At 65.1% G+C, this 57,671-nt stretch carries 45 protein-coding genes and 1 pseudogene; 30 read left to right on the top strand and 16 right to left on the bottom strand.

Going from position 1 to position 57,671, the window contains the following annotated elements:
• Window positions 1-92: 92 nt before the first annotated feature.
• Window positions 93-2,213: a glycosyltransferase family 39 protein gene (locus KA261_00385; protein ID MBP7696240.1), complete on the bottom strand. Its 2,121-nt coding sequence runs from the start codon at window positions 2,211-2,213 to the stop codon at window positions 93-95.
• A gap of 657 nt (window positions 2,214-2,870) precedes the next feature.
• Between KA261_00385 and KA261_00380 the strand changes: the two genes are divergently transcribed.
• The 11 genes from KA261_00380 (at window position 2,871) to KA261_00330 (ending at window position 16,218) form a co-directional block, all read left to right on the top strand.
• Window positions 2,871-3,695 (top strand): T9SS type A sorting domain-containing protein, encoded by an 825-nt coding sequence (locus KA261_00380; protein ID MBP7696239.1) that lies wholly within the window; start codon window positions 2,871-2,873, stop codon window positions 3,693-3,695.
• A gap of 687 nt (window positions 3,696-4,382) precedes the next feature.
• Window positions 4,383-5,252: a hypothetical protein gene (locus KA261_00375; GenBank protein MBP7696238.1), complete on the top strand. Its 870-nt coding sequence runs from the start codon at window positions 4,383-4,385 to the stop codon at window positions 5,250-5,252.
• A gap of 139 nt (window positions 5,253-5,391) precedes the next feature.
• Window positions 5,392-8,469: a DUF2723 domain-containing protein gene (locus KA261_00370; protein ID MBP7696237.1), complete on the top strand. Its 3,078-nt coding sequence runs from the start codon at window positions 5,392-5,394 to the stop codon at window positions 8,467-8,469.
• Window positions 8,466-9,581, top strand: a complete 1,116-nt coding sequence (locus tag KA261_00365; protein MBP7696236.1) for a glycosyltransferase family 4 protein — start codon at window positions 8,466-8,468, stop codon at window positions 9,579-9,581. Before KA261_00370 ends, KA261_00365 begins: the two co-directional genes overlap by 4 nt.
• Window positions 9,578-10,618 carry a flippase-like domain-containing protein gene (locus KA261_00360; GenBank protein MBP7696235.1) on the top strand — a complete coding sequence of 347 codons (1,041 nt, stop codon included), beginning with the start codon at window positions 9,578-9,580 and terminating at the stop codon, window positions 10,616-10,618. The genes KA261_00365 and KA261_00360 overlap by 4 nt, the downstream gene beginning before the upstream one ends.
• 15 nt (window positions 10,619-10,633) lie before the next feature.
• A complete protein-coding gene (locus KA261_00355; protein MBP7696234.1) occupies window positions 10,634-12,853 on the top strand; it encodes a glycosyltransferase family 39 protein in 2,220 nt (739 codons plus the stop codon).
• A 15-nt stretch (window positions 12,854-12,868) separates the two neighbouring features.
• Entirely contained in the window at window positions 12,869-13,885 is a 1,017-nt protein-coding gene (locus KA261_00350) for a Gfo/Idh/MocA family oxidoreductase (GenBank protein MBP7696233.1), read from the top strand.
• 2 nt (window positions 13,886-13,887) lie between these two features.
• Window positions 13,888-14,463 (top strand): N-acetyltransferase, encoded by a 576-nt coding sequence (locus KA261_00345; GenBank protein MBP7696232.1) that lies wholly within the window; start codon window positions 13,888-13,890, stop codon window positions 14,461-14,463.
• A gap of 10 nt (window positions 14,464-14,473) precedes the next feature.
• Window positions 14,474-15,202 carry a glycosyltransferase family 2 protein gene (locus tag KA261_00340; protein ID MBP7696231.1) on the top strand — a complete coding sequence of 243 codons (729 nt, stop codon included), beginning with the start codon at window positions 14,474-14,476 and terminating at the stop codon, window positions 15,200-15,202.
• A gap of 119 nt (window positions 15,203-15,321) precedes the next feature.
• Window positions 15,322-15,885 (top strand): hypothetical protein, encoded by a 564-nt coding sequence (locus KA261_00335; GenBank protein MBP7696230.1) that lies wholly within the window; start codon window positions 15,322-15,324, stop codon window positions 15,883-15,885.
• A gap of 18 nt (window positions 15,886-15,903) precedes the next feature.
• Window positions 15,904-16,218, top strand: coding sequence for a response regulator transcription factor (locus tag KA261_00330; protein MBP7696229.1), 315 nt, complete (start codon window positions 15,904-15,906; stop codon window positions 16,216-16,218).
• Window positions 16,219-16,756: 538 nt separating this feature from the next.
• On the opposite strand, the gene KA261_00325 is transcribed toward KA261_00330, so the two are convergent.
• From KA261_00325 to KA261_00315, 3 genes are read right to left on the bottom strand one after another with little or no spacing between them, the layout of a single operon-like run.
• Complete coding sequence (locus KA261_00325; GenBank protein ID MBP7696228.1) at window positions 16,757-17,269, bottom strand: hypothetical protein; 513 nt, start codon at window positions 17,267-17,269, stop codon at window positions 16,757-16,759.
• Window positions 17,266-18,894 (bottom strand): C10 family peptidase, encoded by a 1,629-nt coding sequence (locus KA261_00320; protein MBP7696227.1) that lies wholly within the window; start codon window positions 18,892-18,894, stop codon window positions 17,266-17,268. The genes KA261_00325 and KA261_00320 overlap by 4 nt, the downstream gene beginning before the upstream one ends.
• A 16-nt stretch (window positions 18,895-18,910) precedes the next feature.
• Window positions 18,911-20,398, bottom strand: coding sequence for a hypothetical protein (locus KA261_00315; protein ID MBP7696226.1), 1,488 nt, complete (start codon window positions 20,396-20,398; stop codon window positions 18,911-18,913).
• A 667-nt stretch (window positions 20,399-21,065) separates the two neighbouring features.
• Here KA261_00315 and KA261_00310 point away from each other — a divergent pair.
• Complete coding sequence (locus KA261_00310; protein ID MBP7696225.1) at window positions 21,066-21,584, top strand: rhodanese-like domain-containing protein; 519 nt, start codon at window positions 21,066-21,068, stop codon at window positions 21,582-21,584.
• Complete coding sequence (locus KA261_00305) at window positions 21,572-22,054, top strand: DoxX family membrane protein (GenBank protein ID MBP7696224.1); 483 nt, start codon at window positions 21,572-21,574, stop codon at window positions 22,052-22,054. The genes KA261_00310 and KA261_00305 overlap by 13 nt, the downstream gene beginning before the upstream one ends.
• Here the strand turns inward: KA261_00305 and KA261_00300 are convergent.
• The 8 genes and pseudogenes from KA261_00300 to tadA all read right to left on the bottom strand — a co-directional run bounded on the left by KA261_00300 (window position 22,023) and on the right by tadA (window position 29,832).
• Window positions 22,023-23,303, bottom strand: coding sequence for a hypothetical protein (locus KA261_00300; protein ID MBP7696223.1), 1,281 nt, complete (start codon window positions 23,301-23,303; stop codon window positions 22,023-22,025). The genes KA261_00305 and KA261_00300 overlap by 32 nt on opposite strands.
• A gap of 4 nt (window positions 23,304-23,307) precedes the next feature.
• Window positions 23,308-23,751 carry a hypothetical protein gene (locus KA261_00295; protein MBP7696222.1) on the bottom strand — a complete coding sequence of 148 codons (444 nt, stop codon included), beginning with the start codon at window positions 23,749-23,751 and terminating at the stop codon, window positions 23,308-23,310.
• Window positions 23,748-24,308, bottom strand: coding sequence for a hypothetical protein (locus tag KA261_00290; GenBank protein MBP7696221.1), 561 nt, complete (start codon window positions 24,306-24,308; stop codon window positions 23,748-23,750). Before KA261_00290 ends, KA261_00295 begins: the two co-directional genes overlap by 4 nt.
• A complete protein-coding gene (pilM, locus tag KA261_00285) occupies window positions 24,305-25,903 on the bottom strand; it encodes a pilus assembly protein PilM (protein MBP7696220.1) in 1,599 nt (532 codons plus the stop codon). Before pilM ends, KA261_00290 begins: the two co-directional genes overlap by 4 nt.
• Before the next feature lie 7 nt (window positions 25,904-25,910).
• Window positions 25,911-26,399 carry a prepilin-type N-terminal cleavage/methylation domain-containing protein gene (locus KA261_00280; GenBank protein ID MBP7696219.1) on the bottom strand — a complete coding sequence of 163 codons (489 nt, stop codon included), beginning with the start codon at window positions 26,397-26,399 and terminating at the stop codon, window positions 25,911-25,913.
• Window positions 26,400-26,682: 283 nt separating this feature from the next.
• Window positions 26,683-26,814 (bottom strand): annotated as a pseudogene (locus KA261_00275) (prepilin-type N-terminal cleavage/methylation domain-containing protein).
• An 86-nt stretch (window positions 26,815-26,900) separates the two neighbouring features.
• Window positions 26,901-28,115: a type II secretion system F family protein gene (locus KA261_00270; GenBank protein ID MBP7696218.1), complete on the bottom strand. Its 1,215-nt coding sequence runs from the start codon at window positions 28,113-28,115 to the stop codon at window positions 26,901-26,903.
• Window positions 28,099-29,832, bottom strand: a complete 1,734-nt coding sequence (gene tadA / locus KA261_00265) for a Flp pilus assembly complex ATPase component TadA (protein MBP7696217.1) — start codon at window positions 29,830-29,832, stop codon at window positions 28,099-28,101. Before tadA ends, KA261_00270 begins: the two co-directional genes overlap by 17 nt.
• 238 nt (window positions 29,833-30,070) lie before the next feature.
• Between tadA and KA261_00260 the strand changes: the two genes are divergently transcribed.
• From KA261_00260 to KA261_00250, 3 genes are all read left to right on the top strand, one after another.
• Window positions 30,071-31,726 (top strand): hypothetical protein, encoded by a 1,656-nt coding sequence (locus tag KA261_00260; protein ID MBP7696216.1) that lies wholly within the window; start codon window positions 30,071-30,073, stop codon window positions 31,724-31,726.
• A 244-nt stretch (window positions 31,727-31,970) separates the two neighbouring features.
• On the top strand, window positions 31,971-33,983 hold the full coding sequence (locus KA261_00255; GenBank protein MBP7696215.1) for a dockerin type I repeat-containing protein: 2,013 nt from the start codon (window positions 31,971-31,973) through the stop codon (window positions 33,981-33,983).
• 142 nt (window positions 33,984-34,125) lie between these two features.
• Window positions 34,126-34,338: a zinc-ribbon domain-containing protein gene (locus KA261_00250; GenBank protein ID MBP7696214.1), complete on the top strand. Its 213-nt coding sequence runs from the start codon at window positions 34,126-34,128 to the stop codon at window positions 34,336-34,338.
• Window positions 34,339-34,431: 93 nt separating this feature from the next.
• Here KA261_00250 and KA261_00245 read toward each other — a convergent pair whose 3' ends face one another.
• Genes KA261_00245 through KA261_00235 form a run of 3 tightly spaced genes read right to left on the bottom strand, consistent with a single transcriptional unit; the run spans window position 34,432 to window position 39,527 of the window.
• Window positions 34,432-36,180: a M6 family metalloprotease domain-containing protein gene (locus KA261_00245; GenBank protein MBP7696213.1), complete on the bottom strand. Its 1,749-nt coding sequence runs from the start codon at window positions 36,178-36,180 to the stop codon at window positions 34,432-34,434.
• 18 nt (window positions 36,181-36,198) lie between these two features.
• Window positions 36,199-37,455, bottom strand: a complete 1,257-nt coding sequence (gene traF / locus KA261_00240) for a conjugal transfer protein TraF (GenBank protein ID MBP7696212.1) — start codon at window positions 37,453-37,455, stop codon at window positions 36,199-36,201.
• 11 nt (window positions 37,456-37,466) lie between these two features.
• A complete protein-coding gene (locus KA261_00235) occupies window positions 37,467-39,527 on the bottom strand; it encodes a hypothetical protein (protein ID MBP7696211.1) in 2,061 nt (686 codons plus the stop codon).
• Window positions 39,528-39,932: 405 nt separating this feature from the next.
• On the opposite strand from KA261_00235, the gene KA261_00230 reads away from it, so the two are divergent.
• The 9 genes from KA261_00230 to KA261_00190 all read left to right on the top strand — a co-directional run bounded on the left by KA261_00230 (window position 39,933) and on the right by KA261_00190 (window position 51,030).
• Entirely contained in the window at window positions 39,933-42,740 is a 2,808-nt protein-coding gene (locus KA261_00230; protein ID MBP7696210.1) for a PAS domain S-box protein, read from the top strand.
• A 491-nt stretch (window positions 42,741-43,231) separates the two neighbouring features.
• Window positions 43,232-43,870, top strand: coding sequence for an HTH domain-containing protein (locus tag KA261_00225; protein MBP7696209.1), 639 nt, complete (start codon window positions 43,232-43,234; stop codon window positions 43,868-43,870).
• 49 nt (window positions 43,871-43,919) lie between these two features.
• Window positions 43,920-44,762 carry a QueT transporter family protein gene (locus tag KA261_00220; protein ID MBP7696208.1) on the top strand — a complete coding sequence of 281 codons (843 nt, stop codon included), beginning with the start codon at window positions 43,920-43,922 and terminating at the stop codon, window positions 44,760-44,762.
• A 135-nt stretch (window positions 44,763-44,897) separates the two neighbouring features.
• Window positions 44,898-45,875 (top strand): L-threonine 3-dehydrogenase, encoded by a 978-nt coding sequence (locus tag KA261_00215; protein MBP7696207.1) that lies wholly within the window; start codon window positions 44,898-44,900, stop codon window positions 45,873-45,875.
• On the top strand, window positions 45,872-46,243 hold the full coding sequence (acpS, locus tag KA261_00210) for a holo-ACP synthase (GenBank protein MBP7696206.1): 372 nt from the start codon (window positions 45,872-45,874) through the stop codon (window positions 46,241-46,243). Before KA261_00215 ends, acpS begins: the two co-directional genes overlap by 4 nt.
• A 15-nt stretch (window positions 46,244-46,258) precedes the next feature.
• The gene (acsA, locus tag KA261_00205; GenBank protein ID MBP7696205.1) at window positions 46,259-47,962 is read left to right on the top strand and encodes an acetate--CoA ligase; all 1,704 of its coding nucleotides are present in this window, start codon (window positions 46,259-46,261) and stop codon (window positions 47,960-47,962) included.
• 35 nt (window positions 47,963-47,997) lie between these two features.
• Window positions 47,998-48,243, top strand: coding sequence for an acyl carrier protein (locus tag KA261_00200; GenBank protein MBP7696204.1), 246 nt, complete (start codon window positions 47,998-48,000; stop codon window positions 48,241-48,243).
• 72 nt (window positions 48,244-48,315) lie between these two features.
• Window positions 48,316-49,563 (top strand): glycine C-acetyltransferase, encoded by a 1,248-nt coding sequence (locus KA261_00195; protein MBP7696203.1) that lies wholly within the window; start codon window positions 48,316-48,318, stop codon window positions 49,561-49,563.
• Window positions 49,564-49,770: 207 nt separating this feature from the next.
• On the top strand, window positions 49,771-51,030 hold the full coding sequence (locus KA261_00190) for an aminotransferase class I/II-fold pyridoxal phosphate-dependent enzyme (protein MBP7696202.1): 1,260 nt from the start codon (window positions 49,771-49,773) through the stop codon (window positions 51,028-51,030).
• A 57-nt stretch (window positions 51,031-51,087) separates the two neighbouring features.
• Here the strand turns inward: KA261_00190 and KA261_00185 are convergent, their stop codons facing one another.
• Window positions 51,088-52,080 carry a hypothetical protein gene (locus KA261_00185; GenBank protein MBP7696201.1) on the bottom strand — a complete coding sequence of 331 codons (993 nt, stop codon included), beginning with the start codon at window positions 52,078-52,080 and terminating at the stop codon, window positions 51,088-51,090.
• A 576-nt stretch (window positions 52,081-52,656) separates the two neighbouring features.
• On the opposite strand from KA261_00185, the gene KA261_00180 reads away from it, so the two are divergent.
• The 5 genes from KA261_00180 to KA261_00160 all read left to right on the top strand — a co-directional run bounded on the left by KA261_00180 (window position 52,657) and on the right by KA261_00160 (window position 57,520).
• On the top strand, window positions 52,657-52,926 hold the full coding sequence (locus tag KA261_00180) for a hypothetical protein (protein ID MBP7696200.1): 270 nt from the start codon (window positions 52,657-52,659) through the stop codon (window positions 52,924-52,926).
• A 408-nt stretch (window positions 52,927-53,334) separates the two neighbouring features.
• Window positions 53,335-55,488: a DUF2723 domain-containing protein gene (locus tag KA261_00175; protein MBP7696199.1), complete on the top strand. Its 2,154-nt coding sequence runs from the start codon at window positions 53,335-53,337 to the stop codon at window positions 55,486-55,488.
• Between the two features lie 71 nt (window positions 55,489-55,559).
• Complete coding sequence (locus KA261_00170; protein MBP7696198.1) at window positions 55,560-56,369, top strand: 2-phosphosulfolactate phosphatase; 810 nt, start codon at window positions 55,560-55,562, stop codon at window positions 56,367-56,369.
• On the top strand, window positions 56,366-56,947 hold the full coding sequence (locus tag KA261_00165) for a DJ-1/PfpI family protein (GenBank protein ID MBP7696197.1): 582 nt from the start codon (window positions 56,366-56,368) through the stop codon (window positions 56,945-56,947). The genes KA261_00170 and KA261_00165 overlap by 4 nt, the downstream gene beginning before the upstream one ends.
• Before the next feature lie 15 nt (window positions 56,948-56,962).
• Window positions 56,963-57,520 carry a DUF3592 domain-containing protein gene (locus tag KA261_00160; GenBank protein MBP7696196.1) on the top strand — a complete coding sequence of 186 codons (558 nt, stop codon included), beginning with the start codon at window positions 56,963-56,965 and terminating at the stop codon, window positions 57,518-57,520.
• The last annotated feature ends 151 nt before the right edge of the window (window positions 57,521-57,671 follow it).

The raw sequence follows: 57,671 nt of genomic DNA, 5'->3' as shown, positions 1-57,671 counted from the left end.
TGCGCGGCGACACGTCAAGCGCAGACGACAGGGCGCCGACAGTCTTCGGATGTCGCGTTCCCCGGACCCCGACCTCCCGCCTTGCCGGGCGCTTAGCGCCCGATCTGCTCGCGGAAGCGGAGAGCCGGTTCGTAGTTCGGGTTGGACCGGAGAGCGGCGTTCAGGTGGGCGTTCACGGAATCCGGGGGCATGCCGCCCTCGCGGTAGGCGACCGCGATCAGGTAATGGGCCTGATAGAGCGTGGAGTCGCGCCGGAGCGCTTTGTCGAGCATGTAGATGCCGTCGGCGAACCGCCTCCGCTCCATGAACGAGAGCCCCCAGTTGAAAAAGTCGGCGGCGGAGGGTTCGGTCAGCGCCTGGCCGCGCAGGAAAAGCGAGTCCGACAACTCGTAGCGCTCCTGGCGGGCAAAAAACGCAGCCGCCTGGTAGGAGACCTCCGGCGACTGAGGAGCAGCGTGAACGGCGGAATCGAAATAGGCGACCGCCACGTCGGGGCGGCCGAACTGCTCGAGCCCTTTGCCGATATTCATGTAGATCAGCCCGAGTTCGTTGGTACGGGCGAGCATGCTGTCGTAATGCTGCCGGGCCGCGACAAACAGGACGAGCGACGAATCCAGATTACCGCGCTCCCCCACCAGCAGGCCGAGATTGTTCAGGGCGCGGTAAAACGTGGGATCGAGACCCAGGGCGCGCCGGTAAGCCCGGTCGGCCTCGTCGAGCTTGCCCAACTGGTGCTGTACGCGGCCGAGGTTGGTCAGGAGAGCCGCCGATCCGCCGAACGACCGGTCGGCAGCCAGGTATTCCCGCTCGGCGGCCGCGTAGTCGCCCAGGTGCTCGTACTTGATTCCCTCGTTGAAATGCACCTGGAATTCGTTGCGGCCCCCCTCGTCGTACCACAGGCGGTTGCATAACACGAGCGGGACCAGGAAGATGACGCCGGCGACCGCCAGCTCCTTCAGGCGCCGCCGGCGGGTGAGCTCGACGGCTTTCACCAGACCGGCCGCCGCGAGAATGATCATGAACGGAACCAGCGGCAGGCGGTGGCGGGCGGTCACGAGAAAGAGCACGATCGTCGGGATGTAGCCGATGAGGAAGAGGTACAGCGGGGCCAGCCTGTCGGTCTCCCGGCGGCGCAGGTAGAGGCCGGCGAGAGTGAGCGGCAACAGGAGGCCGAAGGGGAAATCGATCGGACCGTCCCACAGCAAGAGCGAATAGAGGAAGGACTTGCCGCGCTCGTAGTAGATGTCGGAGTTGTCGGAATTCTCAAAACCGCTCACGAGGTACACCGTCTTGCGCCAGACCAGCCCGGCGAACGCCGCGGGGTTGTCCTTGATGAATTGCAGCGAGCGGCGCGTCCAGAAGTCGGAGGATTCGGATTCGGACAGGCGGCGGCCGGCCAGCCGCTCGGCGGCCTCGTGGGCAGCGGGCGCGAAGCGGTCCCAGGTGAGCCCCTCGGTCAGCTCCACCTCCCCCATCTGCATCGACAGCCCGTTGGCCAGCGGGTTGTTGCCCAGGTAGAGGTTCACGCCCCCCTGCGAGGAGATGAGGATGAAGTCGCCGGTGACAAGGAGGTTGCGGACGGTCACCGGGAGGATGACGATAAGCAGGCCGGCCAGGAGGATGATCGGGCGGCGAAGGCGGGTCAGGAATCTCTGGCGGCGGGGGGAAACGTAGAACACCCAGAGCAGGAACAGCGGGATGACGAGAAGCACGTTGGGGCGGCTGATCGCCGCCAGCCCGAAAACCGCCCCCGTCAAAAGCCACGACCGCCACCGCTCCGAGGCCCGGAAGGCGACGAGGCGGTATATTCCCCAGACAAGGAAGAACAGGAAGACCACCGAGATGAGGAACATCGACTCGTAATAAAGGGCCGTGCCGTACACCGCGTACACCACGCCTGCCAGCAGGCCCACCGGTCGGCTGAAAAGCCGTTCGCCAAGGCCGACCAGGAAGAAGGCGGTGCCGCCGGTAATCAGCAGCTGGAGGAACTTCGCCCAGAAAACCGACTCGCCCGTCACGAACGCCAGGAAAGCAAGGACATAGGGATAGAGCGGCGCCCGAAACCAGGTCCCCTGGCCGAAAAACGACGTGTGAATGATCTCCCGCGCCCACTCCCAGTGCCACTTCTCGTCAACCATGGGGACGGTGAACCCGGGATGGGAGGCCAGCTCGAGGAGGTAGACCCACCGCACGGCGACCGCGAGTGCGGCCACCAGAAGAGGGTACTTATACGTTCGGAGGAAAGCTCTCATATGTGAGGCGGGCGCGTTGTTGGTCACCGTCTCCGCTGGGGCGGGACGACCCCTTGTGTCCATTCAGCCGGTCAGGTTGAAGTCGGCGATATTTCAGGCGACCCAAATTTGCGCCCCGACGGGGCGAAGTCAAGCCCTAATCGCAGAGTCTGCGGCGGGCGGGGAGAGGGACCGGGGGGAGGGGGCGGCGGCGAAACGGGGTCAACGTGGAGCCGCACGGCGCAGGTTGTGCGCCGGATGCGATGCGAGACCGCCGTGCGACCGGAAAAGATTTCCCGAAATTTCATTGAAAATTCATTATAAAAAAGCGGAACTACGCCCGTGCGGGCGTTGTACTAATCGTAGGACGGTTGCAGGCCCACTGGGACGTTGTGCAGGGAATCGGACGAAGCGAGTGATTCGAAATCGGAAAAGCGCCTTGACAGATCGCGAATCATTTCGTATTTATTTAACAGATCCCCACGAGAACACCGCCGACTGCAAATCAGTGACAAGCTGACGGACGATTGCTTGCTGGCATTTCGTGTTACGGAAGATACACGTGGCAAGGAGCGCAACGGAGGAATCTGGAAGCTCGGTCACGGAGAAAGACACAACCAACTCCAAGGAGGTAGAACCTTGAGTAAACGCGTAAACATGCTGATGGTCGCGGCCGCGGTGCTGGTGATGCCGGCGCTCGTCCTGGCCGGGTCCGCCCATCAGTTCGCAGTCGGGAAGAGCGTTGCCAGCCAGACCGAAGCCAACGTGGTGACGGTGCCGCTCGTGGTAACCAACGAGGCCAACCTGGCGGCCATGGACATCCCGCTGAAGTTTTCAGAGGGCGTGACGCTCCAGGCGGTCGAATTCGACGGGACCCGCACCGAGTATTTCGACCTGAAGATTGCGAACATCAACAATGAGAACCGCACCGTCATCATCGGGCTGCTCCCGCAGATCACCCCGGATTTCAAGCCGGATCTGGAGGCGGGGACCGGGGTGGTGGCCAATCTGGTGTTCCGGATTGACGACCCGACGGCGCAGAACGTTTCCCTCGAGACGTTCACGACCGAGAACCCGGGGCACGAGCTGACGTTCGTGTACCACACCGACGATGCCGGCCAGCTGGGCCAGTATGTCGTGAACCCGGAATTCTCGACGGTTTCGTTCTCGCTGACCGAGGCGGCCGGCGCGAATCTGCCGAAGCAGTTCGCGCTGAACCAGAACTACCCGAACCCGTTCAACCCGTCCACAACCATCAGCTTCGCCCTGCCCAAACCGTCGCACGTCGAACTGTCGATTTTCAACGTGCTGGGGCAGCAGGTGGTGAAGCTGGCGGACGGCCAGTTTGACGCGGGCGAGCATGCGGTGACGTTTGACGCCTCCCGCATGGCCAGCGGCGTGTACTTCTACCGCATTCAGACGGACGAGAACACTGAAACGCGGAAGATGATGCTGCTGAAGTAAGCGGCCGATACGTGAAGCAGGCGTTAAGCAGGCGATTCTGAACTGAAAGTTTTCTGCGGAAACTCTCCCTCGCGACGGCGGGGGAGAGTTCTTTTTTGTGGCTGCGACCGCCGGAAACGACGCCTCAACGGCCGTGACGACGGCTCGAGCCTCCGGCAGTCAACCGATGCGGGGCACGGCTGCTCCAGGGCGGCTGATGGCGGTGCCAATCTGGTCGCCAGGAAAAAGACGCAAGTTGAGACTGACAGCAGTTTCTGCGACACCGCCGGGACAGAATTTGCGAAAAAGGCAGTTCTGCGGGCGATCGGACCAATCGTGCTTTGACGTAAGATCTGTACCGACAAAGAGATAGCCGTTTCAGGCGATGATTGGCACGGAGTTTGTATATATCTGAGACATCGGGTAGCGTAGTGCGAACAGACCCGCAACCTGACGCACTACATGGAAGTATGAGCAGTATTTCTTGGCGGTTAGACTGCTTGTGAGCTTTCCCGATTGGTGAGGAGAGAGAGGCCTCGAGTAATCGAGGCCCTTTCTTTTTTGGGCAGCCCACGGCTCGTCCCGGCGACGGTCCCGTCAAATCCGAGGGCGCACGGATCACCCCTTGACACCTCTCCCGACCGCCCGTTATCCTTCCATTACTAATTGAGCAGGGACTGACAGGATTCGCCCACCGAGGAGGTCGGTATGCCGACACGTCTGCTGATGCTTGGCCTCATACTTGCGGGAGTTGCCTTCTTCTCCTGCTCGGACGATGACGAGGCCACCGGATGGAACGATGAGTTCTCGTTTGAGCTGACTGCCGGGACGGTCGAGGGGGACCCGGTGCCGAATCTGAGAGTGAGCATATGGTCGCTTTTTGACGGTCTGCCGATTTATCGGCGCGCCGCCGGGGAAACGATGGAGCCGCAGGTTATGACCGTAATCGGGTTCGATCTGCCGCAGGCCTGCTCGGTGAGTCTTGCAGTGTACGACCTTGCGGGCGGACTGGAGACCACTCTCGTGGCGCAGCCGCTCGACGCCGGTGTCTACTCGGTCGCGTGGAACGCCGGTGCCGGGTCGGAGGTGCTGCCCGACGGCGTGTATCGGGGCGTGTTCCGCGCGGCGAGTGGGTCAGGGGAGCCGCTGTTTCAGGATACGATCTGCATGGTGTTGTGGCGGCCGGATCCGGAGGCGAACGTCTACGGGTATACCGATGCCGGGGGGCGATTCACAACCCGGGATATCCTGAGATTTCCGCATCTGTTCCCGCTGCCCCCGCTGCGGCACACCAACGAGGTCGGAACGGAATTGGGGACTTTCAGCTACCGAAGCTGGGTCATGGTCTCCCTCAAGGATACGGCCACGGGGGTGCACCTTGAATATCTCACCGAAATCCTCAATGAGCGAAACCAGATCGACTACACCTGGACCCCCGCGCAGCCGGACAGGGCCGCGGATTTGCCACAAGAAAGAGGCGCAACCGGTCCCTGTCAGACGGAGGGACCGGCGACCGTACTGGGCCCGCCGCCTACGGAGTTCCGGCTTTGTCAGAACTATCCCAACCCCTTTAACTGACCGGGGGGGTGGCGGGCGGTCGCGGAGCCCGTCGTTTCCTGCGTTTCAAGCTTTACACGGTTCGGAAATCCGTTATATTCAAGGGTTTTTGACGGACAAGGGATGAATCCGCCGGACACCAGCCGGCCAAAAATCGCCTATGGCCAAGTCTGACAAGTCGAAGCAGGCCGCTCCCGCCGCGGACGGCGCGGTGCCCGGGACGGCGCCGGGCGGGCTCGCGGTCGCACCGCCGGAAGCACTGGACGGATGCGGTTTTGACCGCACCAATGCCTTCGCCGCGGCCGGGATTGTGCTGGTCGCTTTCGCGATGTACGCGCGCACGGTCGCGCCGACCCTCTCGTTCTGGGACTGCGGCGAGTTCATCGCCGTGTCGTCGATCCTCGGCATCCCGCACCCCCCCGGCTCCCCCTTGTACGTGCTGCTCGGACGGCTGTTCAGCATTCTCCCGACGGCCGCCGATCCGGCCATGCGAGTGAACCTGCTGTCGGGAGTCTCCTCGGCCTTCGCCGCCATGTTCGCCTACCTGATCGTCGTGCGCCTTCTCCGGGCGTGGTTCTCCGGTCCGGCCGTTATCGACCGGCTGACGGTGTACCTGGGCGGGGCGGCCGGAGCGCTCTTTGCGGCTTTCGGGCTGACCAACTGGAACAACGCGGTCGAGGCGGAAGTGTACGGGCTGACGATGGCCCTCATGCTGTGCGTTTTCTGGCTGGGGCTGCGCTACCGGCAGCACCAGGAAACGCCGGCGGGGGATCGGATCATGTTCCTGGCGGTGTTTCTGTCGGTGCTCGGCGTGGGGGTGCACCTCATGGCGTTTGTGGCGCTCCCCATTGTCGCGCTGTTCTTCATTTTGAAAAAGGAATCCCCCGCCTGGGTATGGTTCACGGTGGCCGCATTCCTGCTGCTCGAGATGTATTTGATCTTCGCGCTGTCCTCGCGGCCGGGGGAGGTGCCCTACTGGGTGCCGGTGACGATCGTGGGGGCATTCTACTACCTGTACATGTTCTCGTTCGAGCGGATCCCGCGCGTGCATGTCTGGTTCGCGGTCGGGTTCTTGGCAGCCATGATCCCGCTGGCGGGCGAGGTGATCGCGCGGATCGCCGGATCGGAAGGGGCGGCCGGCCGGGTGCTCACCGGAGCGGGGATGGCGGCGTTCGCGGCGCTGGCGGCCGGCGCCGCGTACATCGGGTGGTCCTACTCGAACAAGCGGGGTCGAATGAAGGACAGGGAGGCGGCCCGCGCCTATCTCGCGCCGGCGGGGTTCGTGGCCGCTGCGGTCGTCATGGTCGCGCTGCTGTTCATGTTCAAAGGCTACAAGCCCTTCCTGCTGGCCACCGTCATCCTCGGGGCGCTCCTCCTGGTGCTGCTTCGCCGGTATCTTCGCTGGGAGTTCCTGATCGCGATTGTTGCGATCGGGACGATCATTGTCGAGGTCAAGCCGTTCCTCCTGGCGGTCGGGCTGGCGGCGGTCGTGCTCGCGCTTTTGGGCCTGGCGCGCATGCTCCCGGGGTGGAAGAGCGCGTTGCTGATGCTGGCGGTGGCGCTGGTCGGCTTTTCGATCAACGCCTACATGCCGGTCCGGGCCGCCCGGGAGCCGGCGATCAACGAGAACAACCCGCAGACGATCGCCCAGACGATCGACTTCCTCGACCGCAAGCAGTACCAGCGGATCTCGATGGTGGAGCGGATGTTTGTCCGGCGCGGGTCGTGGGAAAATCAGTTCGGCAACTACCAGCGGATGGGATTCTGGCGGTTCTTCCACGAGCAGTACGGCCTGCGGGGCCCGGAGTCGGTGCTGCTCATTCTGGTCGGTTTGTTCGGCGCCTGGGAGGTGGTGCGGCGGCGGCCGAGTCTCGGCCTCGCGCTCGTGCTGCTCTTGCTGATCACCTCGGTCGGGCTGGTGCTGTATATGAATTTCGCCGACGGGACACGGCAGAGCCCGGTGACCGGCCAGGACTACCTGGAAGTCCGCGACCGGGACTATTTCTTCACGACCGCGTTCGTGCTGTTCGGCATGTCGATCGGGCTGGGGCTGGCGTTTTTGGCGGGCGCGCTGCGGGATCTCGCCCGGCGCGCCGGCAGCGGCGTGCGCGCGGCGGCGGCGGCCGCCTCGCTGCTGTTGTTCGCGGCGCCGGCGATCGCCCTCGCCGGCAACTATCACTATGCCGATCGGAGCGAGAATTTCATCCCCTACGACTACGGCATGAACCTGCTTGACTCCGCACGGCCCGACGCCATCCTGTTCACCCACGGCGACAACGACACTTTTCCCCTGTGGTGTCTGCAGGAGACGTTCGGGCAGCGGCGCGACGTCACTGTCGTGAACCTGTCACTCGCCAACACCGACTGGTACATCCGGCAGATCCGGAGCACGCTCGGGCTGGAGTTGCCGTGGACGGACGAGCAGATCGGGCGCCTGGCCTCGCAGCGCCGTCCCGACGGCACCTGGTACCGGGTGCAGGACATGGTGGTCGACGCCCTCATGGGCCGCTACTACGGCCGGCGGCCGATGTACTTCTCGGTGACCGTGGGCAGCGGGGCGCGGACATTCCGCGGCGAACCGATCGACCCGCGGCTGACCATGGAGGGGCTGCTCTACCGGATCGAAGAACCGCACGGGCGAATCAACGTCGATGTCGAAGGCTCAATAGATTTCTTCATGAACCGCTTTCGCGCCCGCGGGGTGAACGACCCAGCCGTGTACCAGGACGATGCGACGCTGCGTCTGACGGCCAACTACGGCAACGCCTTCCTCATGGTCGCCGACACGCTGCGCAAGGCGGGCCGCCTGGCCGAGGCCGAGAAGCTGGTGGCCCATGGCTGGGCGCTCGTGCCCCACAACGGCGACATGCCGGAGTTTCTCGCGACGGTCTACACCGAGCAGGTCCGGGTGGGCGACCTCGAGGCGCTGCTGGACACGGTGCGGGTCGGCGACCGGGACTGGATGCAGACCCTCTTGGCCCGCGCCTGCGTGCTGGCCGGGGACACGGCCAAGGCGGAGGCCACCCTGGAGTCGATTCTCCGCGCCAACACAACTTACCGGACAGCGCTCGAGGAATTGTTGCGACTGCGCTTCGCCCGGCGCGACCTGGAGGGCATGAAAGCGGCGCTGCGCCTGTGGCTGGAGTTCAACCCCGACGATAGCCAGCTGGCCGCCGCACTGCGCCAACTCGACGCCGGCGCCTCGTTCGACGAACTCCTGAAGGATTCCGGCCGGTGAATATCCTCGCCCTCAACTGGAACGACCTGAGCAATCCCTACGCCGGCGGAGCCGAGGTTCACCTCGCAGAGCTCCTCCGCCGCCTCGTCGCCTACGGCCATCGGGTCACGCTCTTCTGCTCCAACTACCCCGGCGGCAAGCCGGAGGAGGTCATCGCCGGGATCCGCATCGTCCGCCGGGGGAACCGCTACAATTTCAACCTGATCGCCCCCCTCCACCTGCGGCGGCTGGCGCGCGCCGAGACGTTCGATCTGCTCGTCGAGGACGTCAACAAAATTCCGTTCTACACGCCGCTCTACCTGCGCCTGCCGACGCTCGTCGTGATCCCGCACCTGTTCGCGACGACCGTGTTCCGCGAGATCAACGCCGTGCTGGCCACCTACATCTATCTGGCCGAACGGCCCGTCGTACGGGTGTACCGCGGGTTTCCCTTCAACGTGATTTCCGAGTCGACCGCGGATGACCTGGCGGCGCGGGGCATCCCGCGCGCCGACATCTCGGTGATCCACTGCGGGATCGACGCGGCCACCTACTCGCACGACCCCGCGGCGGCGAAGTACGAGCGGCCCACCGTGCTGTACCTGGGGCGGATCAAGAAGTACAAGTCGGTCCAGCACCTGGTGCGGGCGATGGCGCTGGTCCGGGAGCGGGTGCCGGGAGCCCGGCTGATGGTCGTGGGCACGGGGGATTACCTCGCGCCGCTCCGGGCGCTGGCGGCGAAGATGGGGCTGGGGGACGACGTCGAATTTCCGGGCTACGTGCCGCTCGAAGAGAAAGTGGCCCGGATGCGGCGCGCCCACGTGGCTGTGCTGCCCTCGCTCAAGGAGGGCTGGGGATTGACCAACATCGAAGCCAACGCGGTGGGGACCGCCGTGGTGGCCGCTGATTCGCCGGGGCTGCGGGATTCCGTGCGTGACGGCGAGACCGGGCTGCTGTACCCCTACGGCGACATCGCCGCGCTGGCCGAGCGGCTCGTGCGCGTGCTGACCGACGTCCCCCTGCGGCAGCGGCTCGAGGCGGGGGCGCTCCGGTGGGCGGCCCGGTTCAACTGGGACGACGCGGCGCGCGAATTCGAGGCGCTCGCCCTCCGGGTGGCGGAGGGGCGGCGATGACCCATCGAACCAAGAAACTCCTCTACACGGGTGTGGGAATCGTCATCTCCGGCTACCTCGTCTGGCTGCTGCTGGAGCGGATCAATTTCGCCGAACTCTCGCGGGCGCTCAGCGGGGCCAACTACTACTGGCTTCTCCCGAACGTGGCCTTCATCGTGCTCACCATGTACCAGCGTGCCTGGCGGTGGCGGGCGATGGTCGAGCCGATCGCGGAGGTTCCTTTCCGGCGCCTGCTGGCGGCGACCTGGATCGGGTTCATGGCCAACAACGTCCTCCCCCTGCGACTGGGCGAGTTCGTGCGGGCCTACTCGCTGGCGGCGCAGGAGCGGCGGATCACCAAGTCGGCCTCGCTGGCGACCATTTTCGTGGAACGGATGGTGTTCGATCTGGTGGCGCTGCTGCTCATTTTCGGCGCCGTCCTCTATTACTCGCACATCCTGATGGACTCGACCATGCAGCGGGGTCTGTGGGTCGCCATTGCGATCGCGCTCGGCGGCATCCTGTTCATCACTATCCTCGCGAGCCGCCCGGCCCAGGTGGGGCGGTTGCTGACGCGCTACCTGTTCTTCGTGCCGGCGGGGGTGCGCGAGACGATCCGGGGGATAATCCTCAAGTTCTCGCGGGGGCTGGAGTTCCTCTCCCGCGGGCGGAGTGTCGTCTCGGTGAGTGCCCAGACGCTCCTGATATGGATTCTCATGGGCCTGTCGAACATCTTCGTCTTCTGGGCTTTTGGCCTCGACCTGCCGCTCGATGCCTCGTACGTCGTGCTCGTGGTCGTGTCCATCTCGATCCTCGTGCCTTCGACGCCGGGGTTCGTCGGGGTGTACCATTTCGGGGCGGTCTGGTCGCTCATGCAGTACGGAGTGACCAAAGAAGCCGCGCTCTCGTGCGCCCTGGTGCTCCACGCGGCCCAGTACATCGTCGTCACCATCGGGGGGTTCTACTTCCTCAGGAAAGAGCATCTCTCGCTCGGCCGGCTCGAGGCGGAGGCGGCGGAACCCGAGGGCCAATCGCCCGTGGGCCGCCGGGCGACATAGAGGGACATACCACCGATGCCCGACACCGCCTACCGTCGATATGTCCTGGCCATCCTCGCTGTCGCCCTGGTCCTCCGCGTGGGGTACCTCGCGTTCGGTGAAGTGCTGCCGGTGATGTGGGATGCCCGGCGCTACGCAGCGGCCGGGCTCGCCCTGATCTCGCTGGTGGATCATTCGGCACCCGCCGGGGCGGCTACCGAGCACGACGACCGCTACCGGTTCAGGCACTACTACGAGAAATACATCCAAGGGGAGCAGATCGAGTGGCTGTCGTACGCGCCGCACACGCTCACGCAGGCGAAGGAGGAGCTTTTTTTCAGCGGGCCGCTCTATCCGCTGGTGCTGGCGGCCGTATTTTTTGCCGCCCCCGCCGCCGATTTCACCGTCGCGCGGACAGTCGGCGTGCTGTGCGACCTTCTGGCCAACGTGCTGCTGATCGCGATCTGCGTGCGGCTGGTCGGACGGCGTGCGGCGCTGATCGCCGGCGCAATCTACGCCGTCTATTTCCCCTTCATCCTGGCCTCGACCATGCTCCTTCTGGAGACCTCCACCAGCCTGCTCATCCTCCTGACCATCTACCTCATGATCCGCAGCGTGGAGACCAATCGCCGTCGGCCTCTGGTCCTGGCGGGGCTGCTGGCCGGCGCGCTCGTGCTGAACAAGCCGACCGCCATGCTCCTGGCGATTCCGTTCCTGCTCGGGTACTATTTCTACACGCGCCCGGTGTGGGGGAGGGCGGCCTTTACGGTCCGCGCCCTTTCGTTTGCCGTGCCGCTGGCTGCTGTCTTTGTCGGCTGGACCGCGGCCGCGTCGCTCCACTATGGCCGGGTGACGCTGCGCGACCCCGAGTACGCCGATGCCAACCTCCGACAGTCGACCTCAATCCCCAACGCGGGGTATGACCTGGACATGGTCGAGGAGGGGTTCTGGGAACGGTCGGTGGCGGGGGATATCCTGGCCGACCCGGCCGGGTTTGCGGGGCTGACGGTTCAGAAATTCGACCGCCTGTGGCGGCGGCCGTACAATGACTTTCGGAAGAGTTTCCTTTTACCCGGTGCGGCCACCGAACTTCTGCATCTGGCGGTGGTTCTCGGCGGTCTGGCCGGGCTGCTGCTTTTGGTCAGAGTGCACCCGGGGCGGGCCGCCTGGCCTGTCTTCATCATGCTGTACTACACGGCGATTCATCTGGTATTTCACGCTCTGTCCCGATACAATTTCCAGGCGATGGGGATGGTCATGGCGGCGTTCGGCTATCTCGCGAGCGAGACCGCCGCGGCTTATGCGGGCCGGACACCCGCCGCGTGGGCGCGACCGGCCGCCGCTGTGGGTGTGGTGATCCTCGGGCTGGCATTCGACGCCCACTGGATCAACGCGGTGTTCGGCACCGGATTGAGCGAGGGGCTGGTGGTCGCCGCGCTGGCGGCCAAGAGCCTCCTCGTGCTGGCCGGGATCTGCCTGCTGCTGCGCCCCGTGGCCCGGCGCCTTCAGGCAGGCGCGTGGACGGTTCCGGCGGTAACCGCGGCCGTGGTTGCGATGGTCATGGCCTCGCACGCGCTGGCCTGGAACCAGTGGGCGGAGTTTGGCTGCCGGCTGGAGACGACCGACAGGAAAGCGGGGACGCGGATATACATTTCGACGCTGCGGCCAGTGGCCGATAACGAGATGCTCGCGGTCGCGGCCGATCTCAACTCCGGAGCCGGGCGGCGGAATACGTTCTCCCTGCAGATCGGAGAGGCCACCATTCCGCTGGTCGGCGGGCAGCCCCCCTTGGCCGAGTTCTTTTACCCCAAACCGACCTATCGCTACTACGCCCAGCTGATCCCGATGGGCCTCGAAGAATTCCGCCAATACGCGGTGATCCCGGTGCCGGATTCCATGGTGCGGCGGCTGATCGGGGAGCAGGGGTACCTGGAGGTGAGCGTGGCGATCAACGGCTCGCTGGCGGAAGAGAACAACTTCGTCACCCTCTGGGGACGGTACGACGGCGACGAATCGACGGGTCTGATCCCGGGGTGGCGCCGGACCTCGATCGAGCGGTTCGTGCATCAGAACGATCCGCGGCTGCCGCAGCCCGTGAAATTCGTGTCGGATTCGGCGGTTTGCTATTATATTCCGCGGGCCGACGGCGACCCGAGCGCCGGCGGCGACCTCGCGCCGGCCTGGGGCCGGCAGACCGGACGGTACAATCTGTTTCTCATGCATTTCAAGGCGGACGGCTCGGTGGATGTATACTGACAAGCGAAGGGACCAATGGCCATGCAGGTAGGCGTCATCGGCTGCGGCTACTGGGGACCGAATCTCATCCGGAACATCGCGGCCCACCCCGAGATGAAGGTGCAGGCGATCGCCGACCTGCGCCGCGAACGGCTCAATCTGATCGCCCGGCAGTACCCCACGATCACCCGGTGTTCGGCCGATGCCGGGGAGGTGATCCGGGCGCCCGAAATCGACGCCGTCGTGATCGCCACGCCGGTGTCGTCGCACTTTGCCCTGGCCATGGACGCGCTGGAGGCGGGCAAACACGTGTTTCTCGAGAAGCCCTTCACGGCCACAGTCGAGCAGGCCGAACGGCTCATCGAGACCGCCGAGCGCAAAAACCTTCGCCTCTTCGTCGACCACACCTTCCTCTACACCGGGGCGGTGCAGACGATCAAGCGGCTGGTTGACGGCGGGGAGCTGGGCGAGCTGTACTATTTCGACTCGGTGCGGGTCAATCTCGGGCTGTTCCAGCACGACGTCAACGTCATCTGGGATCTCGCGGCTCACGACGTGTCGATCATGGATTACCTGCTGGGACGGGATCCCAGGGCGATTTCGGCGACCGGCGTGGCCCACTTCGACCGCGATCTCGAGAACATCGCCTACGTGACCACGTTCTACGACCACAACCTGCTCGGGCACATCCACGTCAACTGGCTGGCGCCGGTGAAAGTGCGCAAGACGCTCCTGTCGGGGTCGAAGAAAATGGTGATCTACGACGACATGGAGCCCTCGGAGAAAGTGAAAGTGTACGACCGGGGGATCGACTTCGTCCGCGACAAAGACCAGATCTACAACATCCTCATCGAGTACCGCACCGGCGACATGTGGGCGCCGAAAGTCGAGCTCACGGAGGCGCTGCGGAAAGTGACCGCCGAATTCTACAATGCGGTCAACGAGAACCGGGCGCCGATGACCGACGGCCGCGCCGGGCTGCGCGTCGTCCGCATTCTCGAGGCCGCCAACAAGTCGATCCGCGCCAACGGCAAACTGATCGAGGTGCGGTGACGATGGCGGACCGAGGCTACACGGTGCATCCGACCGCGCTGGTGGCGACCGACCGGATCGGCGCCGGAACCCGGATCTGGGCCTTCTGCAACGTCCAGGCCGGGGTCACGATCGGGGCCGACTGCAACGTCTGCGACCACTGCTTCGTCGAGCGCGGAGCGGTGATCGGGGACCGCGTGACGATCAAGAACGGCGTGGCGGTCTGGGAGGGCGTGGTGCTCGAAGACGACGTCTTTGTCGGCCCCAACGCCGTGTTTACCAACGACGTGTACCCCCGGAGCAAAGTGTACCACGCCGAGGTCGCCCGGACGCTCGTGCAGCGCGGGGCGACAATCGGCGCCAACGCGGTGATCGTCGCCGGGCACACAATCGGGCAGTGGGCGATGATCGGAGCCGGGGCCGTGCTGACCAAAGATGCGCCCGATTTCACCCTCTGGTACGGCAACCCGGCGCGACTGATCGGGTACGTCTGCCGGTGTGCGCAAAGGCTGGAGGTTGGCCCCGACCCGGACGCCATCCGGTGCGCCTGCGGGCTCGTCTACCGGCGGGAAGGAGAACGCCTCGTCTGCGCATCGTAAGACCGATCCTATGGACGCTCGCGACACCCATCGCCGCATCCTCGCGGCCGTATTGACCTACAACGAAGGGGACAGACTCATGCAACTGGCCGCGCGGTTTCCCCGCGAGCGCCGGTATGACGTGCTGTTTGTCGACGACGGTTCAACCGACGGCTCGGCTGATTACCTGGTCAAGGCCGGCTTTCCGGTAATCCGACACGGCGAGAACCGCGGCGTGGGGGCGGGCATTCGCTCTGCCGTGCGGTATTGCCGAGAGCACGGCTACGACGTGCTGGTGATCATGGCCGGCAACGGGAAAATGCAGCCGGAGGAAATCCCCCGGCTGATCGATCCGATTCTGAGCGGGCGGGCGGACTATGTCCAGGGCTCGCGCTACCTGCTCGGAGGGGACAGCCCGAATTTGCCCCTGGGGCGGCACCTGGGGATCAAGGCTTTCACGCTCGCGACCTCGCTCCTGCTGGGCAAACGGCACAGCGACATCACCTGCGGGTTTCGGGCCTACCGGCTGGCCGTGGTCGATGACCCCGAGATCAACATTGAGCAGGACTGGCTGGGGCGGTACGAAATGGAATACTACCTGCACTGGAAAGCGGTGAAACGGGGGTGGCGGGTGGTCGAGGCGCCGGTGTCGATGGTCTACCCCGAGAGCGGCCGGGATTACTCCAAGATACGGCCCCTGGTCGGGTGGTGGTCGATGATTCGGCCCTGGATATATCTCACTCTGCGCCTGAAACGGTAGGGGCTCGTTTTTTGCGCCGCCGGTTTCCATTTCCCAAGTTCAAACTTGACACTTCAGGTCAGCCCCGATAACCTGTTTCCAAACAACTTGATGGGGCTCCGTCAATCGGTGAGTCGACAATGATTAGAGCGATTTTTTCCGTCTTTCTGGTGGCCGTCATCCTCTGGGTCAGCTATTTGAAAGTCTCGCGCGAACACGACAAGCAGCAACTTGCCTATGCAGCCGGGCGGCAGGAAGTCGGCAAAGAGCTGGCGACCAGTCGGCAGGAGGCCGAGTCGCTTCGGACCGCGATGGGGGAGAAGGAGTTGGCGTTTGGCGAGACGCTCATGACCCGGGATGCGGTCTATCAGAAACTGGTTGACTCGCTGGGGGGAACGATCGATACCCTCTCCACCGCGCTCGAAAAAACCAGAGCCCAACTGAAATCGAGCCGGACAACGGCAGCCAAGCCGAAATCGAGCGGCGCCGGCGCGGCTGCCGAAGGCGCCTCGGCGCAAAAAAGCTCTCAACACGAGCGCATTCTCGCGTACTACAATCAGAAGTTCCAGAGTCTGCCGAAGGACTTATCGACGTACGAGCAAAAGGTGGCCCTGGCGGAGATACGCGAGGAAACGGCGCGAAAGTTCAGCATCTCGCTGGCGGAGTTGAATCGCATTCGCGCCGAGCACAAGCTGGAGTATTAGCCAGCAGAAGGCGGGACAATGCAGGCCCGGGAGTCGGATTTTGCCGAAGTGGCGGTCGACCGGCTGTTTCTTGAATCATTTGCCAATGAAGCCTCGCCGTATCATTCGGATGAGGCGGAGCAGATGATTCGGCAGAATCTCGACCAGGTGCGGGAGAAACTCAAGTGGCACATCAACCACTCGCTGTCCAACCGTCAGAAACAGGTCATTAAGCACTACCTGACGGGGAAGACGGAGCGCCAGATAGCCGATTTGCTCGGGGTGACACAGCAGGTGGTGAACATTTATAAGCATCGGGCAATAAACAAATTACACAGGATTCTCACGTCCTAGCTGTATGTCAAATACCTACTAGATAGAGGGACGATTACATCACAGGTACCCGCCAGCACCTTTGATGGATAGATATAGGTAGTAAAAGGCCATAGGTCATCGCAGTCGCAAGGAGGTGGTTTTCTCGTCGTAAGCTACAATCCCTATAGCTTCACCGCTGTTCCCCGGTTACAAGTTGCATTGTGAGAGTGCCGCTAACCAAAGAGGGGGAAGAGACTTCATAAGCGAGATAGGGAGATCTGGTTCATGCCGAAGAGCAAAGATGACAAACGGTTCGCATCTCTGGGAGAGAAGGATTGCTGGCACCCCTACGGGCTACAGGTCCTTTCGCCGGCCAAGTTCTCGTCCGTAGTGGGAAAGATACTGTGCGGGCATTACATTCTGATATCGTCCCGATTTGCCCGCAGCGCCGAGCAAACCCATTGATGAGATGACGTCTCCGGCGGGGTCGGATGATCCTGCGCGACTGCGAACTACCGAATGTACGGGGCTCGTCCCGATCGACGAGCCCCGTTTCTATCGTGGATCGCGCAGCACCCTAACAGGCCGCCGGGGCCGGACCGCCGCGGAACAGGTAGTTGATCAGCAGGGTCAGGTCCGAGACCTTGACCGCCCCGTCGGCGTTGGTGTCGCCGTGGTCGAGGCAAGTCGGAGCCGGGCCGCCGCGGAAGAGGTAGTTGATGAGGGCGGTCAGATCCGATACTTTGACCGAGCCGTCATCATTGAAATCCCCGCGCAGCGTGCAGCATCCGCCGCTCCCCCCGCCGAAATCCTGCCAGAACCCCTGGTTCAGCGTGAACGACGCCGATGAGCCCGCGCCGACTGCAGTCTGGCCGACTGTCCCGTTTAGCAGGAAGTTGGCCGAGACGCCCGGCCCCCCACCGGAAGCCACGACCTGCCAGTTGATGGCGACGGCATCGGCGTCGCGCAGAGGTGCGCTTGACGCGTCCGGGGCCGGCGGCGTCGCGGTCGGCTGCATGAAGCCCGCGAGGGGCATCAGCAGGAGCGCCGCCCCGAGCACCCACCACCAGTTTCCGATTGGCCGTTTCATTCGGGTTCCCCCTTTCCGAGCCCGGGCGATTTCGCCGCGCCCTTGATAATGACATTGTAACCCTTCAGGGTCAGCGGACGCGAGATGATTAGGTCAGCCGCTGCGGATATGTGTGTCGTCCCGGCTTTGAAGACAAGAGTCGCGCCGTCCGGGGCCGATGCCAGCGCTGCATCGATATTCAGGTGGGGCGAATTCGGCGACCCGTCGCCGGCAATCGTGTTGCCGACAAACCGGACATAGTCTTCGGGGGCAATCATGGTCGCCATCCAGTCGCCCCCCGTCGTGCAGGGCACGATTGAATCGATTGGTCCCAGAGCGGCGCTGTTGTCAGGACCCCACCCGAGATTATGGAGGAACTCGCCGGTTGCGTTATAGTAGCCATAGACGAGCCACGAATGGCTGCATCCTTCAGCCACCACCGGGCGAAACCAGCGAATCTCGGCCTTCGCCGTGTCCGCATTGACAGGCAAGTGATGGCCGTCGGTTCCATACAAGAAGTACTTATGCAGTGAGTCCGGGCTAACAGCCCCTGACGTCCCGCCGTAGCCGTAGCGCGCGCTTATGGCGATAGCGACGTCTCGGCACAACCAGGCGGCGGCGGTGTCACCGGGATCGGCTACTTCATCGGTGTGGACATCCTCCATGAGCGCCCAATCGTACGTGGTCCCGCCAAAGTTGGCCGAAACCGGTACCGAGTCCGCCGGGATGGCATAGAACATGGCATCAAGCGCCGCTTGGTACGCCGGATCGGAACTGAGTTCGGATGCCTTGTCCTTGACGTAGAAGTCCCAGTAACCCCATCCGCGGATCTTCCCTCCGCCGGCTGAACTCCACTCAAACCGGTTATGGAGGATTCCTGCCGGAACAGTAATGGAATTGGGATAGGGTCGTTCCACCCACGTGGGAGAATAGCGCCGCGGGTAGTACTTCGTTTTGCTCCCGCTTCCGGTGGTCGGCCACTGCCAGTAGTACAGCAGTTGAGCTGCCGAAATCGGAGCGCAACCGGCCACACAGTGCGAATCGGTTCCGGGGTGAAGGACCGGCGCAAAGTCGTTGTAAGGCGAGGGCTGGTCCCACTTGCACGTGAGCGGCAGGCGCATAGAATCCGGGTCAGCCCGCAGATCGTCATAGACCCCGTACCCCAAGGGTACCTGTCCGGCGATCAGCGAGCGCCACGCGGACACGCGCTGGACCAGTGCGGGGAGGCGCTCGATCACCACCGGGTCATCGCGCTCGACCCCCGTCTTGATTGTCCGGTGTTTGGCCGCAATACCTTCGAGGATACACTGCACCGCCGGCACTTCCAGATCGTACTCCCCCGACGGATTGTACAGGTAGATCGGCAGCAACAGCGTATCATTGGAGCAGAGGCAGTAACCGCCGCCCGCCAGGTGCGCGATATATGCGACAACCTCGCCCTCCGCCTCGTACGGTTCCATCCGGATCACCATCGCGTCCGGCTTGGGCTGGGCCGTCACATACCGCACCCAGGTTTCCGCCGCGCGCTGGACATCCTCCGCCGGCACACTCCAACTGGTGGTCACCGCGGTCACCGTCAGCGCCAGCGCGATAAGGAGCCATGGCAGGGGAGGAGCCTTGCAGATTGACTGTTTCGTGATAGTCATTGCTTTTTCTCCTCGCCTACTGCAGGCTCACGAGCACGAGGACGAGGCCGCGGCCGCTCTCGAGGGCCGTCATCGCCTTGCCGATCACTGCTCCCTGGGCTCGGTCGAAATCGGTGACCCGCATGGCATGGCCCGGCACCGCCGAGGTCGTGAGAAGATCCCCGGGGCGAATCGGCGCCCTGTCGGCGTCCGCCAAACAATACACCCGCCCGGTCATCGCCACCGGATACTTGCCCGAGGCAATCGTCTCGGCTTGCCCCATCACCAGGCCAGGGGCGATACCCCCTGCGCCGCTCACGACGCCGGCAACGCAGTGATCATAAGGCGCATTTGCGACCGTGAGTTTGCCGGGGTTGGCCGGGTCAATGACCAGCAGCATGCCCGGCTGGATGGTTTCGGCGTTGTGCAGATCAAACGGCTCCGCGAGATCGGCGCCGCCGGTGATCTTGACGATATCGCAGGTCATGGTATCCCCGACGAGAAGAGACGAGGCCACCCGGGCACGTCCGTTGACGTCGAGGGTGGCAACGGGAGTGCCTGTGCCGATGCCCACGAAGCCGGTGCCGGAGTCGAACGTCATGACGTAGCGATTGGCCATGTCATCGTAAATGCTTAGTCTCCGGTGATCGCTCGGACGGAAGAACATGCCCCATTTGCCTACCCCATCTTCCAAGAGCCGCATCTCAGCGTTGTCCCCCCCGACGCCATCGATGAAGATTCTCTCGGTGGCTGAGAGGTCATCGCTGCACTTGATTTTACCGGCTACGTCTAGTGGCACAGTCGGGGTCCTGGTGCCGATACCGACAAAACCGGTACCGGAGTCGAAAGTCATCAGGTAGCGGTTACCCATGTCATCGTAGATGCTGAGATCGCGCCCATCGCTCGGTGCATAGAAAATACCCCATTTGCGGAGTCCGTTTTCGGCAAATCTCAGTTCCACGCCTTGGTCGACAGCGTTATCCATCAGAATGGTTCCCGCAACGTGCAGTTTGTACTGCGGCGCATTGGTGCCGATGCCGACGTTATCGCTCGAGGATTGCAGGACGACATTCGCACCATTGTCAGTCCAGCCGCTGGCCGCGCCCGCCATGGCGTAATCGGCCGTGTCCGAGGTCTTGGCCCACGACGCCACCTGGGCGTAGGGAGCGGCTGAGAGCAGAGCCCGGGGGGTCATCTCCGCGTCCGTCCCGACCTTGATCCCCAGCCAGCGGTCGGCCCCGCCAAAGACCGAGAGGTTGATGGGGTTCACCGATCCGAGGGCGACGCTGAACAGCCCGTCGGCGACGACTACTCCCGTGCGAGTCTCGGTCCACAAGGCCGTACCTCCGCTCGAGGCCGTGTAGATGGTGAAAACCATGTTGACCGTGGTGTCAAGGGGGGCGCCGCCGGTCCCGGTGAGTCTCCCCTGGTAGTTGATGGTGCCGGGCACCTGCGTGTAACCGGTCGTGCCGCTGAGTAAGACTGCGGCGAGCATGATGAAGATCCATAACACCGTTGCCTTCATAGAGGCCTCCTGCGTTGTTGGGCCAAGCGGCCCGGTTTGATTGTGGGTCGGACTGCGGTATTTCGGCATGATCATTGAAGCCTGCGCTTCGGCCCCAGGTCTCGTCTCTCCCGCGCTGCAGAACACCCGTCTCTGGTTGGGAGATGTGGAGCACCGGGGGGAAGGGCCGGGCGACGAAGCGGGGATTGCTCTCCGAAGGCAAAAGCGCACGCACGAGATCCGGTGCACACCCTGCGCTCCGCCCAAGGACCGGGACCAGGACATGGCAGCCACAGCGGCCTCCGCGACTATGCCGTAACGGCGGAAGTCCGGGCAATTGGCTCGACGTCGGTTGGGCGGACCGTCTTGTGGCGAGAAGAAGTGGTCTCGAGGCTGTCCCCGACACCGCCCTGCGTTTCGTCAGTCAGGTTTATGACTTTGACTGAAAGATACGAGGCCGCCGCGGCTGAGTCAAGTCAAATCAGATGCCCGGAGAGGAACCGCCGAGGCGCGCGGAATGGATGACGCTGCCAGGGCGCGTTTCAACTTGACTTGAGAACCGGGGGAGCGTTGTTTCCGCCAAAGCGGCCGAAGGCGCCGATCTCGTAGTCGTCCGAAAGGCCAAACCTTCGGACCGCTGGTCTGTATAACCGACCAAAGGAATCCGACTCGCAAGCGAGCAGACAGCATGGCGTTACGACAACTTATCTTCATCGTCACCCTCTCGGCGGTTCTTGGTCTGGCGGCCAATCTGGTCTCGCCCCACGCTATCCCGTACATCGGGACATGGCGGGAGTTGTCATCGGGCGACGGGCCGATCAAGCCGCCGGAGCATGCGCCGGGCGATCCCCCGTATATCGGGATCGATGTCGCCCATGTCGAGTATACCGGCGGCGGCGTGATTTTCATCGATGCGCGGTCGCCGGAGGAATTCGCCTGCGGGACAATCCCGGGCGCGGTCAATATCCCGTTTGACGAACTCCCCGAGGGGGATCTCACCCCGTATTTCGATTCCGCCCTGGCCGGAGCGCCCAGGGACACCCGGCTGATCACGTTCTGCTCGGGGGAGGAGTGCGACCTCTCGCTGCACCTGGCCCGCAACCTGCAGGCGGTCGGTTACACGGACCTGCTGATTTTTTTCGGCGGCTCGCGGGAGTGGGAGAAGAACGGGCTGGAAATGGAACGGAGGGCGAAATGCGACGGTTGATCGACAACGACTATCTGACGCTGCTCATCCGGCTGTTCGTGGGGGGTGTGTTCATCTATGCGTCCTACTACAAGATCATCAATCCGATGGATTTCGCCAAGAGCATCTGGTACTACCACATGGTGCCGGGGAGTCTGATCAACCTGATGGCGATCGTGCTGCCCTGGTGGGAACTGGTCGCGGGGGTGTGCCTGGTGCTCGGAGTCTGGTATCGGGGGACGGTGTGGTCGATGCTCCTGATGACGGTTATGTTCGGGGCGGCGCTGGCCTCGGCGGCGATTCGGGGGCTGGACATCCAGTGCGGCTGTTTCAAGGCCTCGGTGGGGGCCGGCGACGAGGCCGCGGCCACGCTCGTGCGCGACCTCGGCCTCTTCGTGCTCACCCTTCAGTTGCTCTTCTCGCGCGCGCGGCGGTTCTTTGTCGGCCGCGCACGGCCACTTACGGAAGGACGCGCGGCGTTATCAAGATGATGAGGTCGGTCGTCTTCTTTTCGTTCGACGTGTAGGTAAAGAGGAGATTTCCCAGCAGCGGGATGCGGCCGAGCAGCGGCACCCGCTGTTTCTGCTTCAGCTCGCTCTCTTTGCGCAGCCCGCCCAGGGCAAGCGTTTCTCCCTCGGCGACAGCCACCGTCGTCCGCACCGAGCGCTCCGTGGTGATCGGTTTCTGGTTGTCCACCGGGCCCGTGAAATCGATGATATCCTCAACGACCGGGATCACTTCCATCGTGATCATCCCCTCGCGGTTGACGCGCGGGGTGACGCGCAGGGAGATGCCGACCTCCTCGTCCTGGAAAGTGACGATATCCTGAATCACCGCCCCTTCGGTGAAGCGGTTGATGGTGGCGATGGGAATGACGGTTTGGATCTTGATCTCGGCCTCGTGATTGGCCAGGGTGGTGACGTGCGGATCGGAAATGAGACGGCTGTTGCCGCCCTGCTCGAGCAGGTGGAGCATGACGCTGACCTGCTCGGCGGAGAGCCGCGCCCAGGAGAGGTCGCCGTTGTTGGGATCCCAGGCGAGCGAGGAACCCGACAGACCGGACCCGCCGGTCGAGGCCGAATCGCCGCCGAGGGTGGCGGTCAGCACGGTCGGCCAGGTGAAGCCGATCCTGGTGTCGTCGTCGACGTTGGTTTCGATGATGCGGGCTTCAATGGTGACGACCGGTTCGGGCTGATCGATTTCCTCGAGCACGGCCAGCATGCGGTCCACGACCGACGGGAAATCGGCCAGGAGGAGGCGGTTGGGCCGGTAGGTCTCGGCCGCCGGGAGCGCGACCGCTTCAGCCGAGGGGGATTTGTCCAGGACAATGATCTGCCCCTGCGCCGATTTCAGGGGTTCGAGCGCCTTCTTCGCCGTCACCGGATCCAGAAAGCGCAGGGTCACGGTGCGGGTGTCAAGCTCGCCGGGGGAGACCTGGTCGAACGGTTTGACGATGATAACTTCGCCGCGCACGAAATAATTGTAGCCCATCGGCAGCAGGATAGCGTCCAGGGCGCTGGTCCAGGATACCTCCTCCAGCCGGAGCGACACGGTCCCGGTGACCTCGCCGGAAACGACAAGGTTGAGGCCGTTCTGGACGGCGATCAGGTTGAGGACGTCGGCAACGGCGACGTTTTCAAGGCTGAGGGTGAGCAGTTGGGCAGAGTCGGGCGTGACCTCCGCACCGGCCGCCGGCGCGGCCCCCAGGCAAAGACAGACAAACATCGTGCGCGTAAGCATATGGCTATCCTTTGGCGGCGACGTTGATCTGGAAGCGCCGACCGTCGGCCTCCAGCGTCACCTGCCGCTTGTTGATATCGATCACCACGGCGCCGTCCACACGGTCGCCGACCCCGACGGGCCGGCTGTTGATAATCGCCAGCGGGTGATTCTCGGAGTACACAATGCCGGACAGCCGCCAGGACGGGGCGGGGGCGGCGGGTTCCCGATCGGTGCGGCGAACCCGCACCCGGAAGGGATCCTCCCCCCAGGGCCGCGCGGCAAGGGAGGACACGTCGCTCTGACGCGCCGGCGGATCGGAGCGCGGGACAACCGCAGTGTCCGCGGCAGCGCCGGTCGCCGGCGGCGGCGTCGCGATCGGGCGCGGCCTGCGAAAACTGTAGGCACCCCACACGACCGCCAGGCCGAGCAGGACGTACAGAAACAGGCGGCGGCGGGCGGGGCTCATGCGCTGCCTCCCCTCGAGCCCAGCAGCGCCCGAAGACCGAGCTGCAGGGAGAGCGGCGCGGAACCGTCGGGAGCGCCGGCAATGATGCACCGGTTGATACCCCGGGCGTAATCGCTCCCCTCCACGTCGGCCACGAACCGGCCGAGCTGCTCGAACTCCCCCGTCACCGTGATCTCGAGGTTGAGAAACGGCGGGCTGGCGGCGGCGGCGGTGCGATCAAGCTGCAACAGCTCCTCGACGGGCGGGGTGATTTCCGCCACCCGCAGGCGGTGCCGGTCGGCGCGCGCCACCAGATCGTCGACCAGCGCGAGCACATCGGCGTGCGCGTAGAGCCGGGCGTCAAGATCGAGGCGGAGCGACTCGGCGGTCTGCTCGGCCTTGAGAAACGCCGGAAGCTGCAGGGTGAGCCGGTGCGCCTCGTCTATCCGGCGTTCGGTGTCTCTCACCGCGGCCCGGGCCGAGGCCGCCTTGTGACGGTAGGGCGTGTACACCAGGAAAGCCCACAGCACCACCAGGGCCAGGGCAATTCCTCCGTATATCAGGACCCGCGGTTTCACAGGCGCCCCCGCAGCGCGAGCTGAAATTCGAGGATGAATGTTTCGTCCTGACGGCGCTTGACGTGGCGTTCGACCGTCACGCTGTCGAAGAAGCGGCCCGCGTTCAGCCGATCGACGAAGGCCGCCAAAACTACCTCGGGAGGCACATCGGAAGATGTGACGACGCCGGACAGGCGGAGGTTGGCCCCCGCGGCGGCGGGGGTGAAGTCGTAGCGCGTCAGCCGCACTTCGGGCGGCGTCAGATGCGAAAGCTCTTTTAGATTGAGGGCCAGCGAGGTCGGATTCTTCGCGCTCGCCTTGAGGTAGGAGTCGGCGGCGGCCAAACGGGTCCGCAGGCTGCTCAGCGCGCGGTACGCTCCCGAGTTTTCATAGAGAGCCAATTGCTGCCGGAGGGCGAGGTCGGTCTCCTGCTGCACGTGGAGATCGTGGTAGAGGAATCCCCCGCCCGCGGCCAGGAAAAGCAGGACGGCGGCGACGGCGGTCCGGCCGAGGGCATCGACCCGCCGCCGGCGCCACTCGGCCCGGCGATCCGGGGGCAGGAGGTTGACCAGGTCGGAGCGGCAGAGGGCGGCCGCGATCGCCGGCAGAGCGGCCAGTGCGACGTCGCGTTCGATATGGCCGGCCAGGCGGATCCCCGCGAGACGGTCGAGCGGAAACGGCTCCACGGGGCATCCCAGCCGCTCGGACAACAGCCTCAGCAGGCGGGTGTGGCCGGCCGCGCCGCCGTAAACAAACACCTCCGGCTCGTGGAGGCGCAGGTGCTGGCCCGCGAAATAATCGAGCGACGTCTGGATCTCCGAGGCCAGCGTTTCGGCGAAGAACTCCCGCCGCGCCTCGTCGCCCGCCGTCCCCAGCATCGCCGTGCCGGTGCCGCCGTGGTGGGAGAATTCGAGATTGCCGGCCCGGTAGAAGGCTGTTTCACTCTCGCGCAGTCCGAGACGCACCAGCGTGTAGATGCGGTCGGGGTCAAAATTCGGCAGCGCGGTCAGGAGCACGCCGACCGCTTGCGCTCCGGCATACACGGCCTGAACCGGAACCGCGGCCTGTTCCAGGGGAACGAGTGCCTGGCGGAGGAGCCGGTGCGTGGCCGCAAGCAGCGCCACCCTGCACCGGCCCCCGCCCTCGCCCTCGAGTCGCGCCACCGGGCGAAAACCGCAGGTGAACTCGCCGACCGGGAAAGGGATCTGGCGGCTGGCCTCAATCTCGACGGCTGAGGCCAGATCGGCCCGACTCATTCGGGGCAGGCAGAACGTCCGGACCGTGACGCCGTCCCCGGCGACGCAGGCTGCGAAGCGGGCGCCGCGCCCGCCGTGCCGGCTCCAGAAGTCGGCGACCTGCGAGATTGCGAACTCGGAACCGGCCTCGGGAAGTGCGCCCGGCGGGAGATCCGCATGAAGGACGTCGGTAACAATCCGCCGGGCACCGAAGTGGCGGACAGCCGCCAGGGACAGGGCATCATCGCTGACCCGCCCGGCGAGCGTACGCCCGATCAGAAAGCGGCCGCGGGGCGCAAGGGGGCGTTCCGCCGGGCCGGTAGAGGCCGGGGAGGAGGGCGCGTGTGCGCCGGCGGTGAACTTCTTCAGTAGCGAGCGCATAGCGGTGTCACAACGTCACGCGAAGAGTGTCTCCGCCCCCGACGGAGAGGAGGATCCGGGCGTCCGGGTCGTACACATACGGTACGCCCCAGGCATCGCTGAGGTAATTTCCGCCGGAGGGGTCGATGTACGGGCCGTTCCAGCCGTACCGGGCGAGCCGATCGTACGGCGGGACCGAGTCGGGCCGGACCGTTAGATCACTCAGCCGTCCGGGCAACCGGCCGACATCTCCCTGGAAGCCAGCGGCCACCGGCCGGCCGCCGGCGACAATCTCAGGCGAGCCGACCAGCGCCCGCCGCAGCTCGCCCATTTCCTTTCGGGTGGCCGCCGTTTTAGCGCTCCCGCTCATGTCGGCGAGCTGCGGGATGGCCACGGCGGCGAGAATCCCGAGGATGACGATGATTATGACCAGTTCGACCAGCGTGAAGCCGGCTGGATGAACACTGAGCCGTCGATCGGAGCGGGCGGGGTCGGGCCGGATGCGCTCACCACTCATTTTCGTCGTGGGTGTCGGTGTTGGCCCAGAGCTCGCCGGAGACCGGGTCATAAACCCACCCGCCGCGGTTGCCGATGACAGTGCCGCGCACCTGGCCGGTGCCGTCGACGACCGAGTCGGGTGCATTGGACTGATACGGGTTCGGCGGCAGGCCCTGCGCCATGACCGTGCCGCGGGTCTGCAGATCGGCCAGCGAGGGCCAGGTGGCGGTGCCGGTCTGGACGGCCTGGTTGGCGTAGAAGATGGTGACCGCGGACCGCATCGAGCCGAGGGCACTGCGGGCCGACGCCTCGCGGGCTTCGCCCGAAAGATCCTGGTATTTCGGGATGGCGACGGCGGCGAGGATGCCGAGGATCACGATGATGATGACGAGCTCGATCAGCGTGAAGCCGCGCCGGTTGCGGAGTTGGTTCATGGAATCTACCTCCTGCAGGGGGCTGATTATTGGACACTTACTCTTCTATCGTTATCGGAATAATATCCCGCCCTTTTTAGCCCGCCTCAGCCGTTGAAGACCCGGATCAGGTTCCACATTGGCAGGAAGATCGCCAGCGCCAGAATGAGCACGAAAATGCCCATGACAAACGTGAGAATAGGCTCGAGCACAGCGGTGAGCTGGCGGGAGGTGTACTGCACCTCCTTGCCGTAGTGCTCGCCGACCTCGCGGAGAACCTCGGCGAGGGAGCCGGACTCCAGCCCGATGGTCATCATCTGAAGCGCCAGGGGCGGGAAGTACCGGAACTCGTGCTCGGCCAGACGGCTGTCGCGGCCCTCGCGGAAGAGACCCGCCATGGTGCGGATTTCTCCGGCCAGCGCGCTGTTCTTGACCGTTTCGGCCAGAATTTCGAGGCAGGCGATGATGGGGAGGCCGGCCTGAAAGAGCACATGGAACATCGCGGCGAACCGGGCGACGTTGCTCTTGATGATCAGCGGACCGACGATCGGCAGACGCAGAAGGCGGTGGTCGAGCCACGACTTGCCCCGTTCGGTTCCGATTGCCTGGCGCACTGCAAGGGCGGCGAGCACGAGCGCCATCAGCAGGGCCGGCCAGTAGGCGGAGACCGTATGCTGGAGCCCGATCAGCAAGCGCGTCGGCAGCGGCAGCTGCGCGTTGAACTGCCCATAGAAAGCGGTGAACCGGGGGACCACGTACAGCACGAGCACGAGGGCGGCGGCACCCAGCGCCCCCACCACCATCAGCGGATACCGGGTGCCCGCCTTGACCGCGCGCGAGAGCTCGAGGTCCTGTTCGAGCATCGTGCGCAATTGGGCGAGGATTTCGTCGAGCTTGCCGGACTCCTCGCCGGCGGCGACGCCGGCGACGTAGGCGCGCGCGAAGAGGTCGTCGTGGGCCGCCATCGCCTGTGAGAGCGGGCGGCCGGCCTGGACGGCCAGGCGGATGTCGTCGATCGCGCGGTTGAAGTGCCCGGCGGCAGGCCCGATGCGGATCAGGGCCAGGGCCCGGAGCAGCGGCACGCCCGCCCGGTACATCGTGCCCAGATTGGCCGTAAACGCAATCAGGCGCTCGTAGTGCGGCCCGGAGAAGAAGCTGAGGAGCGAAAATCCACGCCGGCCGGCGACTGCGGCCACGCGGATCGGCACCAGCTGCTGCCCGGCCAGATGCTCCAGCACCTGCTCGCGGCTGTCAGCCAGGAGCACTCCCTCGCGGGTCCGCCCCGCCGCGTCGGCCGCGCGATACTTATACCGGCTCTGCATGGACGGCTCTCCGCGACGCGCTCTCCCCCGGCCGGAGGTAATCCTCGGCGTTCGAGGTCTCTTTGAGCAGTTCCTCAAGGCAGACGCGGCCAGCCCGCACGGCCTCCAGACCGGCCTCGAACAGGGGCACGTAACCCTGGCGGCGGGCCGACTCCCGGATCTCGTTGAGGGGCGCGTTGCGCATGAGCATGTCGGCGATCGTCGGAGTCACCTCGACATACTCGTAAATGCCGGTGAGGCCCCGGAACCCGGTGTTCTTGCACTTCGGGCACCCGACGCCCTTGCGGAAATCGAACTGACTGTCCCGGTCGCGCAGCCCGGCCTGCAGCAGCACCGACTCCGCCGGCCGATAGGGGGCCGCGCATTCGGGGCAGGTGACGCGCACGAGCCGCTGGGCCAGCACGCCCTTGAGCGCCGAGGCCACCAGATAGCGCTCGATGTCCATGTCGACGAGGCGGGCGATGGCCGAGGGGGCGTCGTTGGTGTGGATTGTCGAGAACACCGTGTGCCCCGTCAGCGCCGAGCGAATGGCCATCCGAGCCGTCTCCGGGTCGCGGATCTCGCCGATCATGATGACGTCGGGATTCTGGCGCAGGATCGCCCGCAGGCAGGTCGGAAAGGTGAGCCCGGCCTTCTCGTTGATCTGGATCTGGATGATGAGCGGCAGGGAGTATTCGACCGGGTCTTCGACCGTGATGATGTTCTTCTCCACGGAGTTGATTTCGTGCAGGGTGGCATAGAGGGTCGAGGTCTTGCCGCTCGAGGTCGGGCCGGAAATCAGGATGAGGCCTTCCGGCCTGTAAATGACCGTTTTCCAGGCGGTCTCGAGGGTCGGGCCGAACCCCAACTGCCGGAACGAGAGCAGCAGGTTGCGCCGGTCGAGCAGGCGGATGACGATCTTCTCGCCGTGGATCGTCGGCAGGGTCGAGACGCGGAGGTCGATCGCGGCCTTGTCGACGGTCATCATGAAGCGGCCGTCCTGCGGGAGGCGCTTCTCGGAGACGTCGAGGTTGGCGGCGATCTTGATGCGCGAGATCAGTTCGTTCTGCATGGCTTTGGGCGGGGCCGCCTCCTCGCGCATGGCGCCGTTGATGCGGTAGCGGATGCGCAGGCGGTTTTCCTCGGGCTCAATGTGGATGTCCGAGGCGCGGTCCTTGGCCGCCTGCTCGATCATGAGGTTGACCATCCGCACGACGGCGCTCTCCGATTCGACGTCGGCGCCCGGACGGGGCGCGCCCGACTCGCCGGCCGGGGCGGCGTGGGCGCCGATGATCTGGTTGAGCGAGTCGGCCACCGAGTAGAATTCGTCGATCGCGGCCTTGATCTCCCCCGGGGTGGCGATGGCCCGCTTGATGTTCTTGCCGGTAAGGTAGCGGATTTCGTCGATGGCGATGATATTCAGCGGATCGGCCATCGCCAGCGTCAGGGTGGCCCCGATTTCGAAGATCGGAATGAGGGTGTAGCGGCGGGCGAGGCCGACCGGAACACGGCGGATCACCTCGGGGTCGATGACCATGGCGGTGAGCGTGATCTTCGGTATGCCCAGCCGTTCGGAGACGACGTCGACGAGCTGGTCCTCGGTGAGGGCATTTCTGGACACGAGAATTTCGCCCAGGCGCCGGCCGGTGAGCGTCTGCTCGGCCAGCGCGTCCTCGACCTGGGCGGCGGTGACGTAGCCCTTTTCGACCAGGAGGTCGCCGATTTTCTTTTTTTCCATAGCGTTCCGGTTCCGATACGGGTTTCGGCGCCAACGGGCCGCCGCTCGTTATATCGGCGGGGACCGATGACGGCTGAACCGCGCGGGGCCGGAGGCGGGACCGGGCCGCCGGCTTTTGGCCGGTCCGCAGCGGCCGGCGGCGGCGGCAGCCGATGGATCCCGGAGGCGCGTAGTTGTTTACAAAGGCAGCAAGGGGCCGTTTATTGGGGAGAGGAATCTGGAGAACGGATTGCAGCATTTGCCGTCACTTCTGCTTGTCATCGCCTGGTCGAGTCTCGCGGCTCTGGGGCTGCCCGCCGGGGCGGGCGCGCTGGCGCCGGAGGCCGACCTCGACAGCCTCGGCCCGATCGTCGACTCCATCGTCATCGACAACCGCAACGTCTACGACACCGACGACCCCAAGTACGACAACTTCCTCTTCCGCCTCGCCAACCGAATTCACATCGTCACCCGCGAGCACGTGATCCGGCGGGAGCTTCTGTTCCGCACCGGCGAGCCCTACCCCTATGAACTGGCGGAGGAGTCGGCCCGCAATCTCCGGTCGCGCCTGGCTCTGTACGACGCCTGGATCGAGACGGAAACCCTGCCCAACGGACACCTGCTCGTGCGGGTGGTGACGATCGACGAATGGACGTTGGCGTTCGGGCCGAGCGTGCGCACCGAGGGCGGGGATCATGAATACGAGTTTCTGCTGACCGAGCGCAACGTGCTCGGGCGCAACCAGGAGGTCAGGGCGCGCTACGTCTTCGGCAACAGCGAGAAAGACTTCGTCGACCTCGCCTACACGAACCAGCGCATGTTCGGCCGCCCGGTCCGGGCGGCCGGCGGGTACCGCACTGACCCGGTGAACGGCGTGAAATGGGTCGAGCTGAGCCACCCCTACTACAACCTCACCCAGAGCTTCACCTACCGGGCCGAGGTGGGCGCGTCGGAAGTCCGCCGGGACGTATACAGCGACGACCTCCTCATCGGGCAGTCGTTTCGGGAGGGGGACTGGTGCGAACTGGGCATCGGATCCCGGACCGGCACCTACCGGCGCAAGCTGGAGCTTTCCTGCCGCTACTACTACCGGTTTGACCGGACGGTGGGGACCGCGCTGATCGACACCGATCCCGATCTGATGGAGCAGGCGCTGCGATCGCTGCCGGACGACTCCGCCTACCACCTCGTCGAGGTGGGGACCGCCTTCTCCAACCTTGACTTCACGACGCTGACGCGGATTGACGGGTTCTCGTATACCGAGGATTTTGAACTGGGTTATGGCCTGGGCATCTCCTACGGCCGCGCCTTCCTGCCCGATTTTGACCGGCATGCCTACGACCGGCTGTCGGCGAGCGTTTCCCATGGCCGCCGGTTTGGGTCCAATCTGTGGTACGGTTCCTGGCGGTACACGGTGTGGCTCAGGGGGGAACGCGATCTCCGGCGGCTGAGCGACGTCTACAGCCGCTTCTATCGCCGGTGGTTCGAGTTCCTCACGCTGGCCATGGGGTTCAGCTACCGGTCCGATTGGCGGGCCGACGGCACCGAGGGTCTGGTCATGGGAGGGGAGACCGGGCTGCGCGGTTATGACCAGTACTTCCGCACCGGCGACCGGATGGCGGTTTTGAACCTGGAGGCGCGCTTTTTCCCCGACGTGCGGATACACTCGGCCGTGTTCTCACCGGTACTGTTCACGGACTTTGCGCAGCGGTGGAAGCGGGGGGAGGCGTTCGGGACGGGGGACGTCTACGGGGCAATCGGGGCCGGCCTGCGGATTGCGTTGGAGCACTCGGCCCGGGCCCGGCTGGTGCGGGTGGATGCCTCCTATTCGGAGGTGAATTCCTGGCGGTTTTCGATCTCGGCCGAGCAGTATTTCATCGCCCCCCGCTCCGGATTCTTCTTGACAAGCCCCTGAAATACAATAAATTATGGTGGACCGTGGAAATCTACCCCACCGGCGCGCCGCGCTCCCGTTTGCCCGCGAGCTCGTGGCGGGAACGGCGCAGGATCGGCCGCTGTTGGTAGAATACTTCGTGGTCCGCCCAAGGTCTGCGGAAGCAAGAAAAAGCCCTGTTACGCACGTTGCACTGGATATGTCGGCGGTCGGACCGATACTCTGATGGTAAGGAAGCGCCCCGGGCGCTCCGGGTGGAGAATTGATGCGCAAGCGCACGTTCCTCTGGTTCGTCATCCTTGGCCTCGGGCTCGCCGCCGGGTCGACGGCGAGCGCTGTTTCCGATGATCCTCTCGCGCTCATCGCGCAGGACTACCGGGCCGGCGCAATCACGCTCGACCAGAAAGTGCTGCTGCAGATCCAGGCCATCACGAGCCCTGCGGCTCTGCCCGACCGTTACGTTTCCGCCGGGCTGGCCGCGAGCGGCGGCGCGCTCACCCGGTGCGCGACCCCGGTAATTCTGGAGATCCGGCGCGAGTGGGAATTGCTGCAGCCGGAGACGAAAGCGGTCTTCAGCGCGGCCTTCCAGCGGGCGGTCACGGAGGCGGAGTACCTGTCCCCGAGCGGCTGGTTCAAGCTCCACTACGACACGACGGGAGCGGACGCGGTCCCGCCCGAGGATGCGGACATGACCGGAGTTCCGGATCTCGTTGAGAAGTGCGCAGCTTATCTCGACAGCTCGCGGACCCGGCACCTGGACTACGGCTACCGGATGCCCCCGCCGGACAGCGGGCTCGGCGGCGATGACCTGTTCGATGTCTACTTCGAGGAGACGGGGGCGTATGGCTACGCGATGCCGGAGGGTCCCGGTCCGGAGCCCTGGAACGACGTCTACAGCTACCTCGTGCTCAATAACGACTTTCTCGGTTTCGCTCCCAACTATGATCCGGAGGGGGATCAACTGGGGGCGGCCAAAGCGACCTGCGCGCACGAATTCCACCACTGCGTGCAGTTTGCGTATGACAGCAACGAGGACTCCTGGTTCATGGAAATGGACGCCACGCACATCGAGGACATCGTCTTTGACGCCACCGACGACAACTACAACTACCTCCCGACGTTTTTCAACGCCCCGGAACGGTCGCTGATGGAGGCCGGGTCCCATGCCTACTCGACCTTCCTCTGGGGCATTTACCTGGCCGAGAGTTTCGACACCTTGCTCATGCCGGCGATCTGGGAAGGGGCGCGCTTCCAGACGGCCTTCGCGGCCATGACGGACACGCTCTTCGGGCAGTACGGCTGGACCCGCGACAGCGCCTTTGCCGACTTCACGGTCTGGAACTACCTGACCTCGGGGCGCGACGACGGTCTGCACTACGGCGAGACCTACCCGCAGTCGGTGAAGATCGGGCGCGCGCACAGTATGTACCCGGTGTTGCTGCAGACGTCGCCCTCCAACGCGGCGGGCTACGGCGCCTGTTATATCGAATTCTACCCCGGCTCCAAGATCGGCCGCCTGGAGGTCACGGTGAACGGCGACGATGCCCGGCAGTGGTCGGCGTACCTGATTAAGTCGACGGCGCCGAACGTGCACACGGTCGAGAAGATCCCGCTCGCGTCCGGTTCCTACTTCGGGGTCGGCCGGGTGCCGGAGTTTGAGTCCTACTACCGGGTCGCGCTCGTGGTGGCCAACATCATGGAGTACTCCTCCGGCGCGTTCTTCAACTACTCGGCCGAGGTTATCCCCCCGTACGAGGTGACATGTGCGGCGGTGACCCTGGATTCGTCGGTCTACTCCGGCGGGCGCCGCGATTTCGAGTTCCTCATCACCAACGTCGCCCCGCTCTCCGACATCATTGACGTGACGGCCCGGGACGACTCGGGATGGGTGGTGTCCGGTCCGGCGGCCTACAGCCTGAGTCCGGAGTCGGATTCGGTGGTGCGGGTGCAAATTGCGCCGCCCGAGGGGACAGTGCTCGGGAGCGTGTCGGCGGTGTGGTGCCGGGCCGCCTCGCGGGGCAACCCCGCGGTGGTTGATTCCCAGTTGGTGTTCGCGCAGACGGTTCTTCAGCGGGGGGACGTGAATTTCGACGGCGGCATCCAGGTGAGCGACCTGACCTATTTCATCGCCTATCTCTTCCGCGGCGGCGCCGCGCCGGTCCCCGCGGTCGCGGCCGGGGACGTTTCCTGCGATGGCGGGGTGGATGTGCGCGACCTGTCCGCCCTCGTCGCCTACCTGTTCCGCGGCGGGAGCCCGGCTCCCTGCAATCCGTACTGATCAATTGCCGGTTTTTTGTTGACACGGGTGCACCGCCCCGGTATCAATTCAGGCAAAAGTAGATAGACTTTGCTTCTTTCGCCATTGTTTCCGTCGTTTTGCTCGTCAAGGAAGATGTGCGGAACGCGAAAGAGGGGGAAACATGGATCGCGGATTCGAGCCTAAAATCCTCATTTGCAGTGAGTGCGGACAGGAGTTCGTGTTCACCGCCGCTGCGCAGCAGTACTTTGCCGAGCGCGGGTACATGGACGACCCGAAGCGCTGCAAGACCTGCCACACGCAGTACAAGAAGGATCAGCGGAGCGGCAGCCGGACGGCCGACTACAACCACTCCGAGATCCACTATCCCGAGTAGCGGGCGGCGGCCAAAAGAGAACCCCGGTTTTTCGCCGGGGTCCGCAGGGCGGCGGCATTGCCGCCGCCGGTGAGCCGAACTGAGGGGGGAGAGCTATTTCAGCAACAGCATTTTTCGCGCCCGGCTGCCCGAGCCGGTGGTGAGGCGGTACAGGTAGAGACCCGAGGCGGCCGTCCGCCCGGCCTCATCGCACCCGTCCCACGTCCGCTCCGTCCGCCCCGCCTCCGCCGGCCCGTCCATCAGGGTCCGCACGCGCTGCCCGACAATGTTGAAGATCTCCAGCGTCACGTGCATCGGGCCGCTCAATTCGAAACTGATGGTGGTGCTCGGGTTGAACGGGTTGGGGTAGTTCTGCGCGAGCTCGAACGCGGCCGGCAGCGTGGGATTGTCGTCGCCCGAATCAACATCGGCCGCCAGCCCGACAATGAGATCGGCGGTCATCACGGCGGCCGAGGGCGAAATGTTGTCCACTTTCGTAAACGAGGTGCCGGCGAGGTAGGAGTCGGAATTCGGGGTCGTCGTCGCGTCGAAGACCCGGCGGTCGAGAGCGCCGGGGAAAGGATCGCCGGCGTCGCCGTAATCGAGCCTCTTCTCCAGCTCCCAGAGGCCGTCCGCCTGTTCCAGCGCCACCCGGTAGTGTTCGGCCGGATTCATCCCCGCGCCCGGCCACCACTCCTGGGTGTTGTCGGTGTTGTCGGCGGTCGCCTTGGTCTCATCGATATGCCAGATGAACAGGCCCGAGGAGTACAGGTACGAGTCATAGCCGGTCCGCTGGCGGTTCTCGACGAGGAAGTACTCGGGGCTCGGCGAGCCTCCCGACCACAGGCGGTAGATGGGTCCGCCGCTTTCGACTGCGGCGATCTCCTGCCCGACCGCGTTCGCCGTCACATTCGTGTAGGCGGCGAATCCCATCCGGATGCGGCTCCAGGCCGAGGGGTGGGAGGGAGAGCCGCCCATGCCGCCGGGACCGAGCCAGGATCCGTACGCCATGAGGCACCACACGCCCAAGCCGCGCGACTGCGTGCCGTCGGTGTCGTACAGGTCGGGCACGCCGAAGGCGTGGCCCAGCTCGTGGGCGTAGACGCCGATCGTCATGTCGCCCGGATTCACCCACAGCTCCGGCTGGATGGTGAAGTCGGAAATATACACGCCGTCTTTGAGACGTGGCGTGATGGCCCACTGGTGGGACCAGATGTCGGCGTTGCTGCCGGTCTTCTCGGCCCCCGACCCGGAGTGGATCAGAATCACGGCGTCAACATAGCCGTCGCCGTTGTTGTCATATTGCGAGAAATTCACAAAGGGGTCAATCTGGTCGACGATATCCTCCGTCAGCCGCTGGCTGTTCTGCGGGTAGTCGCCGAGGGCGTTCTGGTTGTTGACGTACCACGCGTATGTCTGCGGGGCCGTCCGCCACCCGTGGGCGGAGGGGAGGTTGAGGGTCACGATGTCGAGCTGCGCGTAGGACACATCGCGGTAGTAACTGCGCAGCGACCGGCCCGCCGAGTCGAACAGGAGCGAGTCGAAATAGACCGCCGGGACGGCCGAGGGATGGTCGGAGAACTGGACCAGGACGGCCAGCGCCCGATAGGCGCCGGACGCGGGCGGCTGGCCCGGGACAAGCCGCGGCGGACCGTCGGGGACGCGGCGCATGGTCATGCCGGTCGACACGCCCTGGACGCGGAGAGCCGGCCGGTGGGCCAGGAAATACGGAGCCGGCTGTGCGCCCGCTTCTATCTTCGCCAGCAGGTCGGGATGCGGCGGACAGGCCGAGACCGCCAGCCCGAGGGAGGCGGCGACTCCCAGGCCCAGCAGGGATATGAGCAGGTCGTGTGTGCGCGACATGTTCCCCAATCTCCTTCTTTAGAGGTGCAGCCCGATAGAGAGGGCGGCGTTCAGACCCTTGGCCGAATAGGGCGAAAGGTCGGTCCCGGTCATCACCGCTGCGTCGAAGAAAAGCGGACCGGCGGCCACGCCCGAGCCGAACGAAAAGGCGGTCGGCTGCTCGCCGCCGGCGGCAAACCCGGCGCGCAGCGGGAGGAACCGAAGGTGCCGCGACTCCAGGCCGAGACCCAGCCGCGGTTTGGTGGAGGCCCCCGCCGCCCGGCGGAACCCCTGCTGCCAGTCGATCGCCCAGAGGAGCTTTCCGGAGGTGCGGGCGAATCCGGCGGTGAGGACCGCCGGGAGAGTCGTGGTGAACGGATCGAGGGACCGCGTCCCGCTCTCCGCGACCACGAAATCGTCGTCCATGTTGTCCACGGTGACGGTGTCGAAGCTGAAAATGTAGCGGTGCTCTTCGGGCGTGCCGCTCCACGACAGGCGGCTGACGAGGTTGCGCACCTGGAGGCCGGCGGTATAGGCGTCCGATATTTTCAGGGCGGCGCCGAGGTCGAGGGCGAAGCCGGAACCGCCGCTCGCGGTGCGGGCGACGAGGCGCCCCTCGCCTTCAAGTCCGGTGGCGAAAGCGGCGGCCAGCCCCTCGAGTTCGACCACCTGCTCCACGGCCAGCCCGCGGAGATATTTCAGCGTCCCCCCGACCGCGAACTGGCGGGAGCCTGCCGTGTAGAGCGCGCGCCCGTACGAGATCCCCGCCGCGGCGTAGGCGACGGCGTCCGAATAGGAACCGGTAATGCTCACCGAATCGCCGAAAGTGTTCCCGTTGAGCACGAGTTCGAGCAGGTCGCGGGAGAGCTGGACGCCGGCCTGCCCCACGCCCGAAGTGCTAAAGGCGAATGAGCCCTGGGCGAACGAGACGGCCGAGGCCTGGACGTCCGCTGTGAGCGCAAGTCCCTGCGGCGGCACTTTGCTCAGGAGGTCGGCCTTGTCGTCGTCGGTCAGGAAGGCGCCGGTGTAGGCGTTGTAATCGCCGAGGGTGAAGGCGTTGTTGGTCAGGTTCAGCCCAAGGCCGGCGATCTCCACCTCGCTCCGGCGGTGGCCGTCCAGACCGAGATTGGCCGGATTGTAGCGGGCTGCGTCGACGCCGGCGGCCAGGCCGATGTAGGCGTCCCCCATGGCCATCCCGCGGGCCGAGGCTGCCGCCGCAGGCGTTCCCGGCGCAAGGAGCAGGGCGGCGGCTGCGGCCGGGATCAGCAGATACGCTGTGCGCGGGTGTGAATTCATGCGTGCGCTCCCTAAAAATCGCCGTCAAAGAGGTAGTCAATCTCGAGTCGCCCGGTGATCGAGAGGTAATCGTCGGCCGTGAACGTCACGGTCTGCCCGTCGGAGCCCGCCAGCATGATCTGATGCCCCGCGTAGAGGACGGGGTTTTTCAGAATCCTGATGTCGACCGAGTCGAGGAGGATTTCCTGCTCGGCGGACTGGATGGTGTCGATGGCGATGCCGCCGGGGCCGACCGGAGCGGCCGCCAGACCCAGGGAATCAAACCGCAGTTGCGGCGCGCTGAACAGGGAGGCGGAGTCGCCGCCGAGAAACACGTTGACATGCGCGCCGATCGGCAGCCGGCTGGTCAATCGGTAGACAAAGCGCCCGGAGAGGAAGTGGTCGGTGATGAGGTCGATATCGGTCTGGTCGATGGACTCGCCGGTGATGTCGGTTTCGACGACGGTCGGGTGAACCACCATCTCCAGCGGAGCGTAGAGGCTGACCCGCCCGACGACGAAATCACTCCGCGTGATCGTGCCGTAGTACGCGCCGTTGCCGAAACTGATCGACCCGGAGACGTCCAGGCGCGTCGGCAGCGGGTAGAGGAAATCGGCCGCGGAGTCGTTGACGACTGTCGTGGTGGCCGCGGTGCTCAGGCCGCGGGGGGCGATGTCGCTCACGAAGGTTGTCTGCGCCCCGTTGTCGCCGGTGAGACTCACGTTGACTGCCCCCGGCAGGTCGATGCCGTTGTCGATTGTCAGCGTGAGAACGGCGCAGGTGAGTTCGACCTGCTCCAGACCGGTCGGGATATCGAGATCCTGCGAGAGGCCGTCGAAATTCGCCCGCACCGACTGAAAGACGCCGGTGACCGAGTGGAAAGTGACGTCGGAAATGCGGGCCGCGACGGTGAAGCTGTCGGTCTGGTCGACCGCCACCAGCGCATCGCCTGAGCCGGGCATGGCCGCGCCGGCGATCACCCGGATGTGCTGCGGGGTCGCGGTCACGGCGGGCTGCAGCGCGTAGCCGGACAGGTCGACTGTCACCTCAGCCTGCGAGCGCGCGGCAACCGGTGCGACGACCGCCAGCGGCTGACCGTAGTAGGAAAAATCCGGCGCCGAGACGGTGACGGTTGCCTCGAGATTGGTGGCGTTGTGCACCGTCAGGTTCAGCACCCCGCTCGCCAGATAGGCCGAGTCGAGACGGTCCGTTTCCGCCAGCGGCGCCTCGGTCGAGTCGGCGCGGGCGAGAGCCGGAATGCGCGCCGTGGCCGACACCGCCTGGAGCGTGTCGCCGAAAGCGAAGCCGGTGCGGAGGTAGCGCCCGGAGGCGGCCCGGACCGTGTCGCTCAGCGTGTGGTACCCCGCCACCAGCGTCATGTCGCTCGCAATGGTCGCCCCGTCGAGGGGAATCGCCACCTGCGCCTGCGCACCGCTCGGCAGGGGATCGGGGGAGGCGCCGGAGCCGATGATCGCGCCGGTTGCCGTCTCGACCAGATCGAGGCTGATGTTGTCCAGGGTCAGGTCAAGTTCATTGTCGATCGTGACGTCGAGCCGTCCGCGCGCCAGCGTCGCGGTGCGGAAACTCGCGATCGGCGGCAGGGCCGTCGCAATGGTGAAAGTGGTGTCTTCCACCAGAACCGAGTCGCCGATGAAGGGGAGACCGAGGCCGCCCAGTTGGGCGAAGCGGACCGTCACCGGGGCCAGGGCGGGAATTTCGAGGTCTACGGGGCCGAGACGCTCGCCGGCCAGGAAGGACAAATCGGCCGTGGCCAGCGCGTCCTCGTCGAGGCTCACTGTATCCAGTTCTTCCGTGAGGCTGAAAATGACCCGGCCGGAATCATCGATTCCGAGCCCCTCCTGATCCATCTTCCGGAGCAGTTCTCCCATGGGGTAGGTCCGGTTCACCACCGGGACCACCGCGTGGGTGGTCCAGGTGGGTGATTCCGGAGCCTTGATCGTGCACTGGGCCAGCGTGAGGAAGACCAGTGCGATGATGACGCCAAGCAGGAGCTTGGTGCCGGCTTTGAGGAAGAACATGGCGATCGGCGAACCGGAGTCCTCGCGCGACCGTCGTTGGTCTAAACGCCCCATAGGGTCCCCCTTACGGCACAGCAGTTTCAGGACTGTTTCCACAACAGGGGGGTGCAAACCGGATGCCGGGTGCCGACGCTCGCGTAAGCAATACGACGGCAGCGACTTGGGTCAGCCGGGCGGCTTCGGCGCGGGACCGGTGCTGGTGAGAAGACAGCGGAAACTGTGGGCGCGATCCCCCAATTCCCACTGCGCGGCCGGATTGCGGGAACGTCGCCTGCCGGGGCAACGTTACGGATGACAGAAGCTGACAGGTTGATGATTTCGATTGACTCGCGAGGCTCAATCTGCCATTCTGTCCCGGCCTCCAACGCTTCAGGGTTCGTTCCGGGGGGATCCTGATACGTACCGGGACAGGTCCGGTCCCAGATTCCCCCGAACAAAGACCATAACAGGAAAGGCTGAGTGCACAACGACGAACCGCAGGGGGGGAATAGTGCCGCTCCGCAGGGAGTTTCCCCGGATCTGTCGGCACGCGATGCGGGATTGCTGCTGGAGCAGGCCGGTATCGGCCTGATGGTCATGGACCCCGCCGGCACAATCCGCTACGCCAACAACGCGGCGCCGCATCTGCTTGGGATCGAAGCGGGGCTGGTCGGCCGCCCGATGAGGGATCTCCTGCCCCTGCGGGAGCATCCGCGGCTGGCAGAAATCCTGGCGGCGCCGGGAGAGGACCAGCCCGATGCCGAATGGCGGATTCTCCTCAGCGAACCGGGCGGCCGTGGCCCCCAGCGCGAGATTGCCCTCGAATACAGTTGGCTGCGGACCGGCGCGGATCGGCGCCTGTATGCGACCGTGCGCGCGATCGGCGGTTCGGCGGCGCGAGACGCGGGGTCGTCGCGAGTTAGCGGAACTCCGGCGCCGGAGCTCGATTACCGGGCGATCGCCGACTGCGCCTACGACTGGGAGACATGGATAGGGCTCGACGGCCGCTTGGTGTGGGTGAACCCGGCCGTCCACCGCATCACCGGGTACACGCAGGAAGAGTGTTTGGTCATGGCCGACTATCCCGACGCGCTGCTGCATCCGGATGACCGCGCCCGCATGGTCCGCAGTTTCCAGGGGGCGATGCGCGGGAGCACGGGCAACGACATCGAGTTCCGGGTATTGCGCAAGGATGGGCGGTCCGTCTGGGTGGCGGTGTCGTGGCAGCCGATTCTCAGTTCGGCCGGGGTGCTGCTCGGCCACCGGTCAACGATCCGGGATATCGGGCGGCGCAAGGCGGTCGAGGAGGAACTTCGCGAAAGCCGCCGCCAACTGAGCACGCTTCTGAGCAATCTGCCCGGGATGGTGTACCGCAGCGCCAACGAGCCGGAGTGGCCGATGGATTTCGTCAGCGACGGGTGCTGTGCCCTGACCGGCTGCGAGGCCAGCGAAATCATGTCGGGCCAGGTTCCCTACGGCAACCTCATCCACCCCGACGACAAGCAGATGGTGTGGGACGCTGTGCAGGCCGGGATCACGATCGGCCGGCCGTTCCAGATCAGGTACCGGATTGTGCGCAAAGACGGCGCGGTCCGGTGGGTCTGGGAGCAGGGGCGGATGGTTGAAATGGAGGGGGGACGGTCAGCGCTGGAGGGGTTTATTGCCGACATCACGGTCCCAAAACTGGCCGAGGAGGAGCTGCGCCGCCGCGAGCAGCAGTACCGTTCGGTGGTGGATTCGTCGCCGATGGGAATGCACCTGTACCGGCTGGAGCCGGACGGGCGGCTGGTGTTCGAGGGGGCCAATCCGGCCGCGGACCTGATCCTCGGCGTCTGCAACGAGAAATTCCTCGGAATGACGATCGATGAGGCGTTTCCACAACTGGCGCAGACCGAAGTCCCGCAGCGTTACAGGCAGACGGCGGCCCACGGCGTAACGTGGCAGACCGAGCAGTTGACCTACCAGGACGAGCGCATCACGGGCGCTTTCCACGTGGTCGCGTTCCAGACTGCGCCGGGGCGCATGGCGGCCATGTTTGAGGATATCACGGAGCGGAAGCGGACGCAGGACGCTTTGCGCGAGAGCGAACACCGTTTCCGACTGGCTTTCCGCACGATCCCCGACGCCGTGGCGATCTCCCGCTTCGACACCGGCGTCTTTGTCGAGATCAACGAGGGGTTTACGGCCAACACCGGGTATACGCGCGACGACGTCGTGGGCGTGCCGGCCGACCAGGTCCGCGTCTGGGTCGACCCGCGGGTCCGCGAACATCTGGTGCGCATGCTCTTCGAACGCGGCCACATGGAGAACCTGGAAGCGGAGTTTCGGCGCAAAGACGGCACGGTGCTGGTCGGGCTCATGTCGGCCTGCCTGCTGACTCTCAACGGCCGGCCGCACATTCTCTCGGTCACCCGCAACATCCAGGATCTCAAAGACACTCAGGAGGCCCTCCGCCGCGAAATGGAACGGGCGCAGCAGTACCTGGATGTGGCGGCCACGCTGATGATGGCGGTCGCGGACGACGGCCGAGTGCTCATGGTCAACCGCAAGGGAGCGGACCTGCTGGGGTACCGGGAAGAACAGCTCATCGGGCGGTCGTGGATTCGGGATCTCCTGGCCGACGAGGACCAGGAGCAGACGGAAGCGACCTTCCAGAAAGTGGTGTCGGGGCGGATGCAGGGGCTGGATTACTACGAGTGCCGCGTAGTGACCGCCTCGGGCGAAAAGCGGCTCATTGCCTGGTACCTGACCGACTTCCGGGACAGACACGGAGCTATCCGGGGCATTTTGACTTCCGGGATCGACATCACCGAGCGGCGCCGGATGGAAGAGGAGATGCAGCGCATATACGAGCAGCTCGAGCATGAGCACGATGCCCTGCAGAAGAAGAACATTGCGCTGCGGGAGGTCCTCGGACAGATCGAGGGGGAAAAGGACGCCATCAAGCGTCTGGTGGTCGCCAACATCGAGTCGGATATTGTCCCTACCGTGCAGCGCCTCCGAGGCATGGCGAGCGAGCCCCAGGGGCCCCTGCTCGACCTGCTGGAGGACAGCCTCGCGCATATTGCGTCAGAATTTGCCGCCGGTCTAAAGGAGCGGTTTCACGGTCTGACGCCGCGGCAGGTACAGATCTGCCGCCTGATCAAGAACGGGTACAGCTCCAAGGAGATTGCGGAATCAATTGGGACATCGCTGCTTACAGTGCACAAGCACCGCGAGGCAATTCGTGACAAACTTGGGCTAAAGAACCGCAACATAAGTCTCAATTCTTATCTGCAGACACTATGATTGCGTATTATGAATACGCAATACTCTGGTAATCTACTCTTATTGACCTTTTCCGTCAATTCACCGATTTTCCTGTCAGAAACCGCCGAAACTCCCGGACACCGGGTCAGGCAGCTGGCGACGGCAGCGTGCGCGAGACCACTGTCGAGAGCGTGCAGCCGACAGAACTGACAGCGGGTACGACAACGATGACAACGTGGACAGACGGCTTGGCCAGGGATGTGCACCGGAAAAGCTGCCTGACCCGGTTGCCGGGAAAATGAGAGAACGAGACCGACGCCTCCACAATTTGCTCCTAAGGCGCAGGTGGTAAAGAGGAATCAGCTTTTGAGAACGCAGAACTCACACATTGACGGGACCGTCTGCCTCCGGTCGACTCCGGCCCGGGGCCCGCACTGCCGCGGGCGGGCGGAGCAAGGCATTGGCCGGGGACCGGACCGCCGCGTCAACAGGCACAAAGGGGACTTATCTTGACTAAGTCGGAACGACTGATGTACGTACTCGGCCTGTTAAAGAATCAGACGGCCGTGCATATCGCTGATATGGCGCGCGAGTGCGGCGTATCGGAGCGGACTGTGTATCGCGATATCAGCTCCCTCATCAAGCTGGGCTTTGTGGTCCAGTACCGGGACGGCTACAAGCTGACTCCGGATGCCGATCTGCCGCAGACGTCGCTGAGCGGGTCGGAAGTCGCGCTGGTCAACTACTGCCTGCGGACGAACGCGCTGGCGGCCCATCCGTATTTCCGCCGGCGCTTTGCCGCGATCGAGCAGAAACTGCGCGGGTTCGCGGGCGGCGCGGACCGCGACGACGAGCGGGCGGTGGAGTTCGAGTCGAGCGAATCGGCGCTCAATGGGGCCACCGACCCCGACCTGCTCGCCGAGTTCTTCCGCGCTCTCCAGCAGCGGCGTAAAATTCGCATCAAATCCAAGGACGCCGGCGCCAACGGCGGTGACCTGTATACCCCGATCTCGGTTGGGCTGCGCCATCAGGGGCAGGTGCTGAAGGTGGCCGACGACCAGGGACGTGTCGTCGAGTACGTGCTCGATTCGCTGGCCTGGATCGGCGTGACCGATGTGCCGTATCGCCGGCCGGCGGCCGCGGATCAGGCATCCTCTTCGGTGGTCTGACAGTTCAGAGTTGACGTCACCTCCCCAAAACCGGTTCATTCTTCACTGAATGGGCCGGTTTCTTATTCGGGACATCGCTGTCGCCGGGCTGGTGGCCGCCATGTACGCGGTGCTCAGTCTGGCTTTCGCGCCTATATCATTCGGCGTCTACCAGGTGCGCGTCGCCGAGGCCCTGAGTGTCCTGCCGTTTCTGACGGGGGCGGCGGTGCCGGGGCTGTATGCGGGGTGCCTCCTGGCCAACATCTTCGGCAACATGGGCTGGCCCGATATCGTGTTTGGGCCGTTCGTGACGCTGGCGGCGGCGCTCATCACCTACGGTCTGCGGCGTCTCGGCCGCCGGGCCGCGCTGGTCCTGGCTGGGCTGCCGGTCGTGCTGCTCTGGGTCGGGGCCGTCTACCTGCTTTCCGGTTTCCACCTGGCGGTGGCGACCGTGTCGGGCGCGCTGCTGGCCGCGGCGGCGATCCTGCCGCTGGTTCCCCGCAAGGGGGGACGGGCCGGGCAGCAGGAGTACCGCGAGTGGCTCGGGACCCGGTTGGTGATCGCGCTCATCATGGCGCTGGTGGCGGCGATTTTTCTGACTGCTACGAAGGACGCCTATTTCATCGTCGCCGGCGGACTGCTGGTGATCGCCGCTGTGGCCGGCGCCGCTGTTCTCGCCTGGAGCCTGGTTTCGGATGTCGGTCCGGCGATCCTGCTGGCTCCCCTGCCGCCAGTGGTGCTCAATGCGTTCGGGGTGGCGGCCTACCTGGCGCCGCTGCTTGGCGTGAACTACTGGTTTGCGGCCCAGATGATCGGGGTGGGGCAACTGATCGCCTGCTACGTCATCGGTCTGCCGCTGTTGCTGCTGCTGCGCCGCCGCATGGTCTTCGCCGTTCCGCCGCGCGAGACGTAAACCCGGACAGGGAAGGACTTTTTCCCCTTGCCAGGGCGACCTCCGGCGGTTATTATGTACGCCGAAAATTGAGATAACCTGCGCGCCGGCGGCTGGTTGTATGCGCCGGACGCCAACTGCAACTGGTGGAGCAGCATGAAACGGATTCTCATCACCGGCGCGATCGGTCAGATCGGTACGGAGCTCACGATGGCCCTGCGGCAACGCTACGGGGCCGACCACGTCATCGCAACCGACATCCGGATGCCCGCCGACCGGTCGTTCCTCGAATCGGGACCGTTTGAGTTCCTCGATGTTCTTGATCCCCACCACATTACCCGCGTCATGTCGATCCACCAGGCCGACACCATCTACCATCTTGCGGCTATCCTCTCGGCGGTCGGCGAGAACCGCCCCAATCAGGCCTGGCAGGTCAATGTCAACGGCCTGTACAACGTCCTCGAGGCGGCCCGCCAGTACCACTGCGCCGTGTTTGTCCCCAGTTCGATCGGGGTGTTCGGCAACTCGACCCCTCTGGATCGCACGCCGCAGGTGACGATTCAGCGGCCGGAGACGATGTACGGCGTGACCAAGCTGGCCGGGGAGTTGCTCTGCCAGTACTATTTCCGGCGGTTCGGCGTGGACACCCGCGGCGTCCGTTTCCCCGGCATCATCTCCTACGAGACCGAGCCGGGCGGCGGCACCACCGATTACGCGGTCGAGATTTTCATCGAAGCGATCAAGCACAAGAAGTACACGTGTTACCTGAGGCCGGACACGAGTCTGGACATGATGTACATGCCGGATGCGATCCGGGCGATGGTTGACCTGATGGAGGCCGACCCGGACCGCCTGGAGCACCGGAATGCCTACAACGTCACGGCCATGAGTTTCACCCCCTCGGAGCTGGCCCGCGAGATCACTCAGTATGTGCCGGGGTTTGCGATCGAGTACCAGATCGACCCGGTGCGGCAGGCGATTGCCGACTCCTGGCCGAACTCGATGGATGACTCGGCCGCCCGCACCGAGTGGGGGTGGCGGCCGGAATTTGACATGCGGGCGATGACCCGCGGGATGCTCGAGGTTCTGGCCAAGCGGCACGGCCATACGGATTTCCGCCTGGTGTCACGGTGATATTCGGAGTCGGCCTTGATATTGTCGATGTAGAGCGCGTCGCGCAACAGCTGTCGCGTCACGCGGGGCTCCGGGAACAGGTGTATACGGCGGACGAGATTTCATACTGCAGCGGGCGGCCGCACGCCGCGCGGCATTTCGCCGCCCGGTTCGCCGCCAAGGAGGCCTTCCTGAAAGCGCTTGGTCTCGGGCTGGGCGCCGGCATCGGCCTGAACGAGATCGAGGTGGCGACTGCTTCCGGCGGGCCGGCCCTGCGGGTTCATGGTTCGGCGGCGACGGTTCTCGCACAGCGCGGAATCCGCCGCACCCGCCTCAGCCTGGCCTGCCCCGCCCGTGTCGCATCGGCGATCGTAATTCTGGAAATATAGGAGGACTGCTTCGACATGACTCACTTTGGATCGTATGACACCCGTGCGCGCGGTTTCGACTGGTCCATCGCCGAGAAGGAACTCGAGTACCGCCCGGGCGAGGTGATCAACATCGGCTGGTACTGCTCCGACCGCATCTGCGAAAAGGGGCTGGGGGACAAGCCGGCCCTGCTCTGGGAGGATGCGACCGGCCGGGAGCGCCGCTTCACCTACAACGAGATCCGCCTCGCGTCGAACACGATCGGCGCGTTCTTGCTCGACCAGGGGGTGATCGACGGCGACCGCGTCTGCCTGTTCATGGACCGCATCCCCGAGCTCTACCTGTCGTTCCTCGGCGTTCTCAAGGTCGGCGCCATCGTCCAGCCGCTCTTTTCGGCGTTCGGCGAGGAATCGCTCCTCCTGCGGCTCAAGGACGCCGGGACGCGGGTGATCATCACGCAACGCAAGCATGCGCCGAAGGTGCGGAAGATCCTCGATCAGTTGCCGCAGCTCGAACGCATCATCATCGTCGACTACGACGGCCGCAAGCCGCTCCAGGAGAAGGAAGTAGCGTTCAGTCTGGAGGGCGCGCCGCCGGTTGAAAAGCTCGCCATCTATCCCGCCCGGGCCGAGACGCCCTCGGTGCTGCACTACACCTCCGGCACGACCGGGCAGCCGAAGGGGGTCAAACACGTCCACTACTCGCTGATCGGGCAGTACCTCACGGCCAAGTGGGCGCTCGACCTTCACGACGACGACATCTACTGGTGCACGGCCGACCCGGGCTGGGTGACCGGCACGTCCTACGGCATCATCGCCCCGTTCGCGCTGGGCGTGACGCAGTGCGTGCTCGACCAGGGATTCTCCGCCGAGGCCTGGTACCGGTTCATCCAGAAATACCGCGTGACGATGTGGTACTCGGCGCCGACGGCGATCCGCTCGCTCATGAAGGCCGGGGACGAGATCATCAAAAAGTTCGACCTCACCTGTCTGCGTCACCTGGCCAGCGTCGGCGAACCGCTCAACTCCGAGGCGGTCGTGTGGTCGCAGCGGGTGTTCGGCCTGCCGTTCCACGACACTTACTGGCAGACCGAAACCGGGGCGATCATGATCACGAATTTTCCGGGGATGCCGATCAAGCCGGGGTCGATGGGCCGCGCTTTCCCGGGCATCGCCGCCTGTGTCGTCGATCCCGTCAACCACCAGCCGATCGACCGGCCGAACACAATCGGCCTGATCGCCATCAAGCCGGGCTGGCCATCGATGATGCGCGCGTACTGGAACAACGAGCCGACCTACCGGGCCAAGTTCAAGAACGGGTGGTATCTGACCGGCGACCGGGCGAAGATCGACGCCGAGGGTTATTTCTGGTTCACGGGGCGCGACGATGACATCATCAACACCGGCGGCCACCTGGTCAGCCCGTTCGAGGTGGAATCGGCCCTTCTGGAACACCCCGCGGTGGCCGAGTCGGCGGTGGTGTCCAAGCCCGACCCGATCAACATGGAAGTGGTGAAGGCGTTCGTGACGCTGAAACCGGGGCATCAGCCGGGCGCCGACCTCGAACTGGAGATCATGAACTTCATCCGCAAGAAACTGTCGCCGCTGGCCATGCCTCAGGAGATCGAGTACGTGCCGGGGCTGCCGAAGACGCGGAGCGGCAAGATCATGCGCCGCCTCCTCCACGCCAGGGAGTGGGGCGAGGAGGTCGGCGATGTGTCGACGCTGGAAAACGATTAACCGAGCGGCACGCTCGTGTGGAGCAGGAGACTACCATGGATGAGATGACCAAAGTTGTTCTGGATTACGTCAGGCGCGAGTACCTCGAGGACGAGGACGACGAGCTCGATGTCCACACGCCGCTGATCTCCGGCGGCATCGTCGACTCCTTCTCGATGGTCTCGCTCAAGCGGTTCCTGGAGAACAAGTACAAGATTTCGATTCCCGACGAGAAGGCGACTCCGGAAGCGTTCGACTCGGTGACCAAGATCGTCTCGCTCGTGCGCGAGTATGTGAAGTAAGCGCCCGGTGGCCGCCCGCCGGACCCGCCACCGGGGCGGGACGGGGGCGACCGGCCGGCAAGGAGAAGACTCATGGGTTTCAGCGATCGCGTGCGCGCGACCTACCAGCAGCAGATCCGGGAACTGCAGGAGGCCGGCCTGTTCAAACAGGAACGGTTCATCCATTCGATGCAGTCGCCCGATATCGAGGTGGAATTCCCCAGCGGGGCGCCGTTGAAAAAAGTCATCAACATGTGCGCCAACAACTACCTCGGCCTCTCGAGCCACCCCTCGGTGGTCCAGGCCGCGCACGAAGGGCTCGACACGCGCGGCTACGGCATGTCCTCGGTCCGTTTCATTTGCGGCACCCAGGACATTCACCGCGAACTCGAAGACCGCCTCTCCGCCTTCCTCGGCACCGAGGCGACCATCCTGTTTCCCTCCTGCATGGACGCCAACGCCGGGGTGTTCGAGGCGATTCTCGGCAAGGACGATGTGATGATTTCCGACCGCCTCGTGCACGCCTCGATCATCGACGGCATCCGCCTCTGCAGCGCCGTGCAGGATACCTTCAAGCACTCCAACATGGAGCACCTCGAGGAGAAGCTGCAGCTGCACGCCGACAAGCGGTGCAAGGTGATCATCACCGACGGCGTGTTTTCCATGGACGGCGACACGGCCAAGCTGGACGAGATGGTGGCGCTGGCGGAGAAGTACGACGCGATGGTGTTTGTGGATGATTCGCACTCGACCGGTTTTATCGGCAAGACCGGGCGGGGCACGCACGAGAAGTGCGGCGTCTTCGGCCGGATCGACATCATCACCACGACCTTCGGCAAGGCGCTCGGCGGCGCCTCCGGCGGCTGCGTCTCCGGCCGGCGGGAGCTGGTCGAGATGTGCCGGCAGCGCGCCCGGCCCTACCTGTTTTCCAATACGATCGCCCCGGTCGTGGTGGCCGGTGTGCTCAAGGTTCTCGAAATCCTGTCGGCGTCGACCGAACGCCGCGACAAGCTCGAGGCCAACACCGCTTACTGGCGCAAGGGGCTGAGCGAAGCCGGGTTCGTGCTCAAAGAGGGAGATACGCCGATCGTGCCGGTGATGCTGTTCAACGCCAAGCTGTCGCAGGATTTCTCCCGCGACCTCTTCCAGGAAGGCATCTACGCGATCGGATTCTTCTTCCCGGTCGTGCCGCAGGGGCAGGCCCGCATCCGCACCCAGATTTCGGCCGCCCACGAACGGCACCACCTCGACAAGGCGCTCGACGCGTTCACCAAGGTGGGGAAGAAGTACAACATCCTGGGCAAGACCAAGCAGGAGATCATCGAGATGTTCGGCCAGTGAGGTCCGGGCGTCCCGCGGCCGCCGCTCTGCCGGCCGCCGTCTGAGTGTCCAAGGCAGGAACCCGTAAGGGGTTCCTGCCTTGAGTTTTTTTGTCGGGCGGCGGCGCGGGAACCGCTTGCCGCCGTCCCCGTTACACCATACATTGCCGCGCCGACGACCGGAACCGCCGGCCGTCTGCGATTTAGAAGGGATAACCGGGAACGAAAGATGCCGCTGACGAAGTTTCGTACCGCGCTGGAAGCCGAACTGGCCGCGCTTGAGGGGCAGGGGCTCTCCAAAGCCCATGAACACGTGATTGTGCGGGTGCATCGGCCCGGCGGGAGGGTGGGCACGCGCGTGTTTCTGGAGGGCCACGGCGACCGCCCCTTCCTGCGCATGAACGCCAACAATTATCTCGGGCTGTCAACCCATCCCCGCCCCATCCAGGCGGAGGAGGAGACGGTGCACTCGATGGGGGTCGGTCCGGGTGCGGTGCGCTTCATCGCCGGCACCTTCCAGCCCCACGTGGAGCTCGAAGAGGCGCTCGCGCGGTTCCACGGGCGCGAGGCCTGCATGATCACCTCGGCCGCCTACACGGCGGTCCTGGGCGTGCTCGCGGCGCTGACGACCCCGGAGACGGTCATCATCTCCGATGAGCTCAACCACAACTGCATCATCAACGCCATGAAGCTGGCCCGCCCGAAAGAGCGGAAGATTTACCGGCACCTCGATCCGGCGGACCTGGAGCGCCACCTCGCCGCCTCGGTCGGGAGCGCGGACTGCGCGCTGGTGGTGACCGACGGCGTATTCTCGATGCGCGGCGACATCGCACCGCTCGACGTCCTCCAGCGGATTGTCGAGCGCTACGATGAGAAGTTCCCGCGCGGGGCCGTGCTGCTGGTCGACGATTCCCATGGCGTCGGGACGCTCGGGGCCGCCGGGCGCGGCGCGGAGGAGCTGACCCGCGGGCGCGGCGACATTCTGATCGCCACGCTGGGCAAGGCTTTCGGCGTCAATGGCGGGTACATCGCCTCCGAGGCGAGCGTGGTCGCCTACCTGCGCGAGAAAAATCCCCTCTACATATTCACCAATCCGATCACCCCGCCCGAGGCGGCGGCGGCACTGCAGGCGCTGGCGGTGGTCGACAGCGCCGAAGGGCGGCGGCTCATCGCACACCTGCATTTCCTCACGCAGCGGTTCGAGCAGGGGCTGGTCGACCTGGGGTTTGAGACGATTTCGAGCCCCCACCCGGTCGTGCCGCTGATCGTGCGGGACACCGAGCGGACGCGGGAGCTGGTCCGCTACCTGTACGAGCACAACATCCTCGCGACCGGGCTCAACTACCCGGTGGTGCCGCGAGGGGAGGAGCTGATTCGCTTCCAAGTGGCGGCCGACCTTACGGTCGAGGACATCGACCTGGTGCTCGACGTCCTGCGGGCGTATCGGGGATGGCGCAGCGGTACCGCCGACACCCGTCGGGCGGGATGACGTCGGCGCCGGGCGGACGAAAGGCGCGGACGACTCGGCGACCGCCCCTGCGATGCGTTAGATCGACGGCAGGGGACGCATGGTGCCCGGCAGCCGGCGCGGCCCGGCAATCGTCGTGAACTCCCAGATTCCCGCCCAGGTGTCCCCGCTCCGATACTGCCTTGTCACGAAACCGGCATCGGCCAATCCAATCGCATTGGCCAGGTACAGCGAGCCGTCCGCGTACCAGGTTCCGGCGACCGAATCCTCGGGGACACCCGGTTCGAATGTTCCGTGCAGCGCCCCGGGCCCGAGCAGCGTAAGGTAGAGCGTGTCCATCCTCGACAGGCCGCCCGTCGGCGTGTCGTACCAACGGACCTCGAAAGTGATATCCGCCGGGAGGTCCGCGCCGGGACAAGGCAGCCACATCCAGGTTCCGGGGTGGAAGAGGGCCGGGATGAGGGAGCCGACCAGATCGTTGATGTCGAGCTTCCCGTCGGCGTTGAGATCTGCCTCCTCGAAACAGGGCGGTTCGAGCCCGCCGCGGAAGAGGAAGGCGATGAAGAAGGTGGCGTCCGCGACCTTGAACGCTCCGTCGCCGTTGATATCATCGCGCACTCCCTCGCAGCAGTCGCACAGGTAGGCGGCGCAGGCGGACCAGTCACCCATGTAGATCCCTCCGAGCTGGGCGCAGTTAGCCGGGTGGCGGACCGAACACGAATCGGGCGGCAGGCAGCAGGCGCCGCGCACCGTGTCGGGCTGGCAACATGTCGGCACGGGGAAACCGTCCGGGAAGCAGGCGAGACCGGATTCGAAATAGCACGCCGCCAACTCGAGATCGGCCCCATCGATCCGGCAGTCGCCGTTGAGATCCAAATGAGACCACGCAACCGCCACCGTGGTATCGCCGGCCAAAGCGCGCACGGCGGTCACGAAATCGTTGATCGAGAGCGGCTGACCGTCGCCGTCGACGTCAAAATCCGCAGAGCAGTCCTCCTGCCCGCTGGACTGAGCCGGTAACATCAACAGGAAGCAGCACGCCGACGCGATCACCGGGAGATATCGAGGCATCACACCTCCGATCTGATAGCATGTGGCAGAAAGTTGTCTACCTTTAAGCTACCATGCGGGGCGGAGTTGTCAAGCCCTTTCGCGCGCGCGAGGCGCCGCGCAACCGCCGGCCAGGCGCGGCCAAGCTCGACGCGCGGCGCTCATCTGGTGCGGCCAAGATCGAAAATCAGGCGGGTGTCGGCGGCTCCGGCTGCGTGTCGCTCGAGGAGCGGGTACCGGGCGGGGGCGCCGGCACGCGGTCAGTCGGAGGAGAGCCGAACTTGAGCACATGCGTCTGCAGGTAGGTCAACAAATCGCACTTTTCCACGGAGGTCCGCCCTGCGGGTTCTCTTGTTCTTCTCGGGTTCAATGCCAACTCCGGATTCTCGGTTGTCAAGCTCTGCTGAAGAAAATTGGCGGGCGTGCGTCACGTGGTGACTCGTATGAAAAAAAGATTGCATGTGGGATACGAACTCCCTAGATACGGCTCAGACAGAGCGTCTTGCGCATGGTCGGAGTTGTCTCAGTCGGCGAAGTCGGGCGACGGCGGGGCCAACGCAAATTGAAACAATGACATAATCAATTCGGGGAGCGGTTGTGAACGACCAGTTTGACGAGATCTGGAAGCGGATCGTTGAACACGCCGGTGAGCAGTTTCAAACGCGCGCGGGACGGACATTTCGATACGTCATCGAGGAGGGGGACCGGGTTCGGCCTACGCTGACCGATTTTTCCGTGAGCCGGGCGGAAATCCGCCAGTATTTCCTCGACATCGCAGAGGCCTCAACGGGGAAAATCGCGGCCGTGAGCGGCGGACCGTCGTTTGTCTGGGCGATTCTCACCGACGTCCGCATCATGCGTCACTGAACCGATTGCCGCGCAACGGGCGGTCCGGGTGGGGCGACCCACAAGATCCGGCGGGGAAGTGCGAGAAAAGCGCCGGTGGCGCCGTCGGCGACCGGCCGCAACAGTCAGAAATTTCCCTGGAAGGTCCATTTTTCCTTGACAAAACCGGGTTTTGATGGGTATATGTATATGGAAGACCGGCTATAGGGGCGAAAACGGGAAAGGATCCCGACCCCGCCGCCTGTTGCGGCACCGATAGCGGGTGACTTCCACACATGTTAAATTTCGCATCAACCCCCCGGCAAGCGCCGGGGGGTGTTTGTTTTCCTCCGGTTAAAGCTTGTGTTCGGTTGGCGACCCACCCGAACATGATTCTGCCCAGAGTCGATGTTGTGCCCGACCCACGAACTGTTGGGAGGAGATTTTCGTATGCCCGACCACAGCCGAACCGATCACCATCAGATCATCCTGGGGGCTCGCCGACCGCCGCCGTCCCGGTTATGCTGGGCGGCCGCGTTGGGAGCGTTCGCCGCGGCGATGGCGGTGTACGGGTCGACCGCCTATCCGACAATCGCCTGGTGGAGCAGCGCAGAGCTTGCCCTCGCCGCCCACGAGCTGGGCGTCATGGCGCCGCCGGGGGGGGTTATTCCGACCCTCGCCGGCTGGGTAGTGCTGCACGTTGTGCCGGGGGAGATGGGCGTGTTCGCCCTCAACCTGTTCGCGGGTTTGCTGGCCGCCGGCGTGGTCGCCGGCGCGATTCTGCTGGGCTGCCGCTTGGAGTGGATCTCGCACGCCACCGCGTCGGCGCGCGGGGGAGCTTTCGCGGCGTTGGCGGTGATGACGGCGGCCGGGGCGACGGGGCTGGCGCTCGCATTCGGCGAAACGCTCTGGACCTACGCCCTCCACTACTCCGAGTACGTTGTTACGCCGCTCTTTACCGTGTTGATAGTCGCCGCCCTGGTGCGCTGGTGGGAGGCGGCGCCGAAAACGGGCGGGTACGGCTGGCTGGCGGTCGCCACCCTGCTTTTGGGGCTGGATCTGTCGGTGCACCGGACCAACGCCCTGCTGCTCCCCGCGCTGCCCTTCTGGGTGCTCCTCCGACACCCGCGCGGACTGCTCTCGGCTGGGACCTGGCTCGCCGGGATCGGCGGTCTGGCAGCCGGGCTGGCATTTCATCTGGTGCTGATCCCGATGGCCCGGGCCCATCCGTTCCTGAATCTCGGCGATCCGCAGTCGCTTGACCGGTGGTGGAGCTACGTCTCGCTGGAGATGCGCGGCGGCGGGTTCCTGGTGAATCTGTACCCGCGCAACGCGGATTTCTGGAGTGTCCAGGTGAGCGACTGGGTGACCGCGTTCACGCGGACATTCGCCTCTGCCGACGGTCCGCTGGGCGTCGTCGGTTTTGTCCCGCTGGGTCTCGGCGTGTACGGTCTGGCGGTGATTCTGCGGCGGTCGTTCCGTCTGGGTCTCGGCCTGACGCTGTTGTTTGCCGCGGCGTCGCTGGGGGCGATCGTCTATTTCAACATTCCCGCCGGTTATTTCCGGTCGCTCCATCGCCACTATCTGCCCTCGCTGGTGATTTTCGGCGGGCTGGCGGTGGCGGGAGCGGCGGCGCTGGTGCGCGCGGCGCTTCGCCTGGAAGGGCTGCCCGGCCGACTGGTCGCGGCACTCACCGCAGCCTGTATCCTTCTGGCGGCCGGTAACGGCCTCTGGCGCAACTACGGGCAGCTCGATGCGTCCGCCGACCAGTTCGCCTGGGAGTACGCCTCCAACCTGCTGGCGCCGCTGCCACCCGATGCTATCCTGCTCACCCAGGGGGACAACGATACCTTTCCCCTCTGGTACCTGCAGCGGGTAGAGGGGGTGCGGCCGGATGTCACGGTGCTGAACGTCCCGCTTCTCAACACCCCCTGGTATGTCGAGCAGGTGAGGAGGTGGGACCCCCGGCTCCCGCTGGAGTTCTCCGCCGCGGAGTTGGCCGCTTACGCCCCGGTGGTGTGGCGCGACTCGACAGTGGCGGCGCCGGCCGGCGGTACAGCGGCCGACTACGAGCTTCCCGAGTCAGCGTCCGTGCCGGATACCGTGCGTCTGCTCGTCCGTCCCACGGCCGGGCCGCACCTGCTGCTGGCTCAGGACCAGGCGGTGCTGCGGATTATCCAGGGCAATACCGGGCGGCGGCCGCTCTATGCGGTATCCGGTCTGGGGCAGCAGGCGCTCCCGTGGCTGGGGCCGTACCTGCGTCTGGAGGGACTGGTCCAGCGGTTTGTCCCGGTCGAGCATCCCGCGCTCGATCCGACGCTCCTTGCCCGCAACCTCTTTGAGGCCTATTCCTACGAAGGTTTCGCGCACGTGCCGCCGACCGTGGAGCCGGCAGCGGGCGATTATCTGCAGCAGTTGGGCAGCGCGTATGTGATTTTGTTCGGGGCGTATGCGTCGGGGGGCGATGCGGCAGGCATGGAGCGCGTGTGCGCACAGGTGTTCACGCGCCTGAACCTCGACCGGCTCCTGCCGGGTGCGCCTTTCCTGCAGGCGCTCGAGGAACCCTGCCGAGGCCTTCGACCGCCGGCCGCGGACGGGCAGTGAACATTTTTCCGCCCAACAGGTTTTAGGATGGCGGCGGGTACAGAGCCCGTCCGAATCCAAGGAGACTTTCGTTGGAGACAGCGTCGCCGGTCAGGCAGCCCTGGTGCGATCTTGTCTGGGGACCGTCGGCCGCCGCCCAGGCGGCCGCGGCGAGAGACATCATCGCAATCGTCGATACCCTGAGTTTTTCCACGGCGACAGCGGCGGCGGCCGCAGCCGGAGGACTGATCTACCCCTGCCGATCCTACGATGATGCGGTTGCGATGGCGGCGCGGGTGAAGGCCAGCCCGGCCGTGCGGCGCAGCGACGTCCCCGCGCGCGGGCGGTTTTCGCTCTCGCCGCTGACCTACCGCGGCCTGCAGCCGGGCGAGCGGGTGGTGCTGCCCTCGGTCAACGGCGGCGTGTGCACCCGGGCCGCTGTTTCGGGGGGGCACATTGTCCTCGGCGCGCTGGTCAATGCCGCCGCTGTGGCCGCGGCCGTGGGTGAATTGCGGCGGGGGAAGCCGACCTGCGGGGTGACCATGGTTGCGTGCGGCGAACGAGAGGAGGGCGCGCCGGACCTGCCGATCCGGTTTGCGGTCGAAGACATGCTCGGCGCCGGGGCCATCATCGCCGGCCTCGACTGTCACAAGTCTCCCTCGGCGCGGGCCGCCGAGGCGGCGTTCATTCATCTCCGCGACCACCTCGAGTGGGCGCTCGGCGAATCCGTCAGCGGCCGCGAACTGATCGCGCAGGGATTCGGCGGCGACGTTCACTTCGCCGCCCAACTCAATGAGATCGAGGCCGCGCCCATCCTGCGCGGCGACCACTACGAGCTGTTCCGCCCGTCGGGTCCTGCCGGGATCGGGGACAGGGAGCGCGCACGGGAGGGGCGGTCGTGAGCCGGCGAGTGTTAGTTGTGCTCTCGGACGGGTTCGAGGATATCGAGGCGGTCGTTCCGCTGGATATCATGAAGCGGGTCGGGTTCGAGGTGACCGTGGCCGGGCTTTCATCGACTACTGTGCGCGGCGCGTATGGCGCGACGCTTACAGTCGAAGCGACGCTCAACGATGTGGCGGGGGACTCCTTCGATGCGATCGTGCTGCCGGGCGGCCGCGCCAACGCCGAGAATCTCGCCCGCAGCCCCCAGGTGGCGGCGATGGTGCGGCGGATGCACGCGGAAAGGAAGGTGGTGGCCGCCATCTGCGCCTCGGTCGGGCTGGTGCTGGCCGAGGCCGCCGGCATCCTTGTCGGCAAGCGGGCCACCGGATTCCCCGCTTTCGACGAAAAACTCTCGCAGGGGGGCGCGATCATCACCGGCGAACTGGTGACCGTGGACGGCAACATTGTGACGGGCATGGGTGCGGGGGCGGCGATCCCGTTCGGGCTGGCCATCTGCGCCGGCCTTGGCGCGGAGCGCGCGGCCGCCGAGCTTGCGCGCGGCTGGTGGATCGAGACGCTGCCCCGCCCGGTGCGCTGAGAGGCTGCTGCGAGTATGCTCCACGCCGTCGCACATCTGTTTCCGATCATCGTGATCCTCGCGGCCGCGGCCCCGGCGAGCGCCGCAGCCCTGTGGCTGGTGCGCCGTCGGCTTCCTCCGCTTGCTCGGCCCTGGGTGCGCCGCCTCGGGGCGGCCGCCGGAGCGGTCGGAATCGTGCTGGCGATCACGGCGTTCGCGCGGACGGCGGCGCGCCGCGAGCAGCGGGAGTGGCCGCATACCGAGGGCCGAATCGTGGCCGCCCGCGTGGTGGGCGAGCGGTCGTTCGTCCCGGAAATCGCCTACGAATATACGGTCGGCGCGACCCGCTACGCGGGGACGTGCGACCGGAATGTGCCGCTGTTTGGCAACAAGCGCCGGGATTACGATGTGGCGCGCAAGGAAGCGGCGCGCTATGGCGAGGGGGAGGCGGTGACTGTGTACTACGATCCGGAGGATCCGTCGCGTTCGACCATTCTTCCGGAGCCGCGCTGGAACGATTACGCCCAGACCGGGCTGGGTGTGTTTCTGTGGGCGGGGGGTGTGGTCATGGTGTGGTGGCCGCGCCGGCGGTGAGGGGGAGTGCGTTGGGCGACAAGAGAGTAGCGGGTGCGGCGGGGGGGAGGTTTTGGGCCGGAAAAGGTCTTGACAGGAGGGGGGTGAATGATTAATATCGCCCCGCCGATAGAGAGCAGGGGCCGAGGATTGCGGGGTGGCCGCAATTTTG

It is taken from the genome of Candidatus Zixiibacteriota bacterium, assembly GCA_017999435.1.
GTDB lineage: Bacteria > Zixibacteria > MSB-5A5 > GN15 > FEB-12 > JAGNLV01.
The sequence above is the reverse complement of the archived record's forward strand: the minus strand, read 5'-3'. Positions and strand labels throughout refer to the sequence as shown.

Coding starts and splice junctions, on each gene's coding strand:
- KA261_00195 (MBP7696203.1), top strand. CDS start 48,316: ATGGGTTTCAGCGATCGCGTGCGCGCGACCTACCAGCAGCAGATCCGG.
- pilM (MBP7696220.1), bottom strand. CDS start 25,903: ATGCGCTCGCTACTGAAGAAGTTCACCGCCGGCGCACACGCGCCCTCC.
- KA261_00375 (MBP7696238.1), top strand. CDS start 4,383: ATGCCGACACGTCTGCTGATGCTTGGCCTCATACTTGCGGGAGTTGCC.
- KA261_00335 (MBP7696230.1), top strand. CDS start 15,322: ATGATTAGAGCGATTTTTTCCGTCTTTCTGGTGGCCGTCATCCTCTGG.
- traF (MBP7696212.1), bottom strand. CDS start 37,455: ATGAATTCACACCCGCGCACAGCGTATCTGCTGATCCCGGCCGCAGCC.
- KA261_00320 (MBP7696227.1), bottom strand. CDS start 18,894: ATGACTATCACGAAACAGTCAATCTGCAAGGCTCCTCCCCTGCCATGG.
- KA261_00305 (MBP7696224.1), top strand. CDS start 21,572: ATGCGACGGTTGATCGACAACGACTATCTGACGCTGCTCATCCGGCTG.
- KA261_00255 (MBP7696215.1), top strand. CDS start 31,971: ATGCGCAAGCGCACGTTCCTCTGGTTCGTCATCCTTGGCCTCGGGCTC.
- KA261_00250 (MBP7696214.1), top strand. CDS start 34,126: ATGGATCGCGGATTCGAGCCTAAAATCCTCATTTGCAGTGAGTGCGGA.
- KA261_00225 (MBP7696209.1), top strand. CDS start 43,232: ATGTACGTACTCGGCCTGTTAAAGAATCAGACGGCCGTGCATATCGCT.
- KA261_00185 (MBP7696201.1), bottom strand. CDS start 52,080: ATGCCTCGATATCTCCCGGTGATCGCGTCGGCGTGCTGCTTCCTGTTG.
- tadA (MBP7696217.1), bottom strand. CDS start 29,832: ATGGAAAAAAAGAAAATCGGCGACCTCCTGGTCGAAAAGGGCTACGTC.
- KA261_00215 (MBP7696207.1), top strand. CDS start 44,898: ATGAAACGGATTCTCATCACCGGCGCGATCGGTCAGATCGGTACGGAG.
- KA261_00190 (MBP7696202.1), top strand. CDS start 49,771: ATGCCGCTGACGAAGTTTCGTACCGCGCTGGAAGCCGAACTGGCCGCG.
- KA261_00280 (MBP7696219.1), bottom strand. CDS start 26,399: ATGAGTGGTGAGCGCATCCGGCCCGACCCCGCCCGCTCCGATCGACGG.
- KA261_00160 (MBP7696196.1), top strand. CDS start 56,963: ATGCTCCACGCCGTCGCACATCTGTTTCCGATCATCGTGATCCTCGCG.
- KA261_00295 (MBP7696222.1), bottom strand. CDS start 23,751: ATGAGCCCCGCCCGCCGCCGCCTGTTTCTGTACGTCCTGCTCGGCCTG.
- KA261_00270 (MBP7696218.1), bottom strand. CDS start 28,115: ATGCAGAGCCGGTATAAGTATCGCGCGGCCGACGCGGCGGGGCGGACC.
- KA261_00330 (MBP7696229.1), top strand. CDS start 15,904: ATGCAGGCCCGGGAGTCGGATTTTGCCGAAGTGGCGGTCGACCGGCTG.
- KA261_00310 (MBP7696225.1), top strand. CDS start 21,066: ATGGCGTTACGACAACTTATCTTCATCGTCACCCTCTCGGCGGTTCTT.
- KA261_00360 (MBP7696235.1), top strand. CDS start 9,578: ATGACCCATCGAACCAAGAAACTCCTCTACACGGGTGTGGGAATCGTC.
- KA261_00315 (MBP7696226.1), bottom strand. CDS start 20,398: ATGAAGGCAACGGTGTTATGGATCTTCATCATGCTCGCCGCAGTCTTA.
- KA261_00350 (MBP7696233.1), top strand. CDS start 12,869: ATGGCCATGCAGGTAGGCGTCATCGGCTGCGGCTACTGGGGACCGAAT.
- acsA (MBP7696205.1), top strand. CDS start 46,259: ATGACTCACTTTGGATCGTATGACACCCGTGCGCGCGGTTTCGACTGG.
- KA261_00370 (MBP7696237.1), top strand. CDS start 5,392: ATGGCCAAGTCTGACAAGTCGAAGCAGGCCGCTCCCGCCGCGGACGGC.
- KA261_00245 (MBP7696213.1), bottom strand. CDS start 36,180: ATGTCGCGCACACACGACCTGCTCATATCCCTGCTGGGCCTGGGAGTC.
- KA261_00345 (MBP7696232.1), top strand. CDS start 13,888: ATGGCGGACCGAGGCTACACGGTGCATCCGACCGCGCTGGTGGCGACC.
- KA261_00300 (MBP7696223.1), bottom strand. CDS start 23,303: ATGCTTACGCGCACGATGTTTGTCTGTCTTTGCCTGGGGGCCGCGCCG.
- KA261_00340 (MBP7696231.1), top strand. CDS start 14,474: ATGGACGCTCGCGACACCCATCGCCGCATCCTCGCGGCCGTATTGACC.
- KA261_00325 (MBP7696228.1), bottom strand. CDS start 17,269: ATGAAACGGCCAATCGGAAACTGGTGGTGGGTGCTCGGGGCGGCGCTC.
- KA261_00220 (MBP7696208.1), top strand. CDS start 43,920: ATGGGCCGGTTTCTTATTCGGGACATCGCTGTCGCCGGGCTGGTGGCC.
- KA261_00200 (MBP7696204.1), top strand. CDS start 47,998: ATGGATGAGATGACCAAAGTTGTTCTGGATTACGTCAGGCGCGAGTAC.
- KA261_00355 (MBP7696234.1), top strand. CDS start 10,634: ATGCCCGACACCGCCTACCGTCGATATGTCCTGGCCATCCTCGCTGTC.
- KA261_00175 (MBP7696199.1), top strand. CDS start 53,335: ATGCCCGACCACAGCCGAACCGATCACCATCAGATCATCCTGGGGGCT.
- KA261_00235 (MBP7696211.1), bottom strand. CDS start 39,527: ATGGGGCGTTTAGACCAACGACGGTCGCGCGAGGACTCCGGTTCGCCG.